This window comes from Brevibacillus sp. AF8 (assembly GCF_021270385.1).
In the GTDB taxonomy this organism is placed as follows: Bacteria; Bacillota; Bacilli; order Brevibacillales; family Brevibacillaceae; genus Brevibacillus.
Genome location: NZ_JAGQDN010000029.1, coordinates 1 through 55,075 on the forward strand (window position 1 = coordinate 1; position 55,075 = coordinate 55,075).

At 47.8% G+C, this 55,075-nt stretch carries 69 protein-coding genes and 2 other annotated features (1 of these 71 cut by a window edge); of the genes, 67 read left to right on the forward strand and 2 right to left on the reverse strand.

The window, feature by feature from the left end; genetic code table 11:
* Window positions 1–276 precede the first annotated feature (276 nt).
* From KB186_RS25785 to pssA, 9 genes are all read left to right on the forward strand, one after another.
* Complete coding sequence (locus KB186_RS25785; protein WP_173612310.1) at window positions 277–1,398, forward strand: MGDG synthase family glycosyltransferase; 1,122 nt, start codon at window positions 277–279, stop codon at window positions 1,396–1,398.
* A 29-nt stretch (window positions 1,399–1,427) separates the two neighbouring features.
* Complete coding sequence (locus KB186_RS25790; RefSeq protein ID WP_221869268.1) at window positions 1,428–2,114, forward strand: HAD hydrolase-like protein; 687 nt, start codon at window positions 1,428–1,430, stop codon at window positions 2,112–2,114.
* A 187-nt stretch (window positions 2,115–2,301) separates the two neighbouring features.
* Complete coding sequence (locus KB186_RS25795) at window positions 2,302–2,766, forward strand: CtsR family transcriptional regulator (protein WP_048035636.1); 465 nt, start codon at window positions 2,302–2,304, stop codon at window positions 2,764–2,766.
* Window positions 2,767–2,782: 16 nt separating this feature from the next.
* Window positions 2,783–3,301, forward strand: coding sequence for a protein-arginine kinase activator protein McsA (gene mcsA, locus KB186_RS25800; RefSeq protein WP_012683955.1), 519 nt, complete (start codon window positions 2,783–2,785; stop codon window positions 3,299–3,301).
* Window positions 3,302–3,320: 19 nt separating this feature from the next.
* Window positions 3,321–4,394 carry a protein-arginine kinase McsB gene (gene mcsB / locus KB186_RS25805; protein WP_232774669.1) on the forward strand — a complete coding sequence of 358 codons (1,074 nt, stop codon included), beginning with the start codon at window positions 3,321–3,323 and terminating at the stop codon, window positions 4,392–4,394.
* A gap of 60 nt (window positions 4,395–4,454) precedes the next feature.
* Window positions 4,455–6,905, forward strand: coding sequence for an ATP-dependent Clp protease ATP-binding subunit (locus KB186_RS25810; RefSeq protein WP_016742864.1), 2,451 nt, complete (start codon window positions 4,455–4,457; stop codon window positions 6,903–6,905).
* Between the two features lie 105 nt (window positions 6,906–7,010).
* Complete coding sequence (radA, locus tag KB186_RS25815; RefSeq protein ID WP_088910268.1) at window positions 7,011–8,378, forward strand: DNA repair protein RadA; 1,368 nt, start codon at window positions 7,011–7,013, stop codon at window positions 8,376–8,378.
* 8 nt (window positions 8,379–8,386) lie between these two features.
* Complete coding sequence (disA, locus tag KB186_RS25820) at window positions 8,387–9,463, forward strand: DNA integrity scanning diadenylate cyclase DisA (RefSeq protein WP_221869267.1); 1,077 nt, start codon at window positions 8,387–8,389, stop codon at window positions 9,461–9,463.
* 114 nt (window positions 9,464–9,577) lie between these two features.
* Entirely contained in the window at window positions 9,578–10,306 is a 729-nt protein-coding gene (gene pssA / locus KB186_RS25825) for a CDP-diacylglycerol--serine O-phosphatidyltransferase (protein WP_173612314.1), read from the forward strand.
* Window positions 10,307–10,401: 95 nt separating this feature from the next.
* Here pssA and KB186_RS25830 read toward each other — a convergent pair whose 3' ends face one another.
* Entirely contained in the window at window positions 10,402–10,797 is a 396-nt protein-coding gene (locus KB186_RS25830) for a DUF1573 domain-containing protein (RefSeq protein WP_173612315.1), read from the reverse strand.
* A gap of 286 nt (window positions 10,798–11,083) precedes the next feature.
* Here KB186_RS25830 and KB186_RS25835 point away from each other — a divergent pair, with 286 nt between their 5' ends.
* From KB186_RS25835 to KB186_RS25960, 26 genes are all read left to right on the forward strand, one after another.
* Window positions 11,084–12,172 (forward strand): PIN/TRAM domain-containing protein, encoded by a 1,089-nt coding sequence (locus tag KB186_RS25835; protein WP_173612316.1) that lies wholly within the window; start codon window positions 11,084–11,086, stop codon window positions 12,170–12,172.
* A gap of 27 nt (window positions 12,173–12,199) precedes the next feature.
* Window positions 12,200–12,886: a 2-C-methyl-D-erythritol 4-phosphate cytidylyltransferase gene (gene ispD / locus KB186_RS25840; RefSeq protein WP_232774670.1), complete on the forward strand. Its 687-nt coding sequence runs from the start codon at window positions 12,200–12,202 to the stop codon at window positions 12,884–12,886.
* 3 nt (window positions 12,887–12,889) lie between these two features.
* Complete coding sequence (gene ispF, locus KB186_RS25845) at window positions 12,890–13,363, forward strand: 2-C-methyl-D-erythritol 2,4-cyclodiphosphate synthase (protein ID WP_232774671.1); 474 nt, start codon at window positions 12,890–12,892, stop codon at window positions 13,361–13,363.
* Between the two features lie 87 nt (window positions 13,364–13,450).
* Window positions 13,451–14,917, forward strand: coding sequence for a glutamate--tRNA ligase (gene gltX / locus KB186_RS25850; protein ID WP_173612319.1), 1,467 nt, complete (start codon window positions 13,451–13,453; stop codon window positions 14,915–14,917).
* A 27-nt stretch (window positions 14,918–14,944) separates the two neighbouring features.
* Window positions 14,945–15,204, forward strand: a binding site (T-box leader).
* A gap of 89 nt (window positions 15,205–15,293) precedes the next feature.
* Window positions 15,294–15,959, forward strand: a complete 666-nt coding sequence (gene cysE / locus KB186_RS25855; protein ID WP_064202937.1) for a serine O-acetyltransferase — start codon at window positions 15,294–15,296, stop codon at window positions 15,957–15,959.
* Complete coding sequence (cysS, locus tag KB186_RS25860; protein WP_173612320.1) at window positions 15,940–17,346, forward strand: cysteine--tRNA ligase; 1,407 nt, start codon at window positions 15,940–15,942, stop codon at window positions 17,344–17,346. The genes cysE and cysS overlap by 20 nt, the downstream gene beginning before the upstream one ends.
* Before the next feature lie 17 nt (window positions 17,347–17,363).
* The gene (locus KB186_RS25865) at window positions 17,364–17,768 is read left to right on the forward strand and encodes a Mini-ribonuclease 3 (protein ID WP_007716204.1); all 405 of its coding nucleotides are present in this window, start codon (window positions 17,364–17,366) and stop codon (window positions 17,766–17,768) included.
* 1 nt (window position 17,769) lies between these two features.
* Window positions 17,770–18,525 (forward strand): 23S rRNA (guanosine(2251)-2'-O)-methyltransferase RlmB, encoded by a 756-nt coding sequence (rlmB, locus tag KB186_RS25870; protein WP_173612321.1) that lies wholly within the window; start codon window positions 17,770–17,772, stop codon window positions 18,523–18,525.
* A 1-nt stretch (window position 18,526) separates the two neighbouring features.
* Window positions 18,527–19,051 (forward strand): NYN domain-containing protein, encoded by a 525-nt coding sequence (locus KB186_RS25875; RefSeq protein ID WP_047074734.1) that lies wholly within the window; start codon window positions 18,527–18,529, stop codon window positions 19,049–19,051.
* 83 nt (window positions 19,052–19,134) lie between these two features.
* Window positions 19,135–19,785, forward strand: a complete 651-nt coding sequence (sigH, locus tag KB186_RS25880; protein ID WP_005828894.1) for an RNA polymerase sporulation sigma factor SigH — start codon at window positions 19,135–19,137, stop codon at window positions 19,783–19,785.
* A gap of 237 nt (window positions 19,786–20,022) precedes the next feature.
* Entirely contained in the window at window positions 20,023–20,172 is a 150-nt protein-coding gene (rpmG, locus tag KB186_RS25885) for a 50S ribosomal protein L33 (RefSeq protein ID WP_003392018.1), read from the forward strand.
* Entirely contained in the window at window positions 20,172–20,420 is a 249-nt protein-coding gene (gene secE, locus KB186_RS25890) for a preprotein translocase subunit SecE (protein WP_012683970.1), read from the forward strand. The genes rpmG and secE overlap by 1 nt, the downstream gene beginning before the upstream one ends.
* 45 nt (window positions 20,421–20,465) lie before the next feature.
* Window positions 20,466–21,002, forward strand: a complete 537-nt coding sequence (gene nusG / locus KB186_RS25895; RefSeq protein ID WP_173612344.1) for a transcription termination/antitermination protein NusG — start codon at window positions 20,466–20,468, stop codon at window positions 21,000–21,002.
* Window positions 21,003–21,188: 186 nt separating this feature from the next.
* Entirely contained in the window at window positions 21,189–21,614 is a 426-nt protein-coding gene (rplK, locus tag KB186_RS25900) for a 50S ribosomal protein L11 (protein WP_005828886.1), read from the forward strand.
* A gap of 89 nt (window positions 21,615–21,703) precedes the next feature.
* The gene (gene rplA, locus KB186_RS25905) at window positions 21,704–22,387 is read left to right on the forward strand and encodes a 50S ribosomal protein L1 (RefSeq protein WP_016742853.1); all 684 of its coding nucleotides are present in this window, start codon (window positions 21,704–21,706) and stop codon (window positions 22,385–22,387) included.
* Between the two features lie 42 nt (window positions 22,388–22,429).
* Window positions 22,430–22,593: a sequence feature (ribosomal protein L10 leader region), on the forward strand.
* 24 nt (window positions 22,594–22,617) lie between these two features.
* Entirely contained in the window at window positions 22,618–23,133 is a 516-nt protein-coding gene (gene rplJ / locus KB186_RS25910; RefSeq protein WP_173612322.1) for a 50S ribosomal protein L10, read from the forward strand.
* A gap of 55 nt (window positions 23,134–23,188) precedes the next feature.
* Window positions 23,189–23,551: a 50S ribosomal protein L7/L12 gene (rplL, locus tag KB186_RS25915; protein WP_007716218.1), complete on the forward strand. Its 363-nt coding sequence runs from the start codon at window positions 23,189–23,191 to the stop codon at window positions 23,549–23,551.
* A gap of 102 nt (window positions 23,552–23,653) precedes the next feature.
* The gene (locus KB186_RS25920) at window positions 23,654–24,250 is read left to right on the forward strand and encodes a class I SAM-dependent methyltransferase (protein ID WP_173612323.1); all 597 of its coding nucleotides are present in this window, start codon (window positions 23,654–23,656) and stop codon (window positions 24,248–24,250) included.
* A gap of 310 nt (window positions 24,251–24,560) precedes the next feature.
* Entirely contained in the window at window positions 24,561–28,100 is a 3,540-nt protein-coding gene (rpoB, locus tag KB186_RS25925) for a DNA-directed RNA polymerase subunit beta (protein WP_173612324.1), read from the forward strand.
* Between the two features lie 29 nt (window positions 28,101–28,129).
* Entirely contained in the window at window positions 28,130–31,756 is a 3,627-nt protein-coding gene (gene rpoC, locus KB186_RS25930) for a DNA-directed RNA polymerase subunit beta' (protein ID WP_173612325.1), read from the forward strand.
* A 137-nt stretch (window positions 31,757–31,893) separates the two neighbouring features.
* Window positions 31,894–32,148 carry a 50S ribosomal protein L7ae-like protein gene (locus tag KB186_RS25935; protein ID WP_173612326.1) on the forward strand — a complete coding sequence of 85 codons (255 nt, stop codon included), beginning with the start codon at window positions 31,894–31,896 and terminating at the stop codon, window positions 32,146–32,148.
* A gap of 123 nt (window positions 32,149–32,271) precedes the next feature.
* Window positions 32,272–32,706 carry a 30S ribosomal protein S12 gene (rpsL, locus tag KB186_RS25940; protein ID WP_012683978.1) on the forward strand — a complete coding sequence of 145 codons (435 nt, stop codon included), beginning with the start codon at window positions 32,272–32,274 and terminating at the stop codon, window positions 32,704–32,706.
* 56 nt (window positions 32,707–32,762) lie between these two features.
* The gene (gene rpsG / locus KB186_RS25945; RefSeq protein ID WP_007716226.1) at window positions 32,763–33,233 is read left to right on the forward strand and encodes a 30S ribosomal protein S7; all 471 of its coding nucleotides are present in this window, start codon (window positions 32,763–32,765) and stop codon (window positions 33,231–33,233) included.
* A 69-nt stretch (window positions 33,234–33,302) separates the two neighbouring features.
* Window positions 33,303–35,381 carry an elongation factor G gene (fusA, locus tag KB186_RS25950; protein ID WP_088910283.1) on the forward strand — a complete coding sequence of 693 codons (2,079 nt, stop codon included), beginning with the start codon at window positions 33,303–33,305 and terminating at the stop codon, window positions 35,379–35,381.
* Between the two features lie 120 nt (window positions 35,382–35,501).
* Entirely contained in the window at window positions 35,502–36,692 is a 1,191-nt protein-coding gene (gene tuf, locus KB186_RS25955) for an elongation factor Tu (protein WP_012683980.1), read from the forward strand.
* A gap of 153 nt (window positions 36,693–36,845) precedes the next feature.
* The gene (locus tag KB186_RS25960; RefSeq protein ID WP_173612327.1) at window positions 36,846–37,781 is read left to right on the forward strand and encodes a DMT family transporter; all 936 of its coding nucleotides are present in this window, start codon (window positions 36,846–36,848) and stop codon (window positions 37,779–37,781) included.
* A gap of 26 nt (window positions 37,782–37,807) precedes the next feature.
* Here KB186_RS25960 and KB186_RS25965 read toward each other — a convergent pair whose 3' ends face one another.
* Window positions 37,808–38,194 (reverse strand): globin domain-containing protein, encoded by a 387-nt coding sequence (locus tag KB186_RS25965; protein ID WP_173612328.1) that lies wholly within the window; start codon window positions 38,192–38,194, stop codon window positions 37,808–37,810.
* Between the two features lie 356 nt (window positions 38,195–38,550).
* On the opposite strand from KB186_RS25965, the gene rpsJ reads away from it, so the two are divergent.
* The 32 genes from rpsJ to KB186_RS26125 form a co-directional block, all read left to right on the forward strand.
* Window positions 38,551–38,859 carry a 30S ribosomal protein S10 gene (rpsJ, locus tag KB186_RS25970; RefSeq protein ID WP_005828858.1) on the forward strand — a complete coding sequence of 103 codons (309 nt, stop codon included), beginning with the start codon at window positions 38,551–38,553 and terminating at the stop codon, window positions 38,857–38,859.
* A 150-nt stretch (window positions 38,860–39,009) separates the two neighbouring features.
* On the forward strand, window positions 39,010–39,639 hold the full coding sequence (gene rplC, locus KB186_RS25975) for a 50S ribosomal protein L3 (protein ID WP_012683983.1): 630 nt from the start codon (window positions 39,010–39,012) through the stop codon (window positions 39,637–39,639).
* Window positions 39,640–39,659: 20 nt separating this feature from the next.
* Window positions 39,660–40,283 carry a 50S ribosomal protein L4 gene (gene rplD / locus KB186_RS25980; RefSeq protein ID WP_016742844.1) on the forward strand — a complete coding sequence of 208 codons (624 nt, stop codon included), beginning with the start codon at window positions 39,660–39,662 and terminating at the stop codon, window positions 40,281–40,283.
* On the forward strand, window positions 40,283–40,573 hold the full coding sequence (rplW, locus tag KB186_RS25985) for a 50S ribosomal protein L23 (protein WP_007716243.1): 291 nt from the start codon (window positions 40,283–40,285) through the stop codon (window positions 40,571–40,573). The genes rplD and rplW overlap by 1 nt, the downstream gene beginning before the upstream one ends.
* 32 nt (window positions 40,574–40,605) lie before the next feature.
* Window positions 40,606–41,436: a 50S ribosomal protein L2 gene (rplB, locus tag KB186_RS25990; RefSeq protein ID WP_012683985.1), complete on the forward strand. Its 831-nt coding sequence runs from the start codon at window positions 40,606–40,608 to the stop codon at window positions 41,434–41,436.
* A gap of 49 nt (window positions 41,437–41,485) precedes the next feature.
* Entirely contained in the window at window positions 41,486–41,767 is a 282-nt protein-coding gene (gene rpsS, locus KB186_RS25995; RefSeq protein ID WP_007716246.1) for a 30S ribosomal protein S19, read from the forward strand.
* 29 nt (window positions 41,768–41,796) lie between these two features.
* Window positions 41,797–42,129: a 50S ribosomal protein L22 gene (gene rplV / locus KB186_RS26000; RefSeq protein ID WP_047074707.1), complete on the forward strand. Its 333-nt coding sequence runs from the start codon at window positions 41,797–41,799 to the stop codon at window positions 42,127–42,129.
* Between the two features lie 13 nt (window positions 42,130–42,142).
* On the forward strand, window positions 42,143–42,805 hold the full coding sequence (gene rpsC / locus KB186_RS26005) for a 30S ribosomal protein S3 (protein WP_012683987.1): 663 nt from the start codon (window positions 42,143–42,145) through the stop codon (window positions 42,803–42,805).
* Window positions 42,806–42,807: 2 nt separating this feature from the next.
* Window positions 42,808–43,242, forward strand: coding sequence for a 50S ribosomal protein L16 (gene rplP / locus KB186_RS26010; protein ID WP_007716249.1), 435 nt, complete (start codon window positions 42,808–42,810; stop codon window positions 43,240–43,242).
* On the forward strand, window positions 43,232–43,429 hold the full coding sequence (gene rpmC, locus KB186_RS26015; protein ID WP_012683988.1) for a 50S ribosomal protein L29: 198 nt from the start codon (window positions 43,232–43,234) through the stop codon (window positions 43,427–43,429). The genes rplP and rpmC overlap by 11 nt, the downstream gene beginning before the upstream one ends.
* 22 nt (window positions 43,430–43,451) lie before the next feature.
* On the forward strand, window positions 43,452–43,718 hold the full coding sequence (gene rpsQ / locus KB186_RS26020) for a 30S ribosomal protein S17 (protein WP_012683989.1): 267 nt from the start codon (window positions 43,452–43,454) through the stop codon (window positions 43,716–43,718).
* Between the two features lie 41 nt (window positions 43,719–43,759).
* Window positions 43,760–44,128 carry a 50S ribosomal protein L14 gene (gene rplN, locus KB186_RS26025; RefSeq protein WP_012683990.1) on the forward strand — a complete coding sequence of 123 codons (369 nt, stop codon included), beginning with the start codon at window positions 43,760–43,762 and terminating at the stop codon, window positions 44,126–44,128.
* A 49-nt stretch (window positions 44,129–44,177) separates the two neighbouring features.
* The gene (gene rplX, locus KB186_RS26030; RefSeq protein ID WP_007716253.1) at window positions 44,178–44,492 is read left to right on the forward strand and encodes a 50S ribosomal protein L24; all 315 of its coding nucleotides are present in this window, start codon (window positions 44,178–44,180) and stop codon (window positions 44,490–44,492) included.
* A 26-nt stretch (window positions 44,493–44,518) separates the two neighbouring features.
* The gene (rplE, locus tag KB186_RS26035) at window positions 44,519–45,061 is read left to right on the forward strand and encodes a 50S ribosomal protein L5 (RefSeq protein ID WP_047074703.1); all 543 of its coding nucleotides are present in this window, start codon (window positions 44,519–44,521) and stop codon (window positions 45,059–45,061) included.
* A 24-nt stretch (window positions 45,062–45,085) separates the two neighbouring features.
* The gene (locus KB186_RS26040) at window positions 45,086–45,271 is read left to right on the forward strand and encodes a type Z 30S ribosomal protein S14 (RefSeq protein WP_007716256.1); all 186 of its coding nucleotides are present in this window, start codon (window positions 45,086–45,088) and stop codon (window positions 45,269–45,271) included.
* 27 nt (window positions 45,272–45,298) lie between these two features.
* Window positions 45,299–45,697, forward strand: a complete 399-nt coding sequence (gene rpsH, locus KB186_RS26045; protein WP_012683992.1) for a 30S ribosomal protein S8 — start codon at window positions 45,299–45,301, stop codon at window positions 45,695–45,697.
* A gap of 35 nt (window positions 45,698–45,732) precedes the next feature.
* Window positions 45,733–46,269 carry a 50S ribosomal protein L6 gene (gene rplF, locus KB186_RS26050; protein ID WP_173612329.1) on the forward strand — a complete coding sequence of 179 codons (537 nt, stop codon included), beginning with the start codon at window positions 45,733–45,735 and terminating at the stop codon, window positions 46,267–46,269.
* Between the two features lie 32 nt (window positions 46,270–46,301).
* On the forward strand, window positions 46,302–46,664 hold the full coding sequence (gene rplR / locus KB186_RS26055; RefSeq protein ID WP_017247053.1) for a 50S ribosomal protein L18: 363 nt from the start codon (window positions 46,302–46,304) through the stop codon (window positions 46,662–46,664).
* A gap of 18 nt (window positions 46,665–46,682) precedes the next feature.
* Window positions 46,683–47,180, forward strand: a complete 498-nt coding sequence (gene rpsE / locus KB186_RS26060) for a 30S ribosomal protein S5 (RefSeq protein ID WP_007716268.1) — start codon at window positions 46,683–46,685, stop codon at window positions 47,178–47,180.
* Window positions 47,181–47,196: 16 nt separating this feature from the next.
* A complete protein-coding gene (gene rpmD / locus KB186_RS26065; protein WP_012683995.1) occupies window positions 47,197–47,382 on the forward strand; it encodes a 50S ribosomal protein L30 in 186 nt (61 codons plus the stop codon).
* A 33-nt stretch (window positions 47,383–47,415) separates the two neighbouring features.
* Window positions 47,416–47,856 carry a 50S ribosomal protein L15 gene (rplO, locus tag KB186_RS26070; protein WP_007716272.1) on the forward strand — a complete coding sequence of 147 codons (441 nt, stop codon included), beginning with the start codon at window positions 47,416–47,418 and terminating at the stop codon, window positions 47,854–47,856.
* Window positions 47,856–49,151 (forward strand): preprotein translocase subunit SecY, encoded by a 1,296-nt coding sequence (gene secY, locus KB186_RS26075; protein WP_173612330.1) that lies wholly within the window; start codon window positions 47,856–47,858, stop codon window positions 49,149–49,151. The genes rplO and secY overlap by 1 nt, the downstream gene beginning before the upstream one ends.
* A gap of 60 nt (window positions 49,152–49,211) precedes the next feature.
* Window positions 49,212–49,856 carry an adenylate kinase gene (locus tag KB186_RS26080; RefSeq protein WP_012683997.1) on the forward strand — a complete coding sequence of 215 codons (645 nt, stop codon included), beginning with the start codon at window positions 49,212–49,214 and terminating at the stop codon, window positions 49,854–49,856.
* 6 nt (window positions 49,857–49,862) lie between these two features.
* Window positions 49,863–50,609 carry a type I methionyl aminopeptidase gene (gene map, locus KB186_RS26085; RefSeq protein ID WP_173612331.1) on the forward strand — a complete coding sequence of 249 codons (747 nt, stop codon included), beginning with the start codon at window positions 49,863–49,865 and terminating at the stop codon, window positions 50,607–50,609.
* Window positions 50,610–50,727: 118 nt separating this feature from the next.
* Window positions 50,728–50,946 (forward strand): translation initiation factor IF-1, encoded by a 219-nt coding sequence (gene infA / locus KB186_RS26090; protein ID WP_003333772.1) that lies wholly within the window; start codon window positions 50,728–50,730, stop codon window positions 50,944–50,946.
* 34 nt (window positions 50,947–50,980) lie between these two features.
* Window positions 50,981–51,094 (forward strand): 50S ribosomal protein L36, encoded by a 114-nt coding sequence (gene rpmJ, locus KB186_RS26095; protein ID WP_003333770.1) that lies wholly within the window; start codon window positions 50,981–50,983, stop codon window positions 51,092–51,094.
* Window positions 51,095–51,115: 21 nt separating this feature from the next.
* Window positions 51,116–51,484, forward strand: a complete 369-nt coding sequence (gene rpsM, locus KB186_RS26100; protein ID WP_012683999.1) for a 30S ribosomal protein S13 — start codon at window positions 51,116–51,118, stop codon at window positions 51,482–51,484.
* Window positions 51,485–51,500: 16 nt separating this feature from the next.
* Window positions 51,501–51,902: a 30S ribosomal protein S11 gene (gene rpsK, locus KB186_RS26105; protein WP_005828803.1), complete on the forward strand. Its 402-nt coding sequence runs from the start codon at window positions 51,501–51,503 to the stop codon at window positions 51,900–51,902.
* Between the two features lie 156 nt (window positions 51,903–52,058).
* Window positions 52,059–53,003, forward strand: a complete 945-nt coding sequence (locus KB186_RS26110) for a DNA-directed RNA polymerase subunit alpha (RefSeq protein ID WP_005828801.1) — start codon at window positions 52,059–52,061, stop codon at window positions 53,001–53,003.
* Window positions 53,004–53,059: 56 nt separating this feature from the next.
* Window positions 53,060–53,419 (forward strand): 50S ribosomal protein L17, encoded by a 360-nt coding sequence (gene rplQ, locus KB186_RS26115; RefSeq protein WP_012684000.1) that lies wholly within the window; start codon window positions 53,060–53,062, stop codon window positions 53,417–53,419.
* Between the two features lie 168 nt (window positions 53,420–53,587).
* Window positions 53,588–54,439 (forward strand): energy-coupling factor transporter ATPase, encoded by an 852-nt coding sequence (locus KB186_RS26120; RefSeq protein ID WP_232774674.1) that lies wholly within the window; start codon window positions 53,588–53,590, stop codon window positions 54,437–54,439.
* Window positions 54,415–55,075, forward strand: the 5' portion of a protein-coding gene (locus tag KB186_RS26125) for an energy-coupling factor transporter ATPase (protein ID WP_173612333.1). The gene runs 212 nt beyond the window's last position; the window shows 661 of its 873 coding nt (coding positions 1–661); its start codon is at window positions 54,415–54,417; its stop codon lies off the right edge, out of view. Before KB186_RS26120 ends, KB186_RS26125 begins: the two co-directional genes overlap by 25 nt.

Here is a 55,075-nt window from a genome sequence, read left to right on the forward strand (position 1 = left end):
GGAGCTGACGAATACTAATCGGTCGAGGACTTATCCACACACTTAGCAATCATGCGTATTCAGTTTTCAGGGAATGAATCCAACCTCTTTACCCCAGAATGGGTAAGGAGGTTTTTCGTTTTTACAGCAAAAAGTCAAACTCGCGATTATTTTGTCGATAAGTTAGGCCGAATGACCGACAAGTTCCCTCTTGCAGACGGGTCTTGGGGTAGACTAACATGAGAAGGTACCTGATCCAAGCGTTGGAGTAGGCGAGGTTATGAAGGAGAATCGTTCATGAAAAAAATTCTAATCTTTTCCGCTTCCATCGGTAACGGACACAACCAGGCAGCGCGGGCTATGCAAGAAAGCTTGGCTGAGAGTGGTTGCACATCAATGATCATCGATACGCTGGAATATATTAGCCCCACCTTTCACAAGATTTTGCTGGAAAGCTATATGAATCTGTTAAGGCTGTCACCCAAGATGTGGGGCAGAATTTATCATAATACAGAAAAAACCCGTTTCTTCGATATGAATGTGCTGATGAATAAGTTATTAGCAAACAAACTAAAAAAGCTGATCAACAGTGTACAGCCTGATGCCTTTATTGCTACGCATCCATTTGCAAGCTGTATGCTCTCCGTACTGAAAGGAAGAAATGACTGGAAGGAACCAATCTATACAATTATTACCGACTATACCATCCATCCTTCATGGATTAATCATCATATCAACTATTACTTCATCGGCCATGAGCAACTGTATTACCTGTTAGACGTTTATCGACAGGATCATCAAAAATTCATTCCGATGGGCATTCCCATCATGAAAAAATTCAGCTTGCCATTGGACGCCGATTTGATTCGGCAAAAGCTGGGCCTCGCTCCTGGACAAAAGAGCATTATTCTTTCGGGGGGCGGATTGGGTCTCGGCTCGATGGAAAAGGTATTAGATGGGTTAGAAGAGATTAACATTCCTCTGAAAACCTTTGTGTTAACAGGGACAAACGACAAGCTGTACAATAAAGTGACAAATCGTACGTATCGCCATGAAGTCGTTCCGCTAAAATTCATCAATAACTTCCACGAATACTTGGAGACTGCTGATTTAATTGTCACCAAATCAGGCGGACTTACATCAGCTGAAGTAATGAGTAAACGGGTACCCATGATTGTTTACAACCCTCTGCCTGGACAGGAAGAGAGGAACAGCCACTTTTTGCTCAATAATGGATGTGCAGTGCACGCGAATCTATCCGAGCAGTTGATTTACTTTATCGATGAACTATTGCATAGCCCGTCCAAGGTGGAATATATGCGCAGAATGGGACAGAAAATCTCAAAGCCAGATGCTGCACAACGAATTACTGAGTTTATCATGGATGATATGAATATGCTGCCAGGGAAAATAGAATAGCTGCCTAGCCAGACAAAATGGAGGAACCCATGACTGTACCATTCGCGATATTATTTGATATGGATGGCACGTTACTGCAAACTGAAAAGCTGTCGACCCCGGCATTTATCCGAACGTTTGACCAGCTTCGTCAAAAAGGGCTATGGCAAGGAGAAACCCCTGACGAAAGTGAACTGATCAATGTACTGGGAATGACGATCGAGCAGATCTGGGACAAATTGCTACCGGGCGCGAGTGAGGAAGCCATTCACTCAGCAGACGCCTTTTTGCTAGACAATGAAATCCAGTTACTCAAAGAACGAGTGACTGAGCTATACCCGGATGTAAAATCAACCTTAGAAAAGCTGCATGAAAAAGGATTTGCATTGTTTGTAGCAAGCAATGGGCAGGAAGAATATATCGATGCCATTTGTCAGGAATACGAGTTAAAGCCGCTGATGACCGACCTGTACTCCGCTGGCCGTTTCCGTACGCATTCCAAAAATGATCTGGTTGCAAAATTGTTGTCTGATTACAAAATTGGGCAAGCCATCATGGTAGGAGATCGTCACTCCGATGTGGAAGCAGGCAAAACAAACGGTTTATTTACCATTGGATGCGACTTTGGCTTTGCCAAACCAGGCGAGCTTGATGGGGCAGATATCATCATTACCAGCTTCTCACAGCTACTAAATCATTTGCCAGCAATCGACACCAATACGCAAAAACAGGCATAAACCATTCCTCAGGGAGTGGTTTTTTTGTTGATCATGTCCAAGTTTCAAGCGACCCTCTTTTGCCCACACTAGAATGTGTAAGGGACACTTGCGGGCACGCACTAAACCCATTATAATTAAAGTCAAAGATAGTCAAAGTCAATAGGTACCTCATAAGAACATACACAGAGGAATAGGAGGCGATGACTTGCGTAACATCTCGGACATCATTGAACATCACTTGAAAAGCATCATTACAAACAGTCCCAATGGATCGATCGAGATTCAGCGTAGTGAGCTTGCCGACCATTTTCAATGTGTGCCGTCTCAGATCAATTACGTCATCAATACGCGCTTTACCGTTCAAAAAGGCTACATCGTAGAGAGTAAGCGCGGGGGCGGCGGGTATATTCGCATACGCAAGGTGCAGATTGTCAGCAAAGCACGCTTGCAAGAATTGCTAACAGAAGAACTGATTGGTGAGAGCATCAGTCAAAGCGTGGGAAATGCGATCGTAGAAAGACTATTTGAGGAAGGATTAGTCAACATCAGAGAAGCCACCTTGATGAAAATCGCTACCTCGAGAAACGTATTGACCTTAGAAGCTGAATTGCGGGATCGTTTGCGGGCAAATATTTTAAAGCAGATGATCGCAGCAATCTTGTTGAAGTAAAAGGAGGTATGATGATATGAACTGTGAGGAATGCGGAAAACGACCGGCGACACTTCATTTGACGAAAATCGTCAATGGCGAAAAAACCGAATACCATATTTGCGAGCAGTGTGCTCATGAAAAAGGGGACGTCTTTACCGGCTTTCACAACTTCAGCATCAACAATCTCCTGTCAGGACTTTTAAAATTTGATCCCATGCAAAAGAATGGACGCGAAACGGCAACGAATAAGCCGCTTCAATGCGAAACATGTGGACTCACATATGCTCAATTTAGTAAAAGTGGCCGATTTGGCTGTAGTGATTGCTACACCTTTTTGGGAGATCGGCTGGACCCACTTTTCCGCCGGATTCATGGAAACACACAGCATAGTGGAAAAGTACCAGAGCGCACCGGTGGCAAACTGAAGATCCGTAAAGAGCTGGAGCAACTAAAGCAAGCGCTGCAAAGTCATGTCGCCAGTGAAGAGTTCGAGAAGGCAGCAGAAATGCGTGATCGAATTCGAGCATTGGAACAAAAAATGGCCCAATCGTAGCAAGGGAGGTTAGCTGGTTATGTCCCAAAAGCAGTTTATGCAAAACCCGTGGAGCAATTGGATGAAAGGAGAAGGTCCTGATTCCGACATTGTCATTAGTACACGGCTGCGTATCGCCCGTAACCTGCGCCAGCACCCCTTTCCGTTATTGGCAACGGACTCGCAGGGCGAGGAAGTCGTCAGAAAGGTAACGGAAGTAAGCGATTCGGAGGCAATGCGCAAACGGCATCAGCTCCAGGCTATCCATATGGATCAAATTAACCCGTTAGAAAAACGCGTGCTCGTAGAAAAGCATCTAATTAGCCCCCATCTGGCAGAGGAATCTCGCAAAGGTGCCGTATTACTTCGGGAAGATGAGTCTGTCAGCATTATGGTTAATGAAGAAGATCACATTCGAATACAGGTACTATTACCCGGGTTTCGTTTGAACGAGGCATGGGAAATAGGTACGAAGATAGACGACATTTTTGAGAAAAACTTGAACTACGCGTTCGACGAAACACGTGGATATCTTACAAGTTGCCCAACCAATGTGGGTACGGGAATTCGTGCATCCGTGATGCTGCACTTGCCCGCTCTGGTGATGACGCAGCAGATCAGCAGAATTTTACAGGCGATTAATCAAGTTGGTCTGGTCGTTAGAGGAATTTACGGAGAGGGCAGCGAAGCTCTAGGGAATCTTTTTCAGTTATCCAATCAGGTCACACTGGGGATGTCTGAGTCCGATATCCTTTCCAATCTCTACGGTGTAGCCAGACAGATTATTGAGCAAGAGCGTGTGGCACGTACGTACTTGCTGGAGCATACACGGGTTTCTTTGGAGGATCGGATTTTTCGGTCGTTTGGCATCTTGATGTATGCTCGCACGGTAGAGTCCAAAGAAGCGGCTCAGCGCCTGTCCGATGTCCGTCTGGGGATTGATCTTGGCATCATTCCAAACGTGTCTCCGCTGGTCCTAAACGAACTGTTGGTCACGACACAGCCAGGGTTTTTACAACACCACGCTGGTCAAAAGCTCACTCCGGACCAACGCGACGAAAGAAGGGCAAGGTTGATCCGCGAGCGTCTGCGCGTAGTAGAATCGCAAGAGTAATGGTATCACGCAATTGTTAACCATATAGAGAAAAAACACGGTTATACGGAGGTGTACGATATGATGTTTGGACGTTTTACAGAACGAGCACAAAAAGTACTGGCGCTTGCCCTGGAAGAGGCGGTTCGTCTCGGGCACAAAGATATTGGGACAGAGCATGTGCTACTGGGACTCATTCGAGAAGGCGAAGGGATTGCTGCAAAGGCACTGCAATCACTTGGGCTTGGCCTCGATAAAATCCAGAGTGAAGTGGAGTCGTTAATCGGGCGAGGAACAGAGCAGTCCGGTAGTAATTACACACCAAACTATACACCTCGCGCCAAAAAGGTCATTGAACTGTCGATGGACGAAGCTCGCAAACTGGGTCATACCTATGTGGGGACTGAACATATTCTGCTTGGCTTGATCCGTGAAGGAGAAGGCATTGCTGCAAGAATCATGAACAATTTGGGCGTTAGCCTGAACAAGGCACGTCAACAGGTGCTTCAGCTGCTTGGCAGCTCGGAAATGATGGCATCTCATCAACCGTCTGGAGGGAATCCAGCTGCGAATACGCCGACACTGGACGGCTTGGCTCGGGATCTGACTGCAATTGCTCGTGATGGCGGGCTGGACCCAGTCATCGGTCGCCAAAAAGAAATCGAGCGTGTGATCCAAGTACTTAGCAGACGCACCAAGAACAACCCTGTTTTGATTGGGGAGCCTGGCGTCGGGAAAACAGCTATCGCAGAAGGTCTTGCCCAAAAAATCGTGAACAACGAAATTCCGGAGACCCTTCGTGATAAGCGCGTCATGACCCTCGATATGGGAACTGTTGTTGCGGGAACCAAATATCGCGGTGAGTTCGAGGATCGTCTGAAAAAAATCATGGACGAAATTCGCCAAGCAGGAAACATCATCCTGTTTATTGATGAGCTGCACACCTTGATTGGTGCCGGTGGAGCAGAAGGCGCAATTGATGCCTCCAACATTTTGAAGCCTGCTCTGGCACGTGGCGAGCTACAGTGCGTAGGTGCTACTACGCTGGATGAATATCGCAAGTACATCGAAAAAGACGCAGCACTGGAGCGTCGTTTCCAACCGATTCAGGTTGATGAACCGACAGCGGAGGATGCTATTCGTATCCTGCATGGCCTACGTGATCGTTACGAAGCCCACCATCGCGTCAAAATTACCGATGAAGCAATTGAGCAGGCAGTAAAACTGTCTGACCGCTATATTACGGAACGCTTCCTGCCTGACAAGGCCATCGACTTGGTTGACGAGGCGGCATCCAAAGTTCGCTTGCAATCCTTTACGGTTCCACCCAACCTCAAAGAGCTGGAGGGACGTTTGGAAGAGGTACGCAAGGAAAAAGACGCTGCCGTACAATCACAAGAGTTCGAGGAAGCAGCAGCCCTTCGCGATCAGGAGCAAAAACTGCGTGAAGAGCTGGATAAAACGAAAAAAGACTGGAAAGAGCGCCAAGGCCAGCTGAACATGGAGGTTACGCCAGAAGACATCGCGCAAGTAGTGGCGAGCTGGACGGGTATTCCTGTGTTGAAGCTGAAGGAAGAAGAAACAGAGCGCTTGCTGAAGATGGAAGAGATTTTGCACGATCGTGTCATTGGCCAAGATGAAGCAGTCAAATCCATCTCGCGTGCGATCCGCCGTGCCCGTGCTGGCTTGAAAGACCCAAAACGCCCGATCGGCTCGTTTATCTTCCTGGGACCTACCGGTGTTGGTAAAACTGAATTGGCTCGTGCTGTGGCGGAGACACTTTTCGGTGACGAGGATGCCATGATCCGTGTGGATATGTCTGAGTACATGGAGAAGCATTCCACCGCTCGCTTGGTAGGTGCCCCTCCTGGCTACGTAGGCTTTGACGAAGGCGGCCAGCTAACCGAAAAAGTTCGTCGCAAGCCTTACTCCGTCATTTTGCTGGACGAAATCGAGAAAGCTCACCCAGACGTATTCAACATCCTCTTGCAAGTATTGGATGATGGCCGTCTGACAGACTCCAAGGGGCGTACCGTCGATTTCCGCAACACGGTTGTCATCATGACTTCCAACGTCGGAGCCAGCATGATCAAGAAAAATACAACGCTTGGCTTCACGACCAACGATTCGGAAAGAAAGTATCAGGACATGAAGGACAAAGTCATGGATGAGCTGAAGAAGAGCTTCCGTCCTGAGTTCCTGAACCGTATCGATGAAGTAATCGTGTTCCACTCTTTGGAGCAAGAGCACATCGAGCAAATCGTATCGCTCATGACAGAAGAGCTGCGTAAACGTTTGAAAGAGCAAGACATTGATTTCCAATTGACTGAAGAAGCCAAGAAAGTACTGGCAAAAGAAGGCTTTGATCCGGCCTATGGTGCACGCCCTCTGCGTCGTGCTATCCAGCGCCACATCGAGGATAATTTGTCTGAGGAATTGCTCAAGGGTACGATCAGTAAAGGCGATACCGTCAATATCGAAGCCGAAGAAGGCAAGCTGGTAGTCAAGCGCCTCGAAAAAACGAAATCGTAAGCTGTTGAAACGTAATAGAATGCCTCCTGATTCAGGAGGTATTCTTTTTTTGGGTGCGTAATTATGATAAAAGTAGAGAAATTAAATCCAAGTGAGGGTGCGATTATGTCAAAGTATAAAACGAAATACGCGTGTCAAGAATGTGGCTATGAATCGCCAAAATGGATGGGGAAATGTCCAGGATGCAGCAGCTGGAACACGTTGGTAGAGGAAGTGACGGTAAAAAATGCCCATCGTCACGAAGGGCTGAGCGGAGGCCAGCGCCAATCTGCGATTCCATTAACCCAGGTAGCCAGTGAAGAAGAGCCACGGATGGATACGACGATTGGAGAATTGAATCGTGTTCTAGGTGGAGGGCTTGTTCCGGGTTCACTCATTTTGGTGGGGGGAGATCCCGGAATCGGAAAGTCGACCTTGCTTTTGCAGACTTCTTTTGCCTTGGCTCATCAAGGGGCGAAGGTTCTCTATGTATCGGGAGAGGAGTCGGCAAAACAAATCAAAATTCGCGCGGATCGACTTCATTTGCAAACGCCGCCGATGTTTGTATTGGCAGAAAATGATTTGGATTTGATCGAACAGCATATTAATCAAGTAGACCCGGATGTGCTGATTATTGACTCGATCCAGACCGTGTTTCACCCGACGATCCAATCGGCTGCGGGGAGCGTCGCACAAGTGCGCGAGGCTACTGCTCAATTGATGCGAATTGCAAAAGGAAAAGGGATCGGTACCTTCATTGTCGGTCACGTAACCAAGGAAGGTTCTATCGCTGGTCCGCGTATGCTTGAGCACATGGTGGATGCTGTTCTCTATTTTGAAGGGGAGCGCCATAATACGTTTCGAATTTTGCGCGCCGTCAAAAACCGTTTTGGTTCGACAAACGAAATCGGTATTTTCGAAATGAAGGATCGCGGCTTGGAGGAAGTGGCGAATCCATCTGAGATATTTTTGGCAGAGCGTCCATTTGGCGTTGCGGGTTCCACGGTCGTAGCCAGTATGGAGGGCACACGTCCCGTTTTGGTTGAGCTGCAAGCTCTCGTTGCCCCGACCAGCTTTGTAACCCCACGGAGAACGGCAACAGGGGTCGACCATCAGCGTGTGGCGATGATTATGGCAGTGTTGGAAAAGCGCATGGGCATGATGCTGCAAAATCAGGATGCATATGTAAACGTAGCAGGTGGGGTCAGACTGGATGAGCCAGCAGTTGATTTGGCGATTGCCGTAAGCATTGCAAGCAGCTTCCGTGACCACGCTACCAATCCGCATGATGTTGTTATCGGAGAAATTGGCTTGACTGGTGAGGTGCGCGGTGTCTCTCGTATTGAGCAACGAGTACGAGAAGCACATAAATTGGGCTTTAAGCGTGTCATCATACCAGAGAAAAACATCCGCGGTCTGGATGCCCCAGCAGATATTCAAGTAATTGGTGTGAGCAATATTGCCGATGCGTTGAACGAGGTGATAAGGAGGTAGGAGTGGGCATGCAGGGGAACATCAAAAGAACTCCGCAAATCGGTGATGTGCTTCGTCTCGTGGCACCCGGTACACAGCTTCGTGAAGGGTTGGAAAATGTTTTACGGGCCAAAACCGGGGGTTTGATCGTTATTGGGTGCGGTCCGGAGATGAAGTCGATTGTCGATGGCGGTTTTTCCATCAATTGTGATTTTTCTCCTGCCCATTTGTATGAATTAGCGAAGATGGATGGGGCGATTATAGTAAGTGAAGACGCAAAACGCATCCTGTACGCAAATACGCAAATCTTCCCGCCCTCCTCAATCCCCACGAGCGAGACGGGGACACGGCATCGTACAGCACAACGCACGGCCATTCAAACGAATCATCTGGTCATTGCTATCTCCCAGCGTCGCAATGTAATCACGCTATACCAGGGGAATTTCCGGTATGTTTTAAGCGAAATTAGTGTCATTTTGGCCAAGGCGAATCAAGCTGTATCTACCCTTGAGAAATACAAGGCCGTGCTTGATCAAACTTTGACGAATCTCGGTGCGTTAGAATTCGAGGAGCTCGTTACTTTACACGAAGTTGCCTCGGTTTTGCAACGGATTGAGATGGTGTTACGTATTAAGACAGAGGTCTCCAAGTACATATGTGAGCTAGGAGTAGAAGGAAGGCTCGTCAGTATGCAGTTGGAGGAACTGGTTTCAAACATTGAGGAAGAGGCTCATATGCTTATCCGGGATTATTCCCGAGATGCATCCTATTCACCTGATCTTGTGCTGCGGGACATGAAAAAATTAAACTCAGAGGAAATGCTGGAGCTCACCTCTTTTTTGCGAACGCTGGGGTATTCCTCTAATGCCAGTATGCTGGATGAATCGGTTTCCCCTAGAGGTTATCGGATCCTGTACAAGATCAGGCGTCTGCCCGTTACGATCATCTCGAATCTGGTAGAACATTTTCATCATCTGCCTCGAATCATGATGGCAACGATTCAGGAATTAGACGAAGTGGAAGGCATTGGCGAGGTTCGAGCGAGAGCGATTAAAGAGGGACTGAAACGGATTCAAGAACAAGTGTTCATTGACAGGCACATTTAAAGTAGAATAGGATAAAGGCATTATTTGTATTCAGCATTTGCCTAAGGGACTTGGATAAAAACAAGGTCAACAGGATAACCTGCTCCTTACGCAAAAGAAATCAGGAGGTAGTCTATGTTCGTGAAATCGTTACCGAACATACTAACCGTAAGCAATTTGTTTCTGGGAGTTTTAGCAATTATTCTTGCGTTTCGAGGCGATCAATACGTCGAATATGCAGCGATCACAGTGATCATTGGTATGCTGGCAGACGGGCTGGATGGACGTGTAGCTCGTATGTTGAATGCCCAAAGTGAGTTCGGGAAGGAATTGGATTCCCTTTCTGACGTTATTACATTTGGGATTGCGCCAGCGTTCATCATGTATGTTGTCGTCTTGCAACACTTTGATTTGCTTGGGATTCTCATTACAGCCATTTTTCCGATCTGCGGTGCGCTACGTTTGGCGCGTTTTAACGTACAGGCCGGGGTTCCGGGGTATTTCATCGGCTTGCCGATTACGGCAGCGGGGGGCGTACTGGCTACGCTCGCACTCTATCACCAGGTATTCACTCCGGTATTGCTTGCCGTAAGTATGTTGTTGCTTGCCTTTTTGATGGTATCAAAGGTCAAGTATCCTAACTTTAAAAAAGTGGGGATTCCAAAGTCTGCTTACTGGATCACACCCATTATCATCGCGATTGTGGTTGTTGTAGCGATTAAGTACCCGCAGCAATTTCCAAAAATCGTTTTCCTGCCACTTGCTTTTTATGCACTGTACGGAATAAAAAAAAACGTTGACTTTCTCGTCAAAAAATTACGCAAGCGTAAAAACAAAGAGGAAGAAACCGTTCCGTTTGAATAGTTACGACCTAAAAAAACCCACACTTCAATGTGCGGGTTTTTCTTTTTTGTATGCAACTTTTTTTAGGGTTCATTCGTAATACGAGTAACGGACTTTTAAGACAGATTGAAGACACCCAAAGTATTCAGGCGGTTGGATTCTTTCTGAAGCACATCTTCTAGCTTAATGTCAGTAATATTGCACAAAGCAGTGAGGTAGAAGATGTTTTTGCCAAGCTCAGCAGTAACTACATCGCGACAATGCTCGCACAGCGGTCCGTTAAAGTGGGTGTCCAAATGGGACTTGTTGTCCTCCAGATTCTTGTTCGAATCGTACGTCTGTTTTTTGGCAACCACTTCGACACAGCCGCATTCGGTGATGGCTTTTGTCAGTGAACGGTTAATGCGGGATGCCGTTTCCTGAACTTTGGACATGACGTCCAGTACGCTACGATGTCTGATCAAAAGCTCCGATACTTGCGTTTGAAAGTCGTCTATGTTTCGATTGTCCATCTGGTTCACCTCTGCTTTAGGCTGTTGGTATCGTCATAATTTTCTCTCATTACGATACTGACATTATAAGAAGGGAGTCAGCTCCCTGTCAATTTATCATCAAAGGAAACGAGTGTTCCCGGGTTGACGAGAAAATGACAACTATGTTAAAATTTTTGGCTATTTGACATGGCAAAATCTTTTTTGCTATAGTGAGGGAAAGTAAAATGAAGCATTATAATGATTTGGAAAAAAATAGGGTTTTACTCTTAGGCTTCTGTCTATATTAGTAAAAGGAGGTGAAGGCATGTTACGCCGAGTAGGAAAATTCATTTTTGTTTTGATTGGTGGCGGATTGGGGTATCGATTTGGTGACGAATTGTTTTCGTTGCTCGATCCATTGTTAAACTTTGGTGTAGTAGCCGGATCGCAATATATTGGAGCTATACTGGGTGCCATCTTGTTTTTCTTTTTAGCGAATTGGGTTGTGGATTATGTTCTGCGCATCGTTCGATGGGGTGAAGAGGCACTCGTCAAAATGCCGGTTGTCGATGTGATGTTCGGAGCGATGGGGTTGATTAGTGGTCTTATTGTTGCATTCTTATTATTCCTGCCCATCAGTAAAATTCCGATTCCATTTGTAGGAGATCTTTTGCCGTTAATTGTTTCCGGGTTGCTCGGTTATTTGGGCTTCCAGGTAGGATTTCGCAAGCGGGACGAGATTATGTCGGTATTTTCGATTGGACGCAAGGACAGGAAAAAGGAAAGTGCGACAACTGCCGTTAACTTGGAAAATAAAATTCTCGATACCAGTGTCATCATTGATGGACGCATCGCAGATATTTGCCGTACCGGCTTTCTGGAAGGGGTACTGGTCATTCCGGGATTTGTGTTAGAGGAGCTGCAGCATATCGCCGATTCCTCCGATGTACTGAAGAGAAACCGCGGTCGTCGGGGTCTGGATATCTTGAATAAGATTCAAAAAGAAATGAAGGTAAAGGTTCAGATTTGGGAAGGCGATTTTGAAGAAGTATCCGAGGTGGACAGCAAGCTGATCAAGCTCGCAAAGCTCATTAACGGAAAGGTCGTAACAAACGACTTTAACCTGAATAAGGTATGTGAGCTGCAAGGTGTTGCGGTATTGAACATCAATGATTTGGCAAATGCAGTCAAGCCTGTAGTTTTACCTGGAGAAGAGATGAACGTTCAAGTCATCAAGGATGGAAAAGAGCACGGTCAGGGTGTCGCTTATCTGGATGATGGCACGATGATTGTTGTAGAGGGCGGACGAGAATACATCGGAAACGACGTTGATGTTCTCGTAACGAGTGTACTGCAAACTTCAGCAGGACGTATGATCTTCGCCAAACCAAAGTTACTGGAACGAGCATTATAGAAAAGCCAACAGGAGAGGGATGAATCAGTGAGCACGGGTGTCGTGATCGTTGCAGCCGGTTCGGGTAAACGAATGGGTGGACAACGAAACAAGTTGTGGTTACCGCTTGCGGGCGAGCCGATCTTGGCTCATACGGTACGTCTTTTTGCCACTCATCCCGACATTGATGAAGTCGTGCTGGTGGTGAGTGAAGCAGACCACGCAGAAGTTATGGCCTGGATCTCGGCTGAAAAGCTGGCGGTCGTGGTTACTCTGGGTGGAGCAGAGCGACAAGACAGTGTGAGAAACGGCTTGGCATCACTATCCGCAAATTGCGATTACGTACTGGTTCACGATGCTGCCCGTCCTTTCGTCACTCGCAAACAGATCAGTGACATGATCAAACAGGTGCAACAAGATCAGGCAACGATCATGGCAGTACCTGTCAAAGATACGATTAAAGTGGTGGGGGCAAATGGACTCGTAGAGTCAACTCCGGCACGGGAAAGCTTGTGGGCGGTTCAAACCCCACAAGCTTTTCGTATGTCTTTATTGCGAGAGGCACATCAGGCAGCTGAGGCAGCGGGGAAGCAGGGTACGGATGATGCGATGCTGGTTGAGTGGCTAGGTCATCCGGTATCGATTATGCAGGGAAGCTATGAGAACATTAAGATTACGACGCCAGACGATCTGTGGTTTGGTGAAGAGATATTGCGGAAACGAAAGGGAGAGTAGCTCATGCGTATTGGACAAGGTTTTGACGTGCATCAATTGGTAGAGGGACGTCCATGCATTATCGGAGGCGTCACCATCCCGTATGAAAAAGGTTTGCTAGGGCATTCTGACGCGGACGTTCTTCTCCATGCGATTAGTGACGCGATTCTTGGTGCGATTGGTGAGGGGGATATTGGTCGTCATTTCCCGGATACAGACCCGGCTTTCAAGGATGCCGATAGCGTAAAGCTGCTGGAGCATGTATGGAAGCTGGTTCTGGAGCGCGGTTACCGTTTAGGAAACGTGGATGCAACGATCATTGCCCAAGCACCGAAGATGGCGCCGTACATCCCGCAAATGTGTGCAGTCATTGCCCGCGTGTTGGAGGCAGACGATCTCTCGCAAGTGAATGTGAAGGCGACGACATCGGAGAAACTCGGTTTTACAGGCAGAGGAGAAGGAATCGCTGCTCAGGCGGTATGCTTGCTTGTCAAGTAGAGGGGCAAGGTGTAACATAAAGCCTTAGATACGTTTTTACTTAGGTCAAGGTTATAGCCTTTTACATTCATAAGGATGGTGCTACCAATGGCGAAAGAAATTCGCACTCGTTATGCGCCGAGTCCTACGGGGCATTTACACATCGGCGGTGCGCGAACAGCGCTCTTCAATTATCTTTTTGCGAAACATCACGGTGGTTCATTCATCGTTCGGATTGAAGATACGGACCAAACGCGCAATAAGGAAAATGCGGACGAAGAACAAATGAAAAACCTGAAATGGCTCGGCGTAACATGGGAAGAAGGTACAGACGTTGGTGGACCATATGGACCGTACCGTCAAACAGAGCGCCTGGACATTTATCGGAAATATATCGATCAACTGCTGGCAGAAGGCAAAGCGTACTACTGCTACGCGACAAAAGAAGAGTTGGATGCAGAGCGTGAAGAACAGCTCGCGCGTGGAGAAACGCCACGTATTCTGGAAAAGCATCGCCATGTAACGGACGAGCAGCGTGCTCAGTACGAAGCAGAAGGCCGAGTGCCATCCATTCACTTCCTCGTTCAGGATGATCGCGAGTATGTCGTGAACGACCTGATTCGTGGCCAGGTAACATTCAACTCCAACGAGATGGGCGATTTCGTTATTTGCCGTCCGGATGGGATTCCTACATACAACTTCGCCGTTGTAGTGGACGACTATTTGATGAAAATTAGCCACGTCATCCGTGGAGAAGAGCATCTGTCCAACACGCCTCGTCAATTGATGATTTATGAAGCGTTTGGGTGGGAAGCGCCTGACTTTGCTCACTTGGCACTGATCCTCAACCAAGACGGTAAAAAGATGTCCAAGCGCGACGAGAGCATTCTTCAGTTCATTGAACAGTATCGTGACCTCGGCTTCTTGCCAGAAGCAATCGTGAACTTCCTTGTTCTTTTGGGATGGTCTCCAGGTGGCGAGGAAGAGATTTTCTTAATGGAAGATCTGATCAAGCTGTTCTCTATGGACCGCGTGAACAAGTCGCCAGCTGTCTTTGATGCAACGAAGATGAACTGGATGAACAACTTCTATTTGAAGCGCCAACCGCTGGATATGATCACAGACATGTGTATCCCGCATCTGCAAAAGGCTGGCTTCATCGAAGAGAATTTGTCTGCCGAGAAGCGCGAATGGGTTCGCAGTATCGTAGGTCTGTACCAGGAACAAATGTCCTACTGTGCGCAAATCGTTCCGTTGGCAGCTCTTTTCTTCCTCGACGAAGTGGTGTACGATGAAGAAGCAACTCTGGTGCTGAAAGAACCGCAATTGCCGGAAGTACTGACTTCCTTTGTGAAACACCTTTCTGCCCAGGATGCATATAATGTGGATGTTATTAAAGCGGTACTCAAGGACGTGCAAAAGGAAACGGGTCACAAAGGCAAGGCGTTGTTTATGCCGGTTCGCGTAGGAGCAACTGGCCAGGCGCATGGTCGTGATTTGGCAGAGACGTTGTATCTGCTCGGCCGCGACAAGGTGATTGCACGCGCACAGCAAGTAATTGCAAACGGTCAGTAAGTATTGGCTGGTTTTCTTTTATAAATATGGAATGCGACGATCAGGAGAAGTACAACAGTCTGCACATCTACAGAGAGGATGGATAGGTGAGAGCCATCTGATGTGCCCTGTATGGAAATGCCCCTGTGAGCAATGAGCTGAACCTATCTTTTTGAAAAGATGTCAGTAGGCGCCATCGGCTTCCCGCCGTTATCGGGATAAGAGCGAGATCGTTCAAAGTTGTTTGTTAAGTCTTTGCAGCCAAGACGATCTAAGCAGAGTGGAACCACGGTAAACCCGTCTCTGTCCCTTCGTATTTGAGGGGATGGGGACGTTTTTTATTTTAGAGGAAGTTGAACACTCGGCAGGTAAATCAGGCAGGAGGTGCCACCCAAAAATGTTAGCACAGATGAGAGATGACATTCATGCTGTTTTTGAACGAGACCCGGCTGCGCGCAGTACGTTGGAAGTCGTCATGACCTATTCCGGTTTGCACGCGATATGGGGGCACCGGATTGCCCACAGGCTCTGGAAGGCTGAGCTGTGTACACTCGCCCGAATTGTTTCTCAACTATCCCGTTTTTTCACGGGAATTGAGATTCACCCGGGCGCAACTATTGGCCGCGGCCTGTTCATTGACCATGGCATGGGTGTTGTGATCGGAGAAACATGCGAAATCGGAGACAATGTAACGATTTATCAAGGGGTTACACTCGGGGGAACAGGTAAAGAAAAAGGGAAGCGTCACCCTACGATCGGCAATGATGTCATTATTGCGACGGGAGCAAAAGTGTTGGGCTCCTTCAAAATTGGCGATAATTCAAAGATAGGGGCTGGTGCTGTTGTCTTGCAGGAGGTACCGCCTAACTCGACCGTAGTAGGAATCAAGGGACGCATCGTCATTCAGGATGGCAAGCGGGTCAAAAACGATCTCGACCATGTAAACATGCCAGACCCGGTAGCGGATACGATTCGTATGATGCAAAAGGAAATTGATCAATTACGCAAAGAATTGGAGCTTTTGAGGGAGGATAAAAAGAACGATGGGCATTCAGCTAACTAACACGATGACACGGCGAAAGGAACCGTTTCACACATTGGAGCCAGGAAAGGTAAAAATGTACGTGTGCGGCCCGACCGTGTACAATTACATCCACATTGGAAATGCGCGCCCTGCCATTGTATTTGATACATTGCGCCGTTACTTGAAATATCGTGGCTACGAAGTGACATTCGTGCAAAATATTACGGACGTAGATGACAAACTGATTCGTGTGGCGAATCAGGAGGGTGTCACTGTCAAAGAAGTGGCGGATCGATACACAGATGCGTACAATGCTGATCTGAAATCACTGAACGTATCACCACCGGATATTCAACCGCGAGTGATGCAGACAATTCCAGAAATCATTGAATTCGTGCAAGGACTGATTGAAAAAGGCTTCGCCTATGAGAGTGAAGGTGACGTCTATTTCCGCACAGGACGTTTTCAGGAATACGGAAAGCTATCGCATCAACCGTTGGATGATTTGCAGGCAGGTGCTCGTGTGGAAATCAACGAGAAAAAGGAACATCCCCTGGACTTTGTACTTTGGAAAGCGGCTAAGACTGGAGAAGTTACCTGGAATAGTCCGTGGGGCGAAGGAAGACCGGGATGGCATATTGAGTGCTCGGCAATGGCCCTGAAGTTTTTGGGTGAGGAAATCGATATCCATGCGGGCGGAACAGACCTTGTGTTCCCGCATCACGAAAACGAAATTGCCCAGTCGGAGTGCTTTACGGGTAAAGTTTTTGCTCGCTACTGGCTACACAACGGGATGCTCAATATCGATAACGAAAAAATGTCCAAATCTCTCGGGAATTTCTTGCTTGCACGCGATCTTTCGGAAAAATTCGGTGGTCAATTAATTCGCTTCTTTATGCTTCAGGGACACTATCGCAACCCGATCAATTTTAGCGAAGAGTTGATCGAACAAGCGGCCAATGGTTTGGATCGAATCAAGACGGCGTATACGAATCTGTCCCATCGACTGGATACCGTGCGCGCAGAAGAGCCGAATGATCAGGCACAGGAGCAGGCACGAATCATTGGAGAGCTTCGCGAGCGCTTCATTGCTGAGATGGATGATGATATTAATACTGCGAATGCGATTACCGTTATTTTTGACGTCGTGAAGGAAGCCAACCTGTATTTGCGTCATCAAAATGTAGGCGAAACCGAAGTTCGTGCGTACATGGATTTGTTGGTGGAGTTGACGGAAGTTCTTGGTCTTGAAATTGCAGAAGGGCAGGAGCTGTTGGATAGTGAGATTGATGCGTTAATCGAAGAGCGCACAGAAGCTCGCAAAGCAAGAAACTTTGCGCGTTCTGACGAAATCCGCGATCTGCTCGCAGCAAAAGGAATCGTGCTGGAGGACACGCCACAAGGTGTTCGCTGGCGTCGAAAATAAGGGGCCGAAGAAAATAGATGCAAAAAGAAGAACTGACCCGAGATCCTAATCTGACAAATCCACTCGTGCTTGCCTTCCTCGGTGATGCTACCTATTCGCACTGTGTCAGGTATCATTTGATCGCCAAGGGGCTGGTTAAACCAAACCAGCTCCACAAGGCGGCAAACCGCTATGTTTCAGCGAAAGCACAGGCCAATGTGTTGTTGACGTTAATGCCCACATTGCCAGAGGAAGAATTGAATGTAGTGAAGCGGGGGCGGAATGCCAAATCCGGCTCCAGTGCCAAAAACGCCGATATTATCGACTACCGTCATGCAACGGCTTTTGAAGCATTGATCGGGTACCTGTACTTGAGTGGAAAAGAAGAGCGGATCGCTGAAATTGTGCAGCAGGCTTTTGCCATAGTGGAAGGAGAATCATGAAATGAGTGAAGAGTGGATTCTGGGGAAAAACCCCGTCATCGAGGCTTTGCGATCTGGCCGTACGATCAATAAGATTTGGATTGCAGAGGGAACGAATAAAAATCTGATGGGGCCTGTCTTTGCCTTGGCAAAAGAACAGGGTGTCATTGTGACGACAGCGAACCGCAAAAAGCTGGATCAGCTCGTGTCGACGGACAACCATCAGGGTGTTGTGGCTTCTGTTGCTGCTTACGATTACGTAGAAGTAGACGATATTTTGAAGCGGGCAGAGGAAAAAAACGAAGCGCCGTTCATTTTGCTGTTGGACGAGCTGGAAGATCCGCATAACCTAGGCTCCATCATGCGGACAGCCGATGCAGTTGGGGCTCATGGTGTCATCATTCCGAAACGGCGTTCTGTCAGTCTTACAGCAACAGTGGCAAAAGCTTCGGCTGGGGCAATCAACTACGTGCCAGTAGCGCGAGTGACGAATTTGGTTCGTACCATGGAAGAGCTCAAAGAACGCGGTGTTTGGATCGCAGGAACAGACGCGAGTGCCAAACAAGATTTCCGCGAGGGTGATTATACGATGCCGCTTGCGATTGTCATTGGCAGTGAAGGAAAAGGCATGAGTCGTCTCGTCCGGGAAAACTGTGATTTTCTGTACAGCCTTCCGATGGCGGGAAATGTTACCTCACTCAATGCTTCTGTAGCAGCTGCCTTGTTGATGTATGAAGTCTATCGCTCCAGGAGTCCAATTCCGACGCGGGTGAAATGACATGGCGAAACGAAAAGCCAAGCAGCTGTTGATCGTAGATGGATACAATATCATCGGCGCCTGGCCCGATCTGCGCCTGCTGAAGGATCAAGAGCGGATGGACGAGGCGCGTGATCAATTAATCGCAAAAATGGCTGAGTACCAGAGCTACACTGGTGTGAAGGTCATCATTGTCTTCGATGCGTACAACGTTCCTGGCATTGGCCGTCAAATGGAAGACTTCCAGGTTGAAGTTTATTTTACGAAGAAAAAGGAGACGGCAGACGAGAAAATTGAGCAGTTAGTCTCCCAATTTCACAATAAAAATCGACAAATTTATGTAGCAACTTCTGACTATACCTCTCAACGTGTCATATTTGGGCAGGGGGCTTTGCGCAAATCAGCGCGGGAGTTGTTGCTCGATATGGAAAATGCAGGCAAGGAAATCAAGAAACAAGTCGAAAAAACGCAAGAAGAACGTTTCTCCACGCGGATTACGCTGAATGATGAAATAGCGAAAATATTCGAAAAATGGAGAAGGGAATAACTTGGATTCGGTTGACGCTTTTTTACGGCATCATGTATAATAGCGCTATCTATTGGAGAAACCGGTTGGCGGAGGGATCATTTGTGAGTGTTGACCTCAAGGAGTTAAAACATGCCCAATATGAACTAATGACCGACGAAGAAGTAGTCGACCTGGTTCGCGATAATGACGCCGAAGCTTTGGAGTATTTGATCAACAAATACAAGAACTTCGTTCGTGCCAAAGCGAGATCCTATTTTCTTATTGGGGCTGACCGCGAAGACATCGTGCAGGAAGGGATGATCGGACTGTACAAGTCTATTCGCGACTTCCGAGGAGACAAGCTCACGTCGTTCAAAGCATTTGCCGAGCTGTGTATTACCCGTCAGATCATTACCGCGATCAAGACAGCGACACGCCAAAAGCACATCCCGCTCAATTCTTACGTTTCACTGGACAAGCCTATCTATGATGAAGATTCTGACCGAACACTTCTCGATGTGATCTCGGGAACAAAAGTGACCGATCCAGAGGAATTGTTTATCAATCGGGAAGAGTTCGATGATATCGAGGGCAAGATGAGTGAAATTTTGAGCGACTTGGAGCGCCAGGTTCTCATGCTCTATTTGGATGGACGATCCTATCAGCAGATTGCCGTCGAGCTGAAGCGTCACGTCAAGTCTATTGATAATGCATTGCAGCGAGTAAAGCGCAAGCTAGAGCGCTATTTGGAAGGAAGAGAGATTCATCTGTAGAGAATCTCTCTTTTTATTTTGGAAGCAAAAGGACTATCTCTTGTCAAGTCATTTTGTTTGACATGGGTATTTCGGTATGATAAATTTATTTAGGTAGCCATAGACTCTTATCTCTCTGTTCTATGGTTACTTAGGTGAATGAAATGGTCTGGAAAAAGTAGCGGTTTTCCCGTACTATTTATCATCGGGGTACTTTTAACTAATAGCAGGTTTGAAATGAGATGGAGGTGGCAATAAATGCGAGTAAACATCACGTTGGCGTGCACCGAGTGTGGCGAGCGTAACTATATCTCCACAAAGAACAAGCGCACCACTACTGAACGTGTTGAACTGAAAAAGTATTGCTCCCGTGACAAGAAGCAAACCCTTCATCGCGAGACGAAGTAATGGTTGATGCGACGAAGTCAGGGGGTGGCAAAGTGGGTTTTTTATCACGAATCGGAGCCAGTTTTCGCCGTACCGGTGGTTTTTTTAGTGACGTAATGTCCGAGCTAAAGAAAGTCCGTTGGCCCAACCGTAAAGAGTTAACAACCTATACGCTTGTTGTACTCGTTACGGTCGTGCTCCTTGCAATATTCTTCTTCGTCGTTGATTTGGGTATCTCGCGCTTGATCGATTTGATTCTAGGAACGTAATTATGCAAGTCTTAGGAGGGACGGACGGTTATCGTCCTGTTGGATATGGAAAAAGCATGGTATGTACTTCATACGTACTCAGGTTACGAAAACAAGGTAAAAGCAAATCTGGAGAAGCGACTCGAGTCGATGGGCATGGAAGACAAGATCTTTCGCGTTCTTGTTCCCACTGAAGAAGAGGTGGAAACCAAGGATGGTAAAAAGCGCACCGTCACGAAAAAAGTGTTTCCTGGATACGTCCTTGTTGAAATGGTGATGACGGACGACTCTTGGTATGTCGTGCGCAACACCCCTGGGGTTACCGGCTTTGTCGGATCCACGGGTGCTGGCTCTAAACCGACAGCGCTGCGTCCTGAAGAGGCCGATACGATTCTCAAGCAAATGGGAATCGAAATTCCCAAGATCAAAGTCGATTTTGCTCTCCGCGATATGGTGCGCGTCACAGATGGTCCGTTTTCCAATCGCACCGGGGAGATTATCGAGATTTACCCGGACAGGCAGAAGGTTCGCGTGTTGGTGGACATCTTCGGTCGCGAAACACCGGTAGAGCTAGACTTTACACAAGTTCAACAATTGGATTAGGATTCAACTTGAAAAGTATCGCGCTATGTGGTACATTTCATTTTGTTTTAACAATCCCACAACACTATTTGGGGTTTCTTGCACTCTCACTATAGATCGAAAGTCTTTTACATACAGACTTTCAAAAAACGGTGGGAGGGGGCATTCCCCCGTAATAACCACATGTGAAGTAAGGAGGTGTGTTACGTGGCTAAGAAGGTTATCCGCGTAATTAAATTACAAATCCCAGCAGGTAAAGCGAATCCTGCACCTCCAGTAGGTCCGGCTCTCGGTCAAGCTGGTGTAAACATCATGGGATTCTGTAAAGAATTCAATGCTCGCACTGAAAGCGAAGTAGGTATGATCATTCCGGTGGAAATCACCGTGTTTGAAGACCGTTCTTTCACTTTTATCACAAAAACTCCTCCAGCTGCAGTTCTGTTGAAGAAAGCTGCTGGTATCGAGTCCGGCTCTGGCGTACCAAACAAAACAAAGGTTGCTACGCTGAAGCGTGATAAAGTTCGTGAAATCGCAGAACTGAAGCGTCCTGACCTGAATGCTGCATCCGTAGAAGCGGCTATGCGCATGGTAGAAGGTACAGCTCGTTCTATGGGTATCGTAATCGAAGACTAATTGTCTTGAGTGCAAGGGGGCACAGACGTTGTGCCCCCCTGTCTGTGGGAGGATCAACCGCTACGACCACATTGAAGGGAGATTTAATCATGGCGAAAAAAGGTAAGAAATATCAAGAGGCTGTAAAGCTCGTTGATAAAAACAAAGTTTACGAAGTAGTTGAAGGCGTTGAGCTGGTTAAAAAAGCAGCTACAGCTAAATTCGATGAAACTGTTGAAGCAGCTTTCCGTTTGGGCGTAGATCCTAAGCGTGCTGACCAACAAATTCGTGGCGCAGTTGTATTGCCACATGGTACTGGTAAAGTACAACGTGTTCTCGTATTCGCAAAAGGCGAAAAAGCGAAAGATGCAGAAGCAGCTGGCGCAGACTTCGTAGGCGATGCAGACATGATCGCGAAAATTCAAGGTGGCTGGTTCGACTTTGACGTTGTAGTAGCTACTCCTGATATGATGGGTGAAGTAGGTAAATTGGGTCGTGTACTCGGTCCAAAAGGCCTGATGCCAAACCCTAAGACCGGTACAGTTACTTTCGATGTAACCAAAGCGGTTAACGAAATCAAAGCAGGTAAAATTGAGTACCGTGTAGACAAAGCGGGTAACATCCACGCTCCTATCGGAAAAGCATCCTTCGATGCTGACAAACTGGTAGAAAACCTGGCTGCTCTGACTGAAGCACTGAACCGTGCGAAACCAGCTGCTGCTAAAGGTGTTTACATGAGAAACGTAACCCTGAGCTCCACTATGGGCCCTGGCGTACGCGTAGCTGTAAAATAATGACACTTGACTTCCTTTATGGGAGTTGTTAAGATAGTCCCTGTTGATGAAAAGAATATGCCGTAGACAGAAGGTGCGGTGCTTGTGAGAGTAACGCTTAATATCCCTCCGAGGCGTGTAATGTACGAATGAGGAAACGCTGTTTTCCTTTGACGATATAGCATTATGCCCTCGTGAGTCTGCGAGGGCATTCTTCATTTTCTAGGATTAGAGCACGGGAGGTGTAATCAATGGCAGAAATTCGTCCAACCGTTATTCGTGAAGAAAAGGTACAAGCGATCAACGAAATCGCAACTAAACTTCGCGAAAGCCAAACTACAGTGGTAGCTGACTACCGCGGTCTGACAGTAGCACAAGTAACTGAGCTCCGTAAGCAATTGCGTGAAGCTGGTGTTGAGTTCCAGGTGTTGAAAAACTCCCTGACTCGTTTGGCTACTGAGAAGGAAAGCCTGACTGAACTGGATCAATATCTGACTGGACCAAACGCTCTGGCGTTCTCCAAAGAGGATATCATCGCTCCAGCGAAAGTTATCGCTGAATTCGCTAAGAAAAACGACAAGCTGGAAATCAAGGGTGGCGTTATCGAGGGTAAAGTAGTTGATGCTGAGCAAATTAAAGCTCTGGCTTCCCTGCCGAACCGCGAAGGTCTCTTGTCCATGCTTCTTTCCGTCCTGCAAGCTCCAATGCGCAACGTTGCACTGGCAGTCAAAGCAGTGGCAGAACAAAAAGAAGGTCAAGGCGCGTAATCGTCTGATCGGTTAATGTTTTACAAATACTATTCCTTGAATGGAGGATTTACAAATGTCTAAAGACCAAATCTTGGAAGCCATTAAAGGCATGTCCGTTCTCGAACTGAACGATCTGGTAAAAGCAATTGAAGAAGAATTCGGCGTAACTGCTGCTGCTCCTGTAGCTGTAGTTGCTGGTGGCGGAGCAGAAGCTGCTGCTGAGCAAACTGAGTTCACTGTAAACCTGGTAAGCGGCGGCGCTTCCAAAATCAACGTAATCAAAGTTGTTCGCGAGCTGACTGGCTTGGGTCTGAAAGAAGCAAAAGACCTGGTAGACAACGCTCCAAAAACACTCAAAGAGGGCGTTTCCAAAGACGAAGCAGAAGCCCTCAAAGCAAAACTCGAAGAAGCTGGCGCTCAAGTAGAAGTAAAGTAAGTTAGCTTCCTTTAGGATATCCCCTTGCCTGCGGCAGGGGGATTTTCTATAAACTTTTGATGATAAAGGTTTATTTAAACGATGAGGAAGGGTGAATCACACGTGGCAGACCATTACTATACCAATCAACCGGGCGCTGCACATGATGAACAGCAATTTACGTTCAAGCTCCGTGGTAATGAATTTCGTTTCATAACGGATGCTGGCGTTTTTTCCCGAGACCGGATTGACTTTGGAAGTGTATTGCTCATCGAGAACATGGAGATCGACAGTCATGCGCGTGTGCTTGATGTGGGATGCGGGTATGGTCCGATGGGATTGACGGCTGCCAAGCTTGCTGATCATGGTCGAGTGACGATGATCGACGTGAACGAGCGTGCGGTTAACCTGGCTCGTCGTAATGCAGAAGCAAATGGTATTAAAAATGTTGAGGTTCGAGTGAGTGATGTCTACAACGGCGTACAAGGCGAGCAGTTTGATGTCATTCTGACCAATCCGCCTATTCGTGCGGGTAAGGAAATCGTTCATCGCATTTTTGTAGAAGGATACGACCTGTTAGTAGAAGGCGGAGAAATGTGGGTTGTCATTCAGAAAAAGCAAGGCGCCCCATCCGCATTGAAGAAGCTGCAGGAAACGTACCGCGAAGTAATAGAAGTAGATCGGGAAAAAGGCTATCACATATTCAGGGCAATCAAATAAGGTAAGAAGAAATCATTAGAAAAGTTTTCTTGACGCGAATAATTGAATGTGGTAGCATTATAAAATGTCAATATGGGATAAATGTCTATTTTTCAGCAATTCCCTGTCCGTCAAGCGTTTCTACTTTTTTCCTGAGATAGGAATGTTTGCGTGAAAACATGGGAATTCTTTTAAAATAGAGTTTCTCTGGGTTAAAAATGGTTGAAGCTGCTTTAACCCATTTTTATTTTTAGGCATTCGAATGCGACTGAAAGAAGTTGCCGAATGCCGAGTTTCTATGTGTGAAAACACAACCTGAGGGGTGAATAAGTTGGCAGGTAAAGTGATTCAAAGTGGCCGACACCGCCAGCGTCGTACGTATTCACGTATTAACGAAGTGCTGGGCCTTCCAAATCTCATCGAGATTCAACAAAAGTCCTACCAGTGGTTCCTTGATGAGGGGCTCCGTGAGATGTTCCAAGACATTTCGCCAATCCAGGACTTCACAGGTAATCTCGTGCTGGAGTTTATCGACTACAGCTTGGGAGAGCCGAAGTACGATGTTGACGAGTCGAAAGAACGTGACGTCACCTATGCGGCGCCTCTGCGTGTGAAGGTACGTTTGTTGAACAAAGAGACGGGAGAAGTGAAGGAACAAGAAGTATTCATGGGGGACTTCCCGCTCATGACCGAAACGGGAACCTTCATTATTAATGGTGCTGAGCGCGTTATTGTCAGCCAGCTTGTTCGTTCCCCCAGTGTATATTACAACACCAAAGTGGACAAAAACGGCAAGCAGACGTTTACAGCTACAGTAATCCCGAACCGGGGTGCTTGGCTGGAGCTGGAGACCGATGCGAAGGACGTTATTTATGTCCGCATCGACCGTACGCGAAAAATCCCGGTAACGGTTCTTTTGCGTGCGTTGGGCTTTGGTTCCGACATTGAGATTCTCAACTTGCTGGGTGAAGATGAATACATCAAGAACACGCTGGAAAAAGACAATACCGATTCTACGGAAAAAGCGCTCATTGAAATCTACGAGCGTCTTCGTCCGGGTGAGCCACCAACAGTCGAAAATGCGAAGAGCCTCTTGATCTCTCGTTTCTTCGACCCTAAGCGCTATGATTTGGCTTCTGTTGGTCGTTACAAAATGAACAAAAAGCTTCATTTGAAAAACCGTCTGTACAACCAACGTTTGGCTGAGACGCTGGTCGATACGACAACAGGTGAAATTTTTGCCGAAGCAGGTCAAATGATTGACCGTCGTGTCCTTGATCGCATCGTGCCAGCGCTGGAAGGAAACATCGGCTTTATCGATGTTCGTACGCATGGCGGTGTATTGGAAGATGAAGCGATTCATTTGCAATCTATCAATATTTTCTCTCCGATTGAGGATGGCAAGATCATCAAAGTAATCGGAAACGGAAATGTAGATAAGTCCTTCAAACATATTACGCCGGCGGATATCGTATCGGCGATCAACTATTTCATGAACCTCTTGCACGGTGTAGGTTCCACAGACGATATCGACCACTTGGGTAACCGTCGTCTGCGTTCCGTGGGTGAGCTTCTACAGAACCAATTCCGTATCGGTTTGTCCCGTATGGAACGTGTGGTTCGTGAGCGCATGTCCATCCAGGATCAAAACCAAATTACACCGCAAGCTCTCATTAACATCCGTCCAGTGATTGCATCACTGAAGGAGTTCTTTGGTAGCTCGCAGCTGTCTCAGTTCATGGATCAAACAAACCCATTGGCTGAGCTGACGCACAAACGCCGTCTGTCCGCACTCGGACCTGGTGGTTTGACGCGTGAGCGCGCGGGCTTCGAAGTGCGCGACGTTCACCATTCCCACTACGGTCGTATGTGTCCAATTGAGACGCCAGAGGGACCAAACATTGGTTTGATCAACTCCCTGTCGTCCTTTGCACGCATTAACGATTACGGATTCATTGAAACGCCTCGTCGTAAAGTAGATCCGGAAACGGGCTTCGTGTTGACTGATATCAGCTACTTGACTGCTGATGAGGAAGACGTGTTCAACGTGGCACAGGCGAATCAGCCACTTGATGAAGATGGTCGTTTCGTAAACGACATGGTAATCTGCCGTCGTAAAGGTGAGATCTTGAGCGTACCGCGCGATAAGGTAGACTTCATGGACGTATCTCCGAAGCAGGTTGTATCCGTAGCGACAGCGCTGATTCCGTTCCTCGAGAACGATGACGCCAACCGCGCACTGATGGGTTCAAACATGCAGCGGCAGGCCGTTCCGCTTTTGATTCCACAAGCACCGTTTGTCGGTACGGGTATGGAACATAAAGCAGCGCAAGACTCCGGCGTGGCGATCGTTGCCAAGCATCCGGGTCAAGTAGAGCGCGTAACGGCTCGCGAAATCTGGATTCGTCGTTACCAAGAAATCGACGGAAGAAAAGTTGCCGGCGATCTCGATAAATACAAAATGCACAAGTTTATCCGTTCCAACCAAGGTACCTGCATCAACCAGCGTCCAATTGTAAGCACTGGGGACTGGATTGAAAAAGGCGATATCATTGGGGACGGCCCATCCACTGAAAAAGGTGAATTGGCTCTCGGTCGTAACGTAATCGTTGCGTTTATGACGTGGGAAGGATACAACTACGAAGACGCGATTCTTCTGAGTGAAAAACTTGTAAAAGATGACGTGTATACGTCTATCCATATTGAAGAATACGAGTCCGAAGCTCGCGACACCAAGCTGGGTCCAGAGGAAATCACTCGCGATATTCCAAACGTTGGGGAAGATGCTCTGAAAAACCTGGACGAACGCGGTATCATCCGTGTTGGTGCGGAGATTCAGGACGGCGACATTCTCGTTGGTAAGGTTACACCTAAAGGGGTTACTGAGCTGACAGCAGAAGAACGCCTCCTGCATGCCATCTTCGGTGAAAAAGCTCGTGAAGTTCGTGATACATCCCTGCGCGTACCGCATGGTGGTTCCGGTATCATCGTAGACGTAAAAGTATTTACGCGTGAGAATGGCGACGAATTGCCACCAGGCGTAAACCAACTCGTTCGCGTTTACATCGCCCAAAAACGGAAAATCTCCGTGGGTGACAAAATGGCCGGTCGACATGGTAACAAAGGGGTTATCGCCCGCATCATGGCGGAAGAAGATATGCCGTTCCTGCCAGATGGCTCTCCAGTAGAGATCGTACTCAACCCGTTGGGCGTACCTTCGCGTATGAACATCGGTCAGGTATTGGAGACTCACTTGGGTATGGCGGCGAAGCTTCTGGGTATCCACGTAGCAACGCCGGTATTCGACGGTGCACGTCAGGCAGAAGTATTCGAAACGTTGGAAGAAGCAGGTCTGGATCGTGACGGAAAAACGATCTTGTTCGATGGTCGTACAGGTGAACCGTTTGACCGCCGTGTAACGGTAGGTTGCGTATACATGCTGAAACTGGCTCACTTGGTTGACGATAAAATCCATGCTCGTTCTACTGGTCCTTACTCTCTTGTTACGCAGCAGCCATTGGGTGGTAAAGCTCAATTCGGTGGACAGCGTTTCGGGGAGATGGAGGTTTGGGCATTGGAGGCATATGGTGCTGCCTACACCTTGCAAGAAATTCTCACTGTCAAGTCGGATGACGTCGTGGGCCGCGTGAAGACGTACGAAGCGATCGTTAAGGGCGAAAACGTTCCAGAACCAGGTGTTCCAGAGTCCTTCAAGGTATTGATCAAGGAACTCCAGAGCTTGGGTATGGACGTGAAGATTCTGTCCGGAGACGAGCAGGAGATTGAAATGCGTGAAATGGAAGACGAGGATGAAGGCAACGGTGAAAAACTGAACCTCGTTCTCGAAGGCGGAAGCTTGAACGACGAGTAAGATTCCGGTACCAAGGGAGGTAACGCCCTGTGATTGACGTGAACAACTTCGAATATATGAAGATCGGCTTGGCTTCCCCCGATAAGATCCGTTCGTGGTCTTTCGGGGAAGTGAAGAAGCCAGAGACGATCAACTACCGCACACTGAAACCGGAAAAAGACGGCTTGTTCTGTGAACGCATCTTTGGACCGACCAAGGACTGGGAATGCCATTGCGGTAAATACAAGCGTGTTCGTTATAAAGGTGTAGTGTGCGACCGTTGTGGCGTGGAAGTGACCCGCGCCAAAGTACGGCGTGAGCGCATGGGGCACATTGAACTGGCTGCCCCAGTTTCTCACATCTGGTACTTCAAAGGGATTCCAAGCCGTATGGGCTTGGTGCTCGACATGTCCCCTCGTTCCCTGGAGGAAGTTATCTACTTTGCTTCTTACGTAGTAACCGATCCAGGTGACACTCCTCTCGATAAAAAGCAATTGCTCTCCGAAAAAGAGTATCGCAACTATCGTGAGAAATACGGCCACTCCTTCCAAGCGATGATGGGAGCAGAAGCGATCAAGCGCCTGCTTGCTGAAATCGATCTGGATAAAGACGTGGAAACGCTAAAAGAAGATTTGAAAACGGCACAAGGCCAGCGTCGCAACCGTGCGATCAAGCGTCTGGAAGTGCTCGAGGCATTCCGCAACTCCGGTAACCACCCGGATTGGATGGTTCTCGACGTACTGCCGGTTATCCCGCCAGAGCTTCGTCCAATGGTTCAGTTGGATGGTGGACGTTTTGCCACTTCCGACCTGAATGACCTGTACCGCCGTGTAATCAACCGTAATAACCGTCTGAAGCGTCTGCTCGAACTGGGTGCTCCTGACATTATCGTACAAAACGAGAAACGCATGTTGCAGGAAGCAGTAGACGCGCTCATCGACAACGGTCGTCGTGGACGTCCAGTAACAGGACCAGGTAACCGTCCTTTGAAATCTCTCAGCCACATGCTGAAAGGTAAACAAGGTCGTTTCCGTCAAAACCTGCTCGGTAAGCGTGTTGACTACTCCGGTCGTTCCGTTATCGTTGTAGGACCTAACCTGAAGATGTATCAGTGCGGTTTGCCTAAAGAAATGGCACTGGAGCTCTTCAAACCGTTCGTGATGAAAGAGCTGGTTTCCAAAGGCCTCGCTCACAACATCAAGAGCGCAAAGCGCAAGGTTGAGCGCGTTCAGCCAGAGGTATGGGACGTTCTCGAGGACGTTATTCGCGAGCATCCGGTACTGTTGAACCGTGCCCCCACCTTGCACCGTCTGGGTATCCAGGCATTCGAACCAGTTCTGGTTGAAGGCCGTGCGATCCGTCTGCATCCACTCGTTTGTACAGCGTACAACGCGGACTTTGACGGTGACCAAATGGCGGTTCACGTTCCGTTGTCTGCTGAGGCACAGGCAGAAGCACGTATCCTTATGCTGGCAGCGCAGAACATCTTGAACCCGAAAGACGGTAAACCGGTAGTAACACCATCCCAGGACATGGTGCTTGGTTCCTACTACCTGACACTGGAACGTGAGGGCGACAAAGGCGAGGGTACGATCTATCGTGATCCTCACGATGCGATTGCCGCTTATCAGCAAGGCTTTATCAGCCTGCATACGCGCATTGCTCTGCCAGCGAAACGCCTGAACAAAACCAGCTTTACTGAACGTCAAGAGAACGCGCTTCTCGTAACGACAGTAGGGAAAGTGATCTTCAACGAGATATTCCCTGCAGATCTGCCGTTCATCAATGCACCCACCAAGGCTAACCTGCAATTTATGGTTCCAGACGAGTGCTTTATCTTTGATAAAGGTACAAATGTTTCAGAGTTCATCAAGAACCTGCCTGACCCGGGTGCAGTAAAGAAAGGCTTCTTGGGAACGATCATTTCCGAGTGCTTCCGTCGCTTCGGTACGATGAAAACGTCCATGATTCTTGACAGAATCAAGGAACTGGGCTTCACGTACTCGACAAAAGCAGGTATCACGATTGCCGTAGCGGACATTGCGGTACCAGGAAAGAAAAAAGACATCCTCGACGCAGCGGATGAAAAGGTTGCAACTGTCATGACGCAGTTCCGTCGCGGTTTGATCACCGAAGACGAGCGCTATGACCGCGTAATCTCCATCTGGTCCAAAGCGAAGGATGAAGTAACAGACGTTTTGATGAAGTCCATGGATAAGTTCAATGCGATCTTCATGATGGCGAACTCCGGTGCCCGTGGTAACGTATCCCAGATCACTCAGCTGGCTGGTATGCGCGGTCTGATGGCAAACCCATCCGGTCGAATCATCGAGTTGCCGATTAAATCCAACTTCCGTGAAGGTCTGACGGTTTTGGAGTACTTTATCTCCACGCACGGTGCGCGTAAAGGTCTCGCCGATACAGCCTTGCGTACAGCGGACTCGGGTTACCTGACTCGTCGTCTGGTAGACGTTGCCCAAGACGTGATTGTACGCGAAACCGATTGCGGAACAGATAAAGGTATCCGTGTAACAGCGATCAAGGATGGTAAAGAAGAAATCGAGAAGCTGTCTGACCGTCTGGTAGGACGTACTTGCTTCGAGACTTTGCGCCACCCTGAGACAAAAGAAATTATCGTGCACCGCAATGAGGAGATCTCTGAAGAGGTTGCCGAGTATATCGAAAAAGTTGGAATCACTGACGTTTACATCCGTAACGTACTTGCTTGCCGCACCAGCCATGGTGTCTGCAAACTGTGCTACGGACGCAACCTGGCAACAGGAGCCGAGGTGGAAGTGGGAGAAGCAGTCGGTATTATCGCTGCTCAGTCCATTGGTGAGCCGGGTACCCAGCTGACCATGCGTACCTTCCATACCGGTGGGGTTGCGGGAGACGATATTACCCAAGGTTTGCCGCGTATTCAGGAGTTGTTCGAAGCGCGTAATCCGAAAGGGCAAGCAGTCATCTCCGAAATTGATGGTGAAGTTGTTGATATTCGCGAAGGGAAAGATCGTCGCGAGATCGAAGTACGTGGAGAAGCGGAGAACAAAGTGTATGCAGCACCGTATGGCTCACGCATCAAGGTTTCTGTTGGTGTCAAGCTGAATGCTGGTGACGAGCTCACGGAAGGTTCCGTAGACCCGAAAGAAATGCTCAAAGTTCGTGGTATGCGCGGAGTTTCCAACTACATCTTGCAAGAGGTACAAAAAGTTTACCGTATGCAAGGGGTAGAAATTAACGACAAGCACGTAGAGGTAATGATTCGTCAGATGCTGCGCAAATTGCGCGTTATCGACAGCGGAGATACAGACCTCTTGCCAGGTTCCTATGTAGAGGTTCCTGAATTTGAGCAAGCGAACGCTAAAGTTCTCATGGAAGGCAGAAATCCAGCAGTGGGCCGTCCAGTTCTTCTGGGGATCACCAAAGCATCCCTCGAAACCGACTCCTTCCTGTCGGCAGCATCCTTCCAGGAAACGACTCGCGTTCTTACCGATGCAGCGATCAAAGGAAAAGTGGACCGCTTGCTAGGTTTGAAAGAGAACGTTATTATCGGGAAGCTGGTTCCAGCAGGTACCGGTATGTCACGTTACCGCAATGTAAAAGTTGCTAGTCAAGTAGATTACGAAGCAGAGCTGGAAGCAGCGAAAGCTGAGCAAGAAGCAGTTTCTGTAGAGTAATTGCGGGAAAAGCGCCCATCACCGATTGGTGGGCGCTTTCCTAAATAAAAATATCAAATGGGCGTTGACAACAACTAGCCCACCTGATATTATATTCAAGTGTGCCTGACATCTGTACTTTGGAGGATATGAGAATCATGTCTTATGAAAAAGTAGAGCGGGCCAAGGACTTGACAATCGGCATTAAGCAGACGATCAAAGCTGTGGAAAACCAACAGGTAGAAGCGGTGTATATCGCTGTTGATGCAGATAAGCGTTTGACCCAAAAAGTCGAGCTCCTTTGCAAAGAGAAGGGTGTTCCAGTCATTCATGTAGATTCCATGTATCGCTTAGGCAAAGCGTGCGGAATTGAAGTGGGAGCGGCTACTGCTGCGATTAAAAAAAGTGGTTAACGATGTTTTTGTCAGCGGCTTACACGTTGCGTAATGCTGGACAAGGACTTTCTATTTGACCTAAAAATGACTCACCTGGATCTGTGGTCTTGAAGATTGGGTATTAAGAAGGGAGGTAACATCATGCCTACAATTAACCAATTGGTGCGTAAAGGTCGCGAGGATAAGGTTGTGAAGTCGAAGTCCCCAGCTCTTCAAAAGGGGTACAACAGCTTCAAGAAAAGCCAAACTAACCAAAGCTCTCCTCAAAAACGTGGTGTTTGCACTCGTGTAGGTACCATGACTCCGAAAAAACCGAACTCCGCGTTGCGTAAATACGCTCGTGTGCGTTTGACTAACGGAATCGAGGTAACAGCTTACATCGGTGGTATTGGCCACAACCTGCAAGAGCATAGCGTCGTGCTGGTGCGCGGCGGTCGTGTAAAAGACTTGCCAGGGGTACGCTACCATATCGTTCGTGGTGCTCTTGACACTGCTGGTGTGAACAACCGTAAACAAGGTCGTTCCAAATACGGTACTAAGCGTCCGAAGCCAGGTCAAGCAGCAGCGAAGAAGTAATAAAAAAACGCCTGTGAAGTGGCGTGAATTTATAACGAAAAGAAGGAGGGAATACGATGCCTCGTAAAGGTCCTGTAACCCGTCGTGACGTGCTGCCTGATCCTATTCACAACAGCAAGTTGGTTACTCGCTTGATTAACCGCCTGATGTTGGATGGTAAGCGTGGTGTAGCTCAGAACATTCTCTACAACGCATTTGACATCATCCAGGAGCGCACAGGTCGCAACCCGATGGAAGTGTTTGAAGAAGCACTGAAAAACGTAATGCCAGTACTGGAAGTTAAAGCTCGCCGTGTAGGTGGTGCTAACTACCAAGTACCAATCGAAGTAAAACCGGAGCGCCGTACCACTCTTGGCCTGCGTTGGATGGTTAACTACTCCCGTAACCGTGGAGAGAAAACCATGGAACAACGTCTTGCTAACGAGATCATGGACGCTGCTAACAACACCGGTGCAGCAGTTAAAAAGCGTGAAGACACGCACAAGATGGCTGAAGCGAACAAAGCGTTTGCTCACTATCGCTGGTAGGAATTGAATCGGGTGTCCGTATTGGATACCCGTTTATTCTCAAACTCGAGTATGGAAGGAGCATACCTAATGGCTCGCGAGTTCTCTTTGCCGAATACGCGTAATATCGGTATCATGGCTCACATCGATGCTGGTAAGACGACGACTACTGAGCGTATTCTGTTCTACACTGGTCGCGTTCATAAAATTGGTGAGGTGCACGAAGGTGCAGCTACCATGGACTGGATGGAACAAGAGCAAGAGCGTGGTATCACGATCACTTCGGCTGCTACTACTGCTCAATGGAATGGCCATCGAATCAACATTATCGATACGCCAGGCCACGTAGACTTCACTGTAGAAGTTGAGCGCTCCCTCCGCGTTCTTGACGGTGCTGTAACCGTTTTTGACGCAAAAGGTGGCGTTGAGCCGCAAACCGAAACCGTATGGCGCCAAGCTGACCGTTATGGCGTACCACGCATGTGCTACATCAACAAAATGGATATCATGGGTGCTAACTTTGATATGTGCTTGGGTCAGATCAAATCTCGCCTGGGTGCAAATCCAGTAGCGATCCAATATCCAATCGGTGCAGAAGATCAATTCAAAGGTATGGTTGACCTGATTGAAATGAAGGCAATCGTATATACTGATGACTTGGGTAAAACTTCTGACTCCGCTGAAATTCCTGCTGACATCCTGGCACGTTGCGAAGAACTTCGCATGGCTATGGTTGAAGCAGCTGCTGAACAAGACGAAGAGCTCATGATGAAGTACTTGGAAGGCGAAGAGCTGACCAACGACGAAATCCGTGCTGCTCTGCGTAAGGGTACTATCGAGTGCAAACTGACGCCGGTAATGTGCGGTTCTTCTTACAAGAACAAAGGTGTTCAGCCTATGCTGGACAACGTAGTTGCTTACCTGCCGTCTCCGGTAGATATCCCTGCAATTAAAGGTACATTGCCAGATACTGAAGATGAAGTTGATCGTCCAGCTGACGACAACGGTCCGTTCTCTGCTCTTGCGTTCAAGATCATGACTGACCCGTATGTTGGTCGTTTGACTTTCTTCCGCGTATACTCCGGTGTACTGAACTCCGGTTCTTACGTTCTCAACTCTACCAAGGGTAAACGTGAGCGCGTTGGCCGTATCCTGCAAATGCACGCAAACCACCGTGAAGAGATCACAACGGTTTACTCCGGTGACATTGCAGCAGCTGTAGGTTTGAAAGATACAACAACTGGTGATACTCTGTGTGATGAAAAGGCTCCAGTAATCCTTGAGTCTATGGACTTCCCAGAGCCAGTTATTTCTGTTGCGATCGAACCAAAATCCAAAGCAGACCAAGACAAGATGGGTATCGGCCTGTCCAAGCTTGCTGAAGAGGATCCAACGTTCAGAACTCGTACAGATGAAGAGACTGGTCAAACAATCATCTCCGGTATGGGTGAGCTTCACCTGGAGATTATCGTAGACCGTCTGAAACGCGAATTTAAAGTTGAGTCGAACGTTGGTGCTCCACAGGTTGCTTACCGTGAAACATTCCGTAACGCAGCGAAAGTGGAAGGTAAATTCGTTCGTCAGTCCGGTGGTCGTGGTCAATACGGTCACGTTTGGGTGGAATTCGCTCCACTCGAAGCTGGTCAAGGCTTCCAATTCGAAAACAAAATCGTTGGTGGTGTAGTACCACGCGAATACATCCCTGCTGTTCAAGCGGGTATCGAAGAGTCCATGAAAAATGGTGTTATCGCCGGTTTCCCGCTGGTTGATATCAAAGCTACTATCGTAGACGGTAGCTACCATGATGTTGACTCCAACGAGATGGCATTTAAAGTAGCAGGTTCCCTCGCATTGAAGGAAGCTGCGAAAAAATGTGGCGCTGTACTACTCGAGCCAATCATGAAAGTAGAAGTTACAATGCCAGAAGAGTACATGGGCGACGTTATGGGCGACCTGAACTCCCGCCGCGGTCGTATCGAAGGTATGGAAGCTCGTGCAAATGCACAAGTAATCCGTGCAATGGTACCACTGTCCGAGATGTTTGGTTACTCCACAATTCTTCGTTCCCGTACCCAAGGCCGTGGCGTTTACTCCATGGTGATCGACCACTACGAAGAAGTACCTAAATTTATCGCTGAAGAGATCATCAAGAAATCTAAAGGCGAATAATTACAGGTTACAGCTTTATCTTGCAATCAGAAAGGTTTACAATATGGAAGGGACAACCATTCGTAAGGTAAACCTTTCTTCAAACCATAAAACCCTTATCTATAAGGAGGCTTTTCTCTCATGGCTAAAGCGAAATTTGAGCGTAATAAACCACACGTTAACATTGGTACCATCGGTCACGTTGACCATGGTAAAACTACCCTGACTGCTGCTATCACAACTGTTTTGGCACAAACAGGTCAAGCACAAGCAATGAACTATGCATCTATCGACGCTGCTCCAGAAGAAAAAGAGCGCGGTATCACTATCAACACTGCTCACGTTGAGTATGAAACTGAAAACCGTCACTATGCTCACGTTGACTGCCCTGGTCACGCGGACTATGTGAAAAACATGATTACTGGTGCTGCTCAAATGGACGGCGCGATCCTGGTTGTATCCGCAGCTGATGGCCCTATGCCACAAACTCGCGAGCACATCCTGCTCTCCAAACAAGTAGGCGTACCTTACATCGTAGTATTCATGAACAAATGCGACATGGTAGACGATGAAGAGTTGTTGGAACTGGTTGAAATGGAAATCCGTGACCTGTTGTCTCAATATGAGTTCCCAGGTGACGACACTCCAGTAATCAAAGGTTCTGCTAAAGAAGCTTTGGACAACCCAACTGGTGAGTGGGCTAAGAAAATTGGCGAACTGATGGAAGCTGTTGACAGCTACATCCCAACTCCTGAGCGTGCAACTGACAAGCCGTTCCTGATGCCTGTAGAGGACGTGTTCACGATCACTGGTCGTGGTACTGTTGCTACTGGTCGTGTAGAGCGCGGTATCGTTAAAGTTGGTGACCAAGTAGAAATCATTGGTCTGGCTGAAGAAACTAAAAACACAACTGTAACTGGTGTTGAGATGTTCCGCAAATTGCTGGATCAAGCTCAAGCTGGTGACAACATCGGTGCTCTGCTGCGCGGTGTAGACCGTAACGACATCGAGCGTGGACAATGCTTGGCGAAACCAGGTTCCGTTAAGCCTTACACTAAGTTCAAAGCAGAAGTTTACGTTCTGTCCAAAGAAGAGGGCGGACGTCACACTCCTTTCTTTGCTAACTACCGTCCACAATTCTACTTCCGTACAACTGACGTAACAGGTATCATCCAACTGCCAGAAGGCGTTGAAATGATCATGCCTGGCGACAACACTGAGTTCACTGTAGAACTGATCGCTCCAGTAGCGATGGAACAAGGTACTCGCTTCGCGATCCGCGAAGGTGGCCGTACAGTAGGCGCTGGCGTTGTAGCTTCTATCGACGCGTAAGATATACGGATATACAAAACCCGACAACTTTGGTTGTCGGGTTTTTTTATGTGCATTTATCGAACTTTTAAATAACTCCCATCAAAATCATTCAATTTGCCTCTCGAAGCAATATGCTACAATACCATCAGGATTGGATGGGGGATATCAGAGATGAAAAATAACGAGCGATTATTGTTTCTTATGCTTGCAGGTGTTGTCACGCTATGGGGCTTGAATGTCGTTATGGTAAAGTATTTAACAACGTTTCCTCCATTATATGTCGCGGCTATACGCATGACTGTCGGTGGAATCTGTTTATCGCCACTCATCTTCTTATACCGAAAGAGTTTGCGATTCAGCAAAACAGATTGGTTCTTATTGGCCGGAGTCGGTGCTAGTTCTATCGCACTTCATCAAATAACGCTTGCGGCCGGTGTTCAATACACGACAGCAGGAAATGCTTCGCTTATTCTTGGATTAAATCCGTTGGCAACGGCACTCTTGGCGATGCTTTTCTTAGGGGAAGGCATGTCGTTGAAAAAAGGACTTGGGATTGGAATGGGTTTTGCAGGAGTGTTGATTGTCGTCATCTCTCAGCACGGCGGCCTTCATATGAATGGTTGGGGAGATGCCATAATGTTTTTCTCCATGCTCATGTATGTGACAGGTGGTTTACTCATTCGGAAATTGGTTGTAAGAGGTGTACCGGTACTTTTAATTACGGCTTTATCGCAAATGTTTGGGGTCATCTTCTTGTGGGGAGTCGCATTGACTGTTCAACCAGCTTCCTATTATCTTTCTTTGGACGTTTCATCCTTCCAATGGCTTGTAATTTTTGCTTCAGGTGCGCTATCAACTGCGCTTGGCTCGATCGGCTGGAATTACGGGATACGTCAGCTGGGAGCGAGTCGAACAGCTGTTTTCTTAAATGGAATGCCGATGGCCAGTTTGGTATTTGCAGCGATATTTCTGGGAGAAAGCCTTCAACTCGTACACTTACTAGCATTGTGTATGATCGTAGGCGGTGTATATTTAGGATCGCGTAGCTTGGTGAGACCCAAAACTACTCGTGCAGCAGCAACCTCTGATATAACAACAAAAGCGTAGGACACTCAATTGTCCTACGCTTTTTCTTATTGATCCCACTTATTGACCATATGGTGAGCAGTTAAACGCAAGCGATCAAAGATTTGCTTCCGAATTTCGCCATCTAGTCCTGTCAGATCCATGGCTCTATCCATACAAGAGAGCCAAGCCTCTGCCTGTACAGGTCCAATAGGGAACGGCATGTGTCGCGCTCGCAGCATCGGATGACCGTGTGCGTCTGAATACAGGCTTGGACCACCGAGAAACTGTGTCAAAAACTGATACTGACGTTCCTTCACGTGGGTTAAATCTTCCGGAAAGAGGTCGGTAATGTCGGGATGCTGCTTTACCAGATCATAAAAGGTATCGACAAGACGGGCCAAAGTATCTGCACCGCCAATGATTTCATAAGGGGTTTGATTCACATCAGACATTGAGGTAAACCTCCATTTCATAACGATTACAACCATAAGTATAACGTCTTCCTTCTATTATAGATAGATGACCCGACGAGTTGGCAGGTAATCCCGCTTGCCTTCTTTCACGGAAATCTGTAATATTGTCAAGGTGAGCCATTCAGTAGGCACACCATGTACAAAAAATTATGCGGAAACCCAAGAAAAAACTTGCGTTGCCCAAATCTTTTTAGTACAATATTGAATGTTGGTCATGGACTTGCGATGATGTGGGAGGTTGCTGACACACCCGGCCCCTTTGCCATGACCGGGGTGCAGGATATTTCCACGGAGAAATGTCTGTTTAAAAAATGGGCGAAAAAGGAGGGACTTCAATGGCAAAGCAAAAGATTCGTATTCGTTTGAAAGCGTATGATCACAAAATCCTGGATCAGTCCGCAGAAAAAATTGTGGACACTGCGAAGCGTTCCGGTGCTAACGTATCCGGTCCGATTCCACTCCCTACGGAGAAAGCAGTTTACACGATCCTGCGTGCGGTTCATAAGTACAAAGATTCTCGCGAGCAATTCGAGATGCGTACACACAAACGTTTGATCGACATCTTGAACCCAACACCACAAACAGTAGATGCTTTGATGCGTCTGGATCTGCCATCTGGTGTGGACATCGAGATTAAACTGTAAGGTCCCAAAAAGCGATACACGCGCAGACGTTGTCTTGATAAGCGTGTTATACCAAGCAACAAACCCTTAAAATGGCACCCCTGCGCATCGATGGGGACTTGATACAACATAAAAAGCGTTTTACTGAAATAAGCACAGGAGGTGGCACAAATGACCAAAGGAATCTTAGGGAAAAAACTTGGCATGACTCAAGTTTTTGGTCCAAACGGAACAGCGACTGCTGTAACGGTTATCGAAGTAGGTTCCAACGTAGTTCTCCAGAAGAAAGACGTTGAGACTGACGGTTATGAAGCAATTCAAATCGGTTTCGAAGACAAAAAAGAACAGCGCGCTAACAAGCCGGAAAAAGGACATGCAGCGAAAGCTAATACTGCTCCTAAGCGCTTCATTCGCGAAATTCGCGGAGTTAACCTCGCAGATTACGAGGTTGGTCAAGAGTTGAAAGCTGACATTTTTGCCGAGGGAGAAATGGTGGACGTAGCTGGCGTATCCAAGGGTAAAGGTTTCCAAGGTGCGATCAAACGTCACAATCAATCCCGCGGTCCTATGGCTCACGGTTCGCGTTACCACCGCGGTCCAGGTTCCATGGGTGCTGTAGCTCCAAACCGCGTATTTAAAGGTCAAACCCTGCCAGGTCAAATGGGTGGCGACAATGTTACCATTCAAAACCTGGAAGTAATTAAAGTAGATACAGAACGTAACCTGGTTCTCGTAAAAGGCTCCGTGCCTGGTCCGAAAAACAGCTGCGTACTGGTATCCACGGCAGTCAAGAAGAACTAGTAAGGAAAGGAGGAACTGACATGCCGAAAGTAGCTCTTTATAACCAAACCGGTTCTCAAGTTGGCGAAATCGATCTGGCAGACAGCGTATTTGGTATCGAGCCTAACAGCGCAGTTCTGTACGATGCGATCGTGATGCAACAAGCATCCCAACGCCAAGGTACACATGATGTAAAGAACCGTTCTGAAGTACGTGGTGGTGGCCGCAAGCCATGGCGCCAAAAAGGTACAGGTCGTGCACGCCAAGGTTCCATTCGCTCTCCGCAATGGAAAGGTGGCGGTGTTGTATTCGGTCCAACTCCGCGCAAATACGGTTACAAACTGAACCGTAAAGTTCGCCGTTTGGCTCTGAAATCTGCACTTTCCACGAAAGTACAAAACAACGAACTCCTGGTATTGGAAGCTTTGAACTTCGCAGCTCCTAAAACTAAGGAAATGACAGCTGTTCTGAGCAGCTTGAAAGTAGATCGCAAAGTTCTGATCGTTACTTCCGAGTACGACCAAAACGTAGCGCTCGCTTCCCGTAACATCCCAGGTGCAAAAATCGTAGATGCTGCAGGCATTAACGTTCTTGATCTGGTAGCGCATGACAAAGTAATCGTGACGAAAGAAGCGGTTGCGAAAGTAGAGGAGGTGCTCGCATAATGAAGAGCCTTCATGATGTCCTTAAACGCCCTGTCATTACCGAGCGCACCACTGATATGATGGCTGAGAAGAAGTACGTTTTCGAAGTACCTCTCAAAGCTAACAAAACAGAAATCAAACAAGCTGTTGAAAAAGTATTTGGCGTAAAAGTAGAAGCAGTTAACACAGTTCGTGTACCTGCGAAACCAAAACGCTACGGAAAATACTCCGGTTACACGTCCGAGTGGAAGAAAGCAATCGTTAAGCTGACTGATGACAGCAAAGAATTGGCCTTCTACGAGGGAGTATAACCTCGACGACTACCGAAAAGGAGGGTATTAACATGGGTATCAAAAAGTTTAAACCGACTTCTCCTGGTCGTCGCCAAATGACGGTTTCTACTTTCGAGGAGATCACCACGTCGACTCCCGAAAAATCCTTGTTGGCGCCTCTCAGCAAAAAAGCTGGTCGCAACAACCAAGGTAGAATTACCGTTCGTCATCAAGGTGGCGGTCATAAACGTAAATACCGTATTATTGACTTCAAACGTAACAAAGATGGTATCATTGGTCGCGTAGCAACCATTGAATACGATCCAAACCGTTCCGCTAACATCGCGCTGATCAACTATGCAGACGGTGAAAAGCGTTACATTATCGCTCCACACAACCTGAAAGTGGGCGACCAGATCGTATCCGGAGCAGATGCCGACATCAAAATCGGTAACGCACTGCCAATGGAGAAAATCCCGGTAGGTACTACCATCCACAACATCGAGCTGAAACCTGGTAAAGGCGGCCAATTGGTGCGCGCTGCTGGTACATCTGCTCAATTGCTTGGTCGTGATGGTGAGTTCGTAATCGTTCGCCTGTCTTCCGGTGAAACTCGCCGCATCCACAACGTATGCCGCGCTACTATCGGTCAAGTAGGTAACCTGGATCACGAATTGCTGAACATCGGTAAAGCAGGACGTTCCCGCTGGTTGGGTATTCGTCCAACTGTTCGCGGTAGCGTAATGAACCCGAACGATCACCCACACGGTGGTGGTGAAGGTCGCGCTCCAATCGGTCGTAAGGCTCCTGTTACTCCTTGGGGTAAACCAACCCTGGGTCTCAAGACTCGCAAGAAGAAGAACAAGTCCGACCAATACATCATCCGCCGCCGCAAGAAGTAAGGTAGGCTGATACTATAACCGAACGCCTTTGGCGAAGGGAGGTTCACTAATGGGACGTAGCTTAAAAAAGGGTCCTTTCGTGGATGACCACTTGATGAAAAAAGTTGACGAGCAAAATGAAAAGAACGAGAAACGCGTGATCAAAACTTGGTCTCGCCGTTCCACCATCTTCCCTGATTTCGTAGGACACACGTTTGCAGTTTACGATGGCCGCAAACATGTACCAGTATACGTATCGGAAGACATGGTTGGTCATAAATTGGGTGAATTCGCACCAACTCGTACCTTCAAGGGTCACGTCGACAACGACAAGAAGTCCAAGAAGCGCTAATTTTCTCTTGACAGAGAGGAGGTACAAAGATGGAAGCAAAAGCAGTTGCACGCAACATTCGCATCGCGTCTCGTAAAGTCCGCCTGGTGGTAGACTTGATCAGAGGCAAGCAAGTAGGTGAAGCTTTGGCGATCTTGAAACACACGCCAAAGGCAGCTTCTCCAGTTGTTGAAAAACTCCTGAAGTCGGCTATTGCAAACGCTGAGCACAACTACGAGATGGATCCAAACAGCCTCGTAGTGGGTAAAATCTTCGTAGACCAAGGTCCTACGTTGAAGCGTTTCCGTCCGCGCGCTATGGGTCGCGCTAGCCGCATCCATAAACGCACGAGCCACATCACAGTGGTACTAAACGAGAAATAAGGAGGGATTACGTGTGGGTCAAAAGGTAAGCCCGGTAGGTCTTCGGATCGGTGTCATTCGTGACTGGGAGTCCAAATGGTACGCTGACAAGGACTTCGCAACTCTGTTGCACGAAGACTTGAAAATCCGCAAGTATGTAAAAGGGCGTCTGAAAGATGCTGCTGTATCCACGATCGAAATCGAGCGCGCAGCTAATCGCGTGAACGTTACGATTCACACCGCTAAGCCTGGTATGGTAATTGGTAAAGGTGGTTCAGAGGTTGAAACTCTGCGCAAAACCCTGACTGATCTGACTGGCAAACGCGTTCATATCAATATCAACGAAATCAAACGTCCGGATCTGGATGCTACTCTGGTAGCTGAAAATATTGCACGCCAATTGGAAAACCGCATTTCTTTCCGCCGTGCGCAAAAGCAATCGATCACTCGTACGCTGCGCTCTGGTGCTAAAGGTATCAAAACCTTGGTAAGCGGTCGTCTTGGCGGCGCGGACATCGCACGTTCTGAAGGTTACAGCGAAGGTACTGTTCCACTTCACACATTGCGCGCTGACATCGACTACGGTACTGCTGAAGCACATACCACTTATGGTCGCATCGGTGTTAAAGTGTGGATCTATCGTGGAGAAGTCCTTCCAGCGAGAAAGAACGTCGCTACTGAGGAAGGAGGCAAGTAATCATGTTGACGCCAAAACGCGTGAAACACCGTAAACAACACCGCGGGAAAATGGCTGGTAACGCAAAAGGCGGTACTACTGTTGCGTTCGGTGAATACGGATTGCAAGCAATGGAACCATCTTGGGTAACTAACCGTCAGATCGAGGCAGCTCGTATCGCGATGACTCGTTACATCAAACGTGGTGGTAAAGTTTGGATCAAAATTTTCCCAGATAAACCAGTAACACAAAAACCGCTCGAAGTCCGCATGGGTTCCGGTAAAGGTTCTCCTGAGAAATGGGTAGCGGTAGTGAAGCCAGGCAAGATCATGTTCGAGCTTGCTGGTGTTCCTGAAGAAGTCGCTCGCGAAGCTATGCGTCTGGCTATGCACAAACTGCCAATCAAGTGCAAGTTCGTGAAGCGTGAAGAAGTGGGTGGTGACGCACATGAAGGCTAATGAGTACCGTAATTTGACCACTGCCGAGATCGAACAAAACGTTACTTCTTTGAAAGAAGAGTTGTTCAACCTTCGTTTCCAGCTGGCTACGGGTCAACTCGAAACCACATCTCGTATTAAACAAGTGCGTAAGGATATTGCTCGTGCGAAAACCGTCCTGCGCCAGAGAGAATTGGGAATCGGCTAATTATAGGAAGGAGGTTTGAACGATGACCGCAGATCGCAATATGCGTCGAACAGTTGTAGGTCGCGTTGTTTCCGACAAGATGGATAAAACCATTGTTGTTCTTGTTGAAACTTACAAGACACATCCTTTGTACGGCAAACGCATGAAATTCTCGAAAAAGTTCAAGGCTCACGACGAGAACAACACGGCAAAAGTGGGCGACATCGTAGAAATCATGGAAACTCGTCCATTGTCTAAAGACAAGCGTTTCCGTTTGGTACGTATCGTCGAAGAGGCAGTAATCGTATAAGTCAGATTTTCGGATATTAATTCCGAAAGGAGGAACAGTAAATGATCCAAACTCAGACGAGATTGGCTGTTGCTGACAACTCCGGTGCAAAGGAACTCATGTGCATCAAGGTTCTGGGTGGTTCCGGTCGTAAAACGGCGAACATCGGTGATGTTATCGTGTGCTCCGTAAAATCCGCTACACCCGGCGGCGTTGTCAAGAAAGGTCAAGTAGTTAAAGCGGTAGTAGTACGCACAGTAAGTGGCGTTCGTCGTAACGATGGTTCTTACATCCGTTTCGATGAAAATGCAGCTGTAGTTATCAAAGACGATCAATCCCCACGTGGTACTCGTATCTTTGGACCTGTGGCTCGTGAGCTCCGCGATAAGGATTTCATGAAGATCATCTCTCTGGCTCCAGAGGTTATCTAATTGAACGGCAAAACTCAGGCAGTTTGTTCGATAGGAGGTGCACCAAGCGATGCACGTTAAAAAAGGCGACACTGTTATCGTAAATGCGGGCAAAGATAAAGGCAAAAAAGGTCGCGTTCTCGCTGCTTATCCAAAGAAAGAACGCGTTCTGGTTGAAGGTATCAACCTCGTGAAGAAACATAGCCGTCCGTCCCAAGCTAACCCGCAAGGTGGCATTGTGACTCAAGAAGCAGCTATTCACGTATCCAACGTATCTTTGATCGATCCGAAGTCCGGAAAAGCTACTCGCATCGGTTACAAAGTTTTGGATAACGGCAAGAAAGTTCGGTACGCGAAAAAGTCTGGCGAAGTACTCGACAAGTAGTCAGGTTGGAAAGGAGGATATCCTAGATGGCAACAAGATTGAAAGAAAAGTATACGAGCGAAATCGTGCCTAGCTTGATGAGCAAGTTCAACTACACTTCCATCATGCAAGTGCCGAAAGTAGAAAAGATCATCATCAATATGGGTGTTGGCGAAGCGGTAGCGAACGCTAAGTCCTTGGATACTGCAATTGAAGACCTGCAAATCATCGCTGGTCAAAAGCCTGTAGTAACAAAGGCTAAGAAATCCATCGCGGGTTTCAAATTGCGTGAAGGTATGCCGATCGGTGCGAAGGTTACTCTGCGCGGCGAGCGTATGTACCACTTCCTCGACAAATTGATGAACGTATCTCTCCCGCGTGTTCGTGACTTCCGTGGAATTTCTTCCAAGGCTTTTGACGGTCGCGGTAACTACACACTTGGTCTGAAGGAACAACTGATCTTCCCTGAGATCGAGTACGATAAAATTGATAAAGTTCGTGGTATGGACATCGTTATTGTTACTTCCGCGAAAACGGATGAGGAAGCTCGTGAGTTGCTGACTCAAATGGGTATGCCATTCCGTAAATAAACCCACTCGTAAGGAGGGAAGAATGTGGCAAAGAAATCAATGATCATCAAGCAACAGCGGGAGCCGAAGTTTGCAGTACGCGCGTACACACGTTGCGAGCGTTGCGGACGTCCTCACTCCGTATTGCGCAAATTTAAACTCTGCCGTATTTGCTTCCGTGAACTTGCTTATAAAGGTCAAATTCCAGGCGTGAAAAAAGCAAGCTGGTAATTTGAAACGGGAAGGAGGTTTTCTCTCATGGTTATGACTGATCCAATCGCAGATATGTTGACACGAATTCGTAACGCCAACATGGTTCGCCACGAGAAAGTGGAAATCCCGGCGTCGACCATCAAGAAGGAAATCGCGCGCATTCTGAAAGAAGAAGGCTTCATCCGCGATGCGGAGTTTGTTGAAGACAACAAACAAGGAATCATCCGCGTATTCCTGAAATATGGTGCAGGCAACGAGCGTGTTATCACAGGTCTGAAACGTATCTCCAAGCCAGGACTTCGTGTTTATGCAAAGAACAATGAAGTACCTAAGGTTTTGGGTGGTCTCGGTTGCGCGATCATCTCTACATCCACTGGTGTAATGACTGACAAGCAAGCTCGTCAAGCTCACGTAGGTGGAGAGGTTCTCGCATACATTTGGTAATTAACAGATTGTAAATAGCACAGGAGGTGCACCACATGTCTCGTGTCGGTAGAAAACCGATCGTGGTCCCTGCAGGCGTTACCCTCACTCTGAACGGTACTGAGCTGACGGTAAAAGGCCCTAAGGGTCAACTCGTTCGTAGCTTCCATGAAGATATCAAAATCAACGTCGCTGAAAACGAAGTAATCATTGAGCGTCCAAGCGATAACAAACTTCACCGTTCCCTGCATGGTACGACTCGTGCGCTGGTATCCAACATGGTAACTGGCGTATCTGAAGGCTTCACTCGTACCCTGGAACTGGTCGGTGTAGGTTACCGTGCTGCTAAGTCCGGCAACGGTGTTACTCTCTCTCTTGGTTTCTCCCACCCAGTGGAAGTTACTCCAGAAGAGGGTATCGAAATTGATGTACCAAACCAAACCACTTTGGTGGTAAAAGGTATCAACAAAGAGCGCGTAGGCCAAGTTGCTGCTGAAATCCGTTCTCTGCGTAAACCTGAGCCATACAAAGGTAAAGGTATCAAGTACAGCAATGAAGTTGTTCGTCGTAAAGAAGGTAAAAAAGGTAAATAAGCTTCTAGCTTCATGAGAAAGGAGGCCGCTTAATGTTTACGAAAGCTGATAAAAACAAAGCTCGGAAAAAACGTCATCTGCGAATCCGCAAACGTGTGATTGGTTCTACCATTCGCCCACGTCTGAACGTATTCCGTTCTTCTAAGCACATCTACGCTCAATTGATCGACGATGCAACTGGCGTAACACTGGTATCTGCATCTTCTTTGGATAAAGAGCTGGGCCTGAATAATGGCGCTAACGTGGAAGCTGCTACAGCTGTTGGCACACTGATCGCTAAGCGTGCACAAGAAAAAGGTGCGACTGAAGTGATTTTTGACCGCGGTGGTTACATCTATCATGGACGTATTAAAGCACTGGCAGAAGCAGCTCGTGAAGCTGGTCTGCAATTCTAACAACAAGGAGGGTAAGGAATGCGTATCGACCCTAGCAAATTAGAGCTCGAAGAAAAAGTAGTCGCAGTTAACCGTGTAGCAAAAACGGTTAAAGGTGGACGTCGTATGAGCTTCAGCGCCTTGGTTGTTGTGGGAGACCGTAACGGCCACGTAGGTGCTGGTATGGGTAAAGCTCAAGAAGTTCCAGACGCCATTCGCAAAGCGATTGACGATGCTAAGAAAAAATTGATCCGTGTACCGATGAGAGGAACAACTGTTCCGCACCAAGTACTGTGCCAATTCGGCGCTGGTAAGGTTCTCATCAAGCCTGCTGCCCCTGGTACAGGTGTTATCGCTGGTGGACCTGTTCGTGCCGTACTCGAACTGGCTGGTGTAGGCGATATCTTGAGTAAATCTCTTGGTTCCAACAATCCTATCAACATGGTCAACGCTACGCTGGAAGGCCTCGGTCGTCTGAAAACAGCGGAAGATGTCGCGAAATTGCGCGGTAAGACTGTTGACGAGTTGTTGGGTTAATAAGGAGGGAATGAACATGGCAAAATTGCAAATCACCCTCAAACGCAGCCTGATCGGTCGTACAGTAGATCAGCAAGACACTGTAAAAGCTCTGGGTCTTCGCAAAATCAACTCCACTGTAGTGAAGGAAGATAATCCTGCAATCCGTGGAATGGTTTTCAAAGTGAAGCACTTGGTAGAAGTGAAAGAAGTAGAAGCTTAATTGAACATCTCAATTAGTTAGGAGGTGCAACGTATGAAATTGCATGAACTGCAACCTGCAGAAGGATCCCGTCACACTCGTAAGCGCATCGGTCGCGGTATTGGTAGCGGTACTGGCAAAACTGCTGGTAAAGGTCACAAAGGTCAAAACGCTCGTTCCGGTGGCGGCGTACGCCCAGGTTTCGAGGGTGGTCAAAACCCATTGTACCGTCGTCTGCCTAAGCGTGGTTTCACTAACATTAGCCGCAAAGAATTTGCGATTGTTAGCTTGGACGCGCTGAACCGTTTCGAAGAGGGCACTGTAGTAACACCTGAGCTGTTGAAAGAAACTGGTGTTATCAGCGCGCTGCGCGACGGTGTTAAGGTTCTTGCTAACGGTGAACTGACTGTGAAGCTGACTGTAAAAGCTCACAAGTTCTCCGGAGCTGCTGCTGAGAAGATCGCACAAGTCGGTGGAACAACCGAGGTGATCTAATGTTAGCGTCCTTAACTAACATTTTCAAAATTAGCGACCTTCGTCGCAAAATCCTTTTTACGCTTATGATGCTGGTCGTTTTCCGGATCGGAAGCTATGTGCCAGTTCCTAACGTAAATGTCGAGTTGTTTCAGCAGAATACAAACCAATTACTGGGCTTGTTAAACACCTTCTCAGGTGGAGCACTGCATAACTTCTCGATTTTTGCCATGGGTATCATGCCGTACATTACGGCATCGATTATCATGCAGCTGATGTCTATGGATGTTGTGCCTAAGCTTACGCAATGGGCTCGTGAAGGGGAAGTTGGCCGTCGCAAGATTGCCACCGTTACCCGTTACGCTACGATTATCCTTGGTTTGATTCAGTCTGTAGGGATGACGATTGGATTCAACAATATGGCGCCTGGTTTGCTGAACGACACTTCGGTTAGCAGCTATGCACTCATTGCGTTGACATTGACAGCTGGGACCGCATTCATGATGTGGATGGGGGAACAGATTACGGAGAAGGGTATCGGTAACGGGATTTCGATCCTGATCGTTGGCGGGATCGTCGCTAACATTCCGCAAGGGATTACGACGATTTACACAACACAGTTCGCTGACCCATCTCAAAACGTATTCTTCAGCATCGTCAAAGTTCTGCTTATCCTATTGGTGATCCTCGCCATTATTGTCGGGGTTATCTTTATGCAGCAAGGCCTTCGTAAGATTCCAGTGCAATATGCGAAACGAGTGGTTGGACGCAAAATGTACGGTGGTCAATCTACCCACATTCCACTGAAAATCAACTCTGCTGGTGTTATTCCTGTTATCTTTGCGGTATCGCTGGTAATGTTCCCGTCAACGATTGCTCAGTTCTGGGTGGATGCATCCGGTCAAGGATTTGCTAACTGGATTTATCAGAACTTCCAAGTCAACCAACCATTAGGAATGACGCTTTACGCTATCTTGATTCTCGGATTCACCTACTTCTACACATTCGTACAGATCAACCCTGTACAAATGGCAGAAAACATGAGAAAAAATGGCGGTTACATTCCTGGTATCCGACCTGGTAAAAACACTGAGGTATTCATTACTCGTACATTAAACCGGTTAACATTGGCGGGCGCTTTGTTCTTGATGATTATTGCGATTTTGCCATTCTTCTTCGGCAGTCTTGCAAACTTGCCACAATCCATTTACATCGGTGGTACATCGCTGTTGATCGTGGTTGGGGTAAGCTTGGATACAATGAAGCAGATTGAAAGTCAAATGATCAAACGCCACTACCAAGGGTTTATCAAGTAATGACTTAGATGTTTACAGAAAAGCTTCTGTAGCTTTTTCGATGGGACGGAGGGAATGGACGTGAACATAATTCTGATGGGACTGCCTGGAGCCGGTAAAGGGACACAGGCAGAACGTATCGTAAAAGAGTTTGACATCCCGCACATTTCGACTGGCGACATGTTCCGAGCTGCGGTCAAAAACGAAACGCCGCTCGGACTAGAGGCTAAATCCTACATGGATAAAGGACATCTCGTCCCAGACGAGGTCGTCATTGGTATTGTGCGGGAGCGCCTTTCGATGGATGACTGCGCAAAGGGATTCCTCTTAGATGGTTTTCCGCGCACAGTTCCTCAGGCGGAAGCGTTGACAGCTACAGTAAAAGAGCTGGGACGCGAAATTGACCATGTAATTAACATCAACGTTCAACGCGAGCAATTGATTGAACGTCTGACCGGTCGCTGGATCTGCCCTGTTTGCGGTGCTAGCTATCACACGATGTTCAATCCTCCAAAAGAGGCTGGCGTATGTGATAAAGATGGTGGTAAGCTGTATCAGCGTGAAGACGACAAGATCGAAGTGGTAACACAACGCCTTGACGTGAATATCGCTCAAACACAGCCACTTATCGACTACTACTCCGCACAGGAACTTCTGCGAGATATCGATGGAGAACAAGATATCCAGGTAGTGTTTGCGGAAATTAAGTCATTGTTGCGAGGGTAATTGCGAATGATTATCCTAAAGTCGAAAGCAGAACTTGAGGTTATGCGCGAAGCTGGTCGTATCGTCGCACTCACCCATCAAGAACTGGCCAAGGCGATCAAGCCTGGTGTCACGACGAAGCAGCTAGACGAAATTGCCGAGACCTTTATTCGAAGCATGGGAGCAATTCCATCGTTTAAAGGCTATGGTGGCTTTCCAGGAAGTATCTGTGCTTCAGTCAATGAAGAACTCGTACACGGGATCCCAGGTAAACGGGCGTTACAAGAAGGAGACATTATCAGTATCGACATTGGTGCCCAGTTTCAGGGTTACCATGGCGACTCCGCTTGGACGTATCCGGTCGGTATGATTTCAACAGAAAACCAGATGCTGCTCAGAGTAACGGAAGAGTCGTTGTACAAGGGGCTTGAAAAAGCTGTTCCGGGTGGACGCTTATCCGACATCTCTCATGCGATTCAGGTTCATGCAGAAGCTGCCGGCTTCACACTCGTTCGCGAGTATGTGGGGCATGGGATCGGGCAAAACTTGCACGAAGATCCGCAGGTTCCTAATTACGGCCCTCCTGATCGAGGACCGCGGTTAAAACCAGGCATGGTGTTGGCAATTGAGCCAATGGTAAATGCCGGCGAACGTTATGTCCGCACATTGGAGGACAATTGGACGGTAGTAACAGTGGATCGGAAAACTTGTGCTCATTTTGAACACACCATCGCGATTACGGAAGATGGCTATGAGATTTTTACACGGACATAAAAACGGTAGTTCCGAACGGTTCGGGATTGTCGTCCAACGTGTCGACGATAAGTTCGTTGTGTGATCATTTCGCAAAACTCATGGTCCGACTGAAGAGCAGAAGAAAGGAGAGTTTACCATGGCAAAAGATGATGTAATTGAGGTGGAAGGTACGGTAATCGAACCTTTGCCAAATGCTATGTTTCGAGTAGAATTAGAGAATGGACATAAAGTCCTCGCTCACGTCTCTGGAAAAATCCGCATGCACTTTATCCGTATCCTGCCGGGGGATAAAGTAACTGTTGAACTGTCGCCGTACGACTTAACCCGCGGACGTATTACGTACCGCTATAAATAGTAAGCAAAACCCCTAGAAAAGGGAGGCAAGAACCATGAAAGTGAGACCTTCGGTTAAACCGATCTGCGAGAAATGCAAGGTTATCCGTCGCAAAGGTAACGTAATGGTTATTTGTGAAAATCCGAAGCATAAGCAAAAACAAGGGTAAACAAGGAGGTGCTTTTGACACATGGCACGTATTGCAGGCGTAGACTTGCCGCGCGAAAAACGCGTTGAAGTTGCTCTTACCTACATTTTTGGTATTGGCCGCCCCACGTCTCAAAAAATTCTGTCCGCTACTGGCGTAGACATGAACACTCGTGTTCGCGATCTGACAGAAGACGAAGTGAACAAACTTCGTGAGTACATCGACAAAACTGTGAAGGTGGAAGGTGACCTCCGTCGTGAGATCTCCCTCAACATCAAGCGTCTGATGGAAATCGGTTGCTTCCGTGGCATCCGTCATCGTCGTGGACTTCCAGTTCGCGGTCAACGTTCTAAAACAAATGCTCGTACGCGTAAAGGTCCACGCCGTACAGTAGCAAACAAGAAGAAGTAAAGGAGGGTAATCTGACATGGCGAAAAGAAAACAAGCTACAGCAACTCGTACCCGTCGTCGTGACCGTAAGAATGTTGAAGTCGGCGTAGCACACATTCGTTCTACTTTCAACAATACGATCGTCACTATCACGGATCCACACGGTAACGCGATCTCTTGGTCCAGTGCTGGTTCCCTCGGCTTCAAAGGCTCCCGTAAAAGCACTCCATTTGCTGCGCAAATGGCTGCTGAAGCGGCTGCACGCGTTGCTATGGAACACGGCATGCGTTCCCTTGAAGTATCGGTAAAAGGCCCAGGTGCAGGTCGTGAAGCTGCGATCCGTTCCCTGCAAGCAACTGGTCTTGAAGTGAACATGATTAAAGACGTGACGCCAATTCCGCACAACGGTTGCCGTCCACCAAAACGTCGCCGCGTGTAACTGGTTTATATCGTTCAGAACATGTCCATACTAGAATGGTAAATTCTGATTTATAGCTTGTCATGCACGCAAACGGTAAACCGCCGGGGAAATTCCTGAGTGGGCACGTATGCGGCCCACCCAAGGATTTCGACGTTTTGAAGGAGGGTTTGTTTAATGATAGAAATAGAAAAACCAAAAATCGAGGTTGTGGAAGTAAGCGACGACAACTCGTATGGAAAGTTTGTTGTAGAACCTCTAGAGCGCGGATACGGAACTACCCTTGGCAACTCGCTGAGACGAATTCTTCTTTCGTCCTTGCCAGGCGCGGCAGTTCGTACTGTTCAAATCGATGGGGTTCTTCACGAATTCTCTACGGTTGAAGGCGTCGTTGAAGATGTAACCGAGATCATCCTGAACATCAAAGGCTTGGCGCTGAAGATCCATTCCGATGAAGAAAAAGTAATCGAGATCGATGCAGAAGGCGAAGGCGTTGTCAAAGCGGGAGATATCCGTGCTGACAGTGATGTGGAGGTCTTAAACCCTGATCTTCATATTGCAACGTTGGCCAATGGCGGTCGTCTGCATATCCGCATGACAGCTGGACGTGGTCGTGGTTATGTTCAATCTGACGGAAACAAATCTGAGGATCTGCCTATTGGTGTGATTCCGATTGATTCGATCTACACGCCGATCAAGCGCGTTAACTATCAAGTGGAAAATACCCGTGTAGGGCAAATGACCAACTATGACAAGTTAACACTTGAGGTTTGGACTAACGGTAGCATCAGTCCGGAAGAAGCCGTGAGTCTCGGCGCAAAAATCATGACGGAGCACCTGAACCTGTTCGTTGGTCTGACTGACGAGGCGAAGGATGCAGAAATCATGGTAGAGAAGGAAGAGGACAAGAAAGAGAAAGTCTTGGAGATGACTATCGAAGAGCTCGATCTTTCCGTTCGTTCCTACAACTGCTTGAAGCGTGCCGGTATTAATACCGTGCAAGAGCTGACGCAGAAGACCGAAGAGGACATGATGAAAGTACGCAATCTGGGGCGCAAATCTCTTGAAGAAGTTCAAGAAAAGTTAGCTGAACTGGGCCTGTCCCTGCGCAGTGACGACTAGAGTAGCAAACCAAGAAGCATACTTTTGTTCTCTCGATTAAGAGGGAGGTAAACCACATGGCACAACGTAAATTGGGTCGTCGTAGCTCAGCTCGTAAAGCGCTGTTCCGCGACTTGGTAACAGACCTGATCATCAACGAGCGCATCGAAACTACAGAGATGAAGGCGAAAGAACTGCGCCCAATCGCTGAAAAAATGATTACGCTCGCGAAACGTGGCGATCTGCATGCTCGCCGTCAAGTTGCTGCTTTCGTTCGCAAAGAAGTTGCGAATGCTGAAGGCCGCGATGCTGTTCAAAAACTGTTCGATGAAATCGCTCCTCGCTTCAAAGAGCGCAACGGTGGATACACTCGTATCCTGAAAGCCGGCCCTCGCCGTGGCGACGCTGCTCCAATGGCGTACATCGAATTCGTTTAATACATGTAAACTGGTCGTTTACTCAGGTTTTAAGCCTGGTAGATTACCGCGAAAAGGGTGGGGGCAGATCTGGTCATAGGCTGGACTCTGATTCAACCCTTTTTTCCTTTTACATCGAAATCCTGCTAGTCAGTTCCCTGTGAAGGCTGGGGAGGTTGTGAATGCCTCATGAATGAAGATAACCTGCTGGCATTGCGAGATGTTTCTTATACCTACGATGGTGAGGATGGCCAACGGGTTCCGGTATTACAAGGTGTTGACCTTACCATTCAAAAAGGTTCCTTTGTATCCGTATTGGGGCACAACGGTTCCGGCAAATCAACGATGGCAAAGCTGATGAATGCTCTATTGCTTCCTGAAGGCGGCACAGTACTTATCAGTGGAATGGATACGAAAGATGGGGAGCAGCTTTGGGAAATTCGACGACATGTTGGCATGGTCTTTCAGAACCCGGACAATCAGATTGTGGGGGCTACTGTGGAAGATGATGTCGCCTTTGGCCTAGAAAACATGGGTGTGGACCCCAAAGAGATGCGAAATCGTATTAATGAGGCGCTCGTTTCTGTAGGGATGGAGTCTTATTTACAGGCACAACCACATCGTCTGTCTGGGGGTCAAAAGCAACGCGTGGCGATCGCCGGGATTATGGCGATGCGGCCTTCTGTCATCATCCTGGATGAAGCGACAGCGATGCTTGATCCACAAGGGAGAATGGAAGTGCTGAATCTGGCTCGTCAACTGAACCGTGATGAGGGACTCACGATCATTAACATTACCCATTTTCCGGAAGAAGCCATCTATTCGGATAAGGTCATCGTCATGAATGCGGGTGAAGTCCTGATGGAAGGTAAGCCGAGTGAAGTGTTTAATGAAGTAGATCGTTTGAAACAGGTGGGACTGGATGTGCCATTTGCCGTTCGACTGCGACACGCACTTCATTCCAAAGGGATTGAATTACCGTTTGTCCTGCATCAAGAGGAGCTGGTGGAGCACGTATGCAAATTACTTTTGACCAAGTAAGCCATATCTACGCAAAGGGAACACCGTTCGAACGAGTTGCCTTACACAATATTTCGCTGACGATTCCATCCGGTTCGTTTGTCGGAATTATAGGCCAGACGGGCTCAGGTAAGTCAACGCTGATTCAGCATTTGAACGGGTTGCTGATGCCTAGTTCAGGGCAGATTACCCTGGGTGATGCGGTCATTACTCCAAAGCGACGATTACCCCATGCTAAAAGGCGCGATATTGGGCTCGTCTTTCAATATCCTGAACATCAGTTGTTTGAAGAAACGGTTGCGAAGGATGTTGCTTTTGGACCGCTCAATTTTGACTTGCCAACGGAAATGGTGGAAGCCCGCGTAAAGGAGTCCCTTGAAATTGTTGGCCTGGATTATGCCACGATCAAGGATCGTTCGCCATTTCATTTAAGTGGCGGACAAATGCGACGTGTTGCTTTGGCTGGTGTTCTTGCCATGCAGCCGAAGGTTCTGGTATTGGATGAACCAACTGCGGGTCTTGATCCTGCGGGACGAGTCACGATTCTGGAAGGGATCTACCGGATTCATCGGGAACAAAACCTCACGACACTATTGGTTACACACAGCATGGAAGAGGCAGCCCGCTATGCAGACTATTTGCTTGTGATGGCACAAG

What these genes read in the sequence shown, in the direction of transcription:
- disA (WP_221869267.1), top strand. Translation starts at nt 8,387, where the DNA reads ATGCAGGGGAACATCAAAAGAACTCCGCAAATCGGTGATGTGCTTCGT.
- KB186_RS25960 (WP_173612327.1), top strand. Translation starts at nt 36,846, where the DNA reads ATGAAAAATAACGAGCGATTATTGTTTCTTATGCTTGCAGGTGTTGTC.
- rplP (WP_007716249.1), top strand. Translation starts at nt 42,808, where the DNA reads ATGTTGACGCCAAAACGCGTGAAACACCGTAAACAACACCGCGGGAAA.
- rplW (WP_007716243.1), top strand. Translation starts at nt 40,283, where the DNA reads ATGAAGAGCCTTCATGATGTCCTTAAACGCCCTGTCATTACCGAGCGC.
- rplJ (WP_173612322.1), top strand. Translation starts at nt 22,618, where the DNA reads ATGGCAGAAATTCGTCCAACCGTTATTCGTGAAGAAAAGGTACAAGCG.
- nusG (WP_173612344.1), top strand. Translation starts at nt 20,466, where the DNA reads ATGGAAAAAGCATGGTATGTACTTCATACGTACTCAGGTTACGAAAAC.
- rpsM (WP_012683999.1), top strand. Translation starts at nt 51,116, where the DNA reads ATGGCACGTATTGCAGGCGTAGACTTGCCGCGCGAAAAACGCGTTGAA.
- KB186_RS25935 (WP_173612326.1), top strand. Translation starts at nt 31,894, where the DNA reads ATGTCTTATGAAAAAGTAGAGCGGGCCAAGGACTTGACAATCGGCATT.
- rpsJ (WP_005828858.1), top strand. Translation starts at nt 38,551, where the DNA reads ATGGCAAAGCAAAAGATTCGTATTCGTTTGAAAGCGTATGATCACAAA.
- rpsK (WP_005828803.1), top strand. Translation starts at nt 51,501, where the DNA reads ATGGCGAAAAGAAAACAAGCTACAGCAACTCGTACCCGTCGTCGTGAC.
- rpmC (WP_012683988.1), top strand. Translation starts at nt 43,232, where the DNA reads ATGAAGGCTAATGAGTACCGTAATTTGACCACTGCCGAGATCGAACAA.
- map (WP_173612331.1), top strand. Translation starts at nt 49,863, where the DNA reads ATGATTATCCTAAAGTCGAAAGCAGAACTTGAGGTTATGCGCGAAGCT.
- cysE (WP_064202937.1), top strand. Translation starts at nt 15,294, where the DNA reads ATGTTAGCACAGATGAGAGATGACATTCATGCTGTTTTTGAACGAGAC.
- rpsQ (WP_012683989.1), top strand. Translation starts at nt 43,452, where the DNA reads ATGACCGCAGATCGCAATATGCGTCGAACAGTTGTAGGTCGCGTTGTT.
- rplL (WP_007716218.1), top strand. Translation starts at nt 23,189, where the DNA reads ATGTCTAAAGACCAAATCTTGGAAGCCATTAAAGGCATGTCCGTTCTC.
- KB186_RS25785 (WP_173612310.1), top strand. Translation starts at nt 277, where the DNA reads ATGAAAAAAATTCTAATCTTTTCCGCTTCCATCGGTAACGGACACAAC.
- KB186_RS25835 (WP_173612316.1), top strand. Translation starts at nt 11,084, where the DNA reads ATGTTACGCCGAGTAGGAAAATTCATTTTTGTTTTGATTGGTGGCGGA.
- rplR (WP_017247053.1), top strand. Translation starts at nt 46,302, where the DNA reads ATGTTTACGAAAGCTGATAAAAACAAAGCTCGGAAAAAACGTCATCTG.
- rpsG (WP_007716226.1), top strand. Translation starts at nt 32,763, where the DNA reads ATGCCTCGTAAAGGTCCTGTAACCCGTCGTGACGTGCTGCCTGATCCT.
- rpsL (WP_012683978.1), top strand. Translation starts at nt 32,272, where the DNA reads ATGCCTACAATTAACCAATTGGTGCGTAAAGGTCGCGAGGATAAGGTT.
- rpmG (WP_003392018.1), top strand. Translation starts at nt 20,023, where the DNA reads ATGCGAGTAAACATCACGTTGGCGTGCACCGAGTGTGGCGAGCGTAAC.
- rplA (WP_016742853.1), top strand. Translation starts at nt 21,704, where the DNA reads ATGGCGAAAAAAGGTAAGAAATATCAAGAGGCTGTAAAGCTCGTTGAT.
- rplE (WP_047074703.1), top strand. Translation starts at nt 44,519, where the DNA reads ATGGCAACAAGATTGAAAGAAAAGTATACGAGCGAAATCGTGCCTAGC.
- rpsE (WP_007716268.1), top strand. Translation starts at nt 46,683, where the DNA reads ATGCGTATCGACCCTAGCAAATTAGAGCTCGAAGAAAAAGTAGTCGCA.
- rplO (WP_007716272.1), top strand. Translation starts at nt 47,416, where the DNA reads ATGAAATTGCATGAACTGCAACCTGCAGAAGGATCCCGTCACACTCGT.
- secY (WP_173612330.1), top strand. Translation starts at nt 47,856, where the DNA reads ATGTTAGCGTCCTTAACTAACATTTTCAAAATTAGCGACCTTCGTCGC.
- rplV (WP_047074707.1), top strand. Translation starts at nt 41,797, where the DNA reads ATGGAAGCAAAAGCAGTTGCACGCAACATTCGCATCGCGTCTCGTAAA.
- KB186_RS25810 (WP_016742864.1), top strand. Translation starts at nt 4,455, where the DNA reads ATGATGTTTGGACGTTTTACAGAACGAGCACAAAAAGTACTGGCGCTT.
- KB186_RS26110 (WP_005828801.1), top strand. Translation starts at nt 52,059, where the DNA reads ATGATAGAAATAGAAAAACCAAAAATCGAGGTTGTGGAAGTAAGCGAC.
- KB186_RS25790 (WP_221869268.1), top strand. Translation starts at nt 1,428, where the DNA reads ATGACTGTACCATTCGCGATATTATTTGATATGGATGGCACGTTACTG.
- rlmB (WP_173612321.1), top strand. Translation starts at nt 17,770, where the DNA reads ATGAGTGAAGAGTGGATTCTGGGGAAAAACCCCGTCATCGAGGCTTTG.
- radA (WP_088910268.1), top strand. Translation starts at nt 7,011, where the DNA reads ATGTCAAAGTATAAAACGAAATACGCGTGTCAAGAATGTGGCTATGAA.
- rplX (WP_007716253.1), top strand. Translation starts at nt 44,178, where the DNA reads ATGCACGTTAAAAAAGGCGACACTGTTATCGTAAATGCGGGCAAAGAT.
- rplD (WP_016742844.1), top strand. Translation starts at nt 39,660, where the DNA reads ATGCCGAAAGTAGCTCTTTATAACCAAACCGGTTCTCAAGTTGGCGAA.
- rpsH (WP_012683992.1), top strand. Translation starts at nt 45,299, where the DNA reads ATGGTTATGACTGATCCAATCGCAGATATGTTGACACGAATTCGTAAC.
- rplB (WP_012683985.1), top strand. Translation starts at nt 40,606, where the DNA reads ATGGGTATCAAAAAGTTTAAACCGACTTCTCCTGGTCGTCGCCAAATG.
- pssA (WP_173612314.1), top strand. Translation starts at nt 9,578, where the DNA reads ATGTTCGTGAAATCGTTACCGAACATACTAACCGTAAGCAATTTGTTT.
- tuf (WP_012683980.1), top strand. Translation starts at nt 35,502, where the DNA reads ATGGCTAAAGCGAAATTTGAGCGTAATAAACCACACGTTAACATTGGT.
- infA (WP_003333772.1), top strand. Translation starts at nt 50,728, where the DNA reads ATGGCAAAAGATGATGTAATTGAGGTGGAAGGTACGGTAATCGAACCT.
- ispF (WP_232774671.1), top strand. Translation starts at nt 12,890, where the DNA reads ATGCGTATTGGACAAGGTTTTGACGTGCATCAATTGGTAGAGGGACGT.
- rplC (WP_012683983.1), top strand. Translation starts at nt 39,010, where the DNA reads ATGACCAAAGGAATCTTAGGGAAAAAACTTGGCATGACTCAAGTTTTT.
- mcsB (WP_232774669.1), top strand. Translation starts at nt 3,321, where the DNA reads ATGTCCCAAAAGCAGTTTATGCAAAACCCGTGGAGCAATTGGATGAAA.
- KB186_RS26120 (WP_232774674.1), top strand. Translation starts at nt 53,588, where the DNA reads ATGAATGAAGATAACCTGCTGGCATTGCGAGATGTTTCTTATACCTAC.
- gltX (WP_173612319.1), top strand. Translation starts at nt 13,451, where the DNA reads ATGGCGAAAGAAATTCGCACTCGTTATGCGCCGAGTCCTACGGGGCAT.
- rpmD (WP_012683995.1), top strand. Translation starts at nt 47,197, where the DNA reads ATGGCAAAATTGCAAATCACCCTCAAACGCAGCCTGATCGGTCGTACA.
- rpsS (WP_007716246.1), top strand. Translation starts at nt 41,486, where the DNA reads ATGGGACGTAGCTTAAAAAAGGGTCCTTTCGTGGATGACCACTTGATG.
- KB186_RS25830 (WP_173612315.1), bottom strand. Translation starts at nt 10,797, where the DNA reads ATGGACAATCGAAACATAGACGACTTTCAAACGCAAGTATCGGAGCTT.
- fusA (WP_088910283.1), top strand. Translation starts at nt 33,303, where the DNA reads ATGGCTCGCGAGTTCTCTTTGCCGAATACGCGTAATATCGGTATCATG.
- rpmJ (WP_003333770.1), top strand. Translation starts at nt 50,981, where the DNA reads ATGAAAGTGAGACCTTCGGTTAAACCGATCTGCGAGAAATGCAAGGTT.
- KB186_RS25865 (WP_007716204.1), top strand. Translation starts at nt 17,364, where the DNA reads ATGCAAAAAGAAGAACTGACCCGAGATCCTAATCTGACAAATCCACTC.
- KB186_RS25875 (WP_047074734.1), top strand. Translation starts at nt 18,527, where the DNA reads ATGGCGAAACGAAAAGCCAAGCAGCTGTTGATCGTAGATGGATACAAT.
- cysS (WP_173612320.1), top strand. Translation starts at nt 15,940, where the DNA reads ATGGGCATTCAGCTAACTAACACGATGACACGGCGAAAGGAACCGTTT.
- KB186_RS25965 (WP_173612328.1), bottom strand. Translation starts at nt 38,194, where the DNA reads ATGTCTGATGTGAATCAAACCCCTTATGAAATCATTGGCGGTGCAGAT.
- mcsA (WP_012683955.1), top strand. Translation starts at nt 2,783, where the DNA reads ATGAACTGTGAGGAATGCGGAAAACGACCGGCGACACTTCATTTGACG.
- rplQ (WP_012684000.1), top strand. Translation starts at nt 53,060, where the DNA reads ATGGCACAACGTAAATTGGGTCGTCGTAGCTCAGCTCGTAAAGCGCTG.
- secE (WP_012683970.1), top strand. Translation starts at nt 20,172, where the DNA reads ATGGTTGATGCGACGAAGTCAGGGGGTGGCAAAGTGGGTTTTTTATCA.
- rplF (WP_173612329.1), top strand. Translation starts at nt 45,733, where the DNA reads ATGTCTCGTGTCGGTAGAAAACCGATCGTGGTCCCTGCAGGCGTTACC.
- rplN (WP_012683990.1), top strand. Translation starts at nt 43,760, where the DNA reads ATGATCCAAACTCAGACGAGATTGGCTGTTGCTGACAACTCCGGTGCA.